A 57,406-nucleotide genomic window follows, 5' to 3' on the forward strand; every position below is an offset into this window, starting at 1 on the left:
CCCCCCCGCTTGGGCGCCGAGGCGCCCCGCTTCGTTGATGTGAAGGAGATGACGGTCCCTACCCGCCCGGTTCTAATAATGCGACGCTCACGCGCCTCACGTTCTTCCGGAATGCTCCCCGGTGATAGCCGGCTCACTGCATATAGCTCCAAAGTATAACCGAGGGGTCAAGTTTTCACAGGCGCAGGTTCCCGTGAACCCCAAAATAGAAACGACAGTGCACAAAAGAGGTGCCTGAGAAACAGTTTTCCACAGGAACATTTTTTCTAATGCGCGCAGCTCAGAAGGTGTTTTATTCTCCACAGATATGAACGCGCTACAGACTTTCCTCAACGCACTCGGGGCCGGCATCGATGTCATCGCCGAGTGCGAAGGCATGTCTGAAGCAGACCTCATCGCCGCCGGTTCCCCAGACAAAACTGCCGCGCAGTTGGTGCGGATGCACACGAGCTTCTTTGGCAAGACCGCCATGACCAAGATGCAACGTGATGCGGTGAAGGCTGCGCGCCAGCGCGGCCACTCATTGCCCACTCTGGAAGTCATTGACCGCTATGCCCGCAAAGCCAAGACGCAGGCATTGGGCTGGAAGCTGCGCCTAGAGTTGTGTCGGACCAGCGCCGATACCCTCGCGATGGAAACACTGGCGAAGAAGAGGCTCAAGGAGCACTCGGCTCCGCCCGCACCGAAGGAGGGCGTGACCATTTACCGCCGCCGCAATGCACCGTGGACGATGGCAATCACAGGCCCCGCGCAAATGATTGCAGAGCTTAGCGACGCCGTCGACCGCGAACGTCCCCTCGAATCCATCCGCGAAGCCTTCTTCAAAGGCGCCGCCCCGCGCCGCGGTTTGCAAACCAATATCTTGGTCCCGCTGGATGCAATGACGAAGATTCTCAACGGCGACGGCGAGGAAATCACGCTGCAGATGACCAACGGCGCAACGATGACCGGCGCGGAATACCTCAACAAGGTCCTAGCCGAAGAGATCGACCTCGATGGCGCGCTCGCGACTCTCTTCCACCCCTATCACGGGCCGGTCAATCTCTACTATGAGGAGCGCTCCGCCAGCATCAAGCAACGCATCATGGCCATGGCCGAGTTCCCGGTCTGTGCTTGGGGCTCCTGCATGAAGCCCGCCGATGAATGCCAAGTTCACCATCTCATCGCGTGGAAGAACGGCGGGTATACCAACCAGGAAAACCTGGTGATGCTGTGCCCATATCACAATGGCGTGAACCAGGACGATCCGAACGCGCCACCGGGACGCGGCCGCATGGCCCGGGTCAACGGAACGGCCATGAGAACGTACGGTCCCCTCCCGCCGCCCACGCCTCTGCAAGCGCCTCCCGGGCTATTCGACGCCCTGGAGAGAGACGACTAGGAGCGACACAACTAGGTGTCTTCCCAGAAAAAGCCCTCCACCCAGAACTACTCCTGGGGCGAGGGCTACTCGTCGTGCTTGCGGCGCAGTTTAATCACGGTATCTGCGATGAACAGGACAATGCCCACCCCCGCAGAAGCAAAGAGCAGGTACAGAGACCACTCAGCGGCGGAGAGGATGTAATTCACGAACGCCAAGAAAGCCACAAAGGCCAAAAGCAATGCACCAATAAGCATGCGCGCTCTCCTTCCCCGTCACTGCCTGAAAATCAATACCTACTGAGAATACATACCCACAGAAAAGAATAACGGCGCCCCCGCAGGGACGCCGCTGATTCAGTGATTAATTGTTGGACTTGCCGGCTTCACCGTTAGGAGCAGCGGTGCCGCGGGACTCCAGCTCCTCAAGCTGAGACTGCAGCAGCGTCTTGAGGCGAGTACGGTACTCGCGCTCGAAGGTGCGCAGCTCGGAGATGCGAGCCTCCAGAGCGGTCTGCTGCTGCTTGACCGTGTTCATGACCTCGGTGTGCTTCTTCTCGGCATCGGCCTGCAGCGCAGCTGCCTTCTCCTCTGCCTGGCGAATCTGCGCCTCGGCGCGGGACGTAGCGTCGGACTCAGTCTGCTTTGCCTTGTTCTCAGCGTCCGCCACCAGCTTCTTGGATCGGGTATCGGCCTCCTGCAGCTGAGCTTCGTAGCGCTTCTGGGCGTCCGCGAGCTGGGCCTTGGAGTGGGAGTCAGCGTCGGCAAGCTGCTTCTCTGCCGCCGTGCGGGCCTCAGCCAGCATGGACTCGGAATCAGCCTTGGCCTCGCTGGTGAGACGGTCCGCCATCTCCTGAGCCAAGCCCAGCACGCGGGCTGCCTGCATATGAGTATCCGGGGTAGCCAGGCCCTGTGCGTTGGACTGGGCAGCGCCCACACCAGCCACGGCAGCGGCGGAAGAGGCGGTGGTGGAGGCTGCGGAGTTCTTCTTTGCGGACTCCAGCTCCTTCTTCGTGTTCGCCAGTTCCTTCTTGGAAGCCTCGAGCTCGCGCTTGGCGGCGGCAGCTTCCTCGCGAGCTGCCTTGAGCTCGGCGGAGTTGTCCTTTGCCTGAGCAGCCGGTGCCTGGGAAGACTGTGCCTGAGCAGCCTTTGCCTGCTCCTGCGCACGCTTCGTCTCTTCCTTGGCCTTGGCAATCTCATTCTTGGAGTCAGCCAGCTTTGCCTCGTACTCGGCGCGAAGCTTGGATTCAACTTCCTTGCGCACAGCGGCCTCGTCGACCTTAGCGGCAGTAGCGCCGCCAGCGGCGCCGGCCGAAGTCTGAGACTTCAGTTCCTCAACCTGGGCGTGGAGATCATCGTTCTCGTCCTGCAGCTGAGCAAGAGCATCCTCAACGAGGTCGAGGAACTGATCTACCTCATCCTCGTTGTAGCCACGCTTGCCAATTGGCGGCTTGCTGAAAGCGACGTTGTGTACATCAGCGGGTGACAGTGGCATTGACTTCTCTTCCCCTTACGAATCGGTCAAACCTCTAGAGGCTCCAGAGGCCGGGTACATATGCGGTTAATAATACGGATTTTGCTAACTCATTGTATCCGAATCAACACATTATCTAACGCTGGCACGAGTCTCAACGTTAACAGGAGGGTTTAATACACCCGTTAGTTACACAGCAAGTCCGCTGGGGCCGAAAAATAGCCACGAAATCAGTTGCGAAAGAATGGACAAAAGCAGGAACAAAACAATGATGGAAACGTCCAGCGCAACGCCTCCCAACTGCAGCGGAGGAATCACCTTTCGCAGCGCCTTAACCGGCGGGTCAGTGACTACGAAAAGCACCTCTGCAACCATCATGAACCAGCGGGGTGGATTGAATTGGCGCGAAAAAGATTGAATCATTTCGATGACGATTCGCGCTAACAAAATCCACGAGTAAAGACTCACGGCAACGAGGAGAATTGAACCTAAAGCATTCACAGTGCCCGAGCCTATCCGAACCACCCCCGCTAACGGTATTCCCCTGCCCTCCGGTTCGCGCTCGGCGAACATGAACGGCTAATCGTCGGCTGAACTATCCCCGAACTCAGTTCGCCGCCGGCCCCATAAATGCGAAACCGCCCCATCGCTTCCCCTCCCCTAAGCCAACACGGGAGAAAAGAAATCGATGAGGCGGTAGAACGCGACGTACTTAGCGCAGATGCGCTGCGCGCTCCAGCTCAACAGTGGAGATATCGGCGCCCTTCGGCACGATGGCAAACACCTTACGGCTGGTGTCCACGCCCTTGGTCAGGTTCTTCATGCGGCCCTCCAATGCAAAGCAGAGGCCAGCGGCAAAGTCGACGAAGCGCTTTGCGGAGCCACGGTCAGCGTCAGTGAGCTCGAAGACCACTGCGTCACCGTCGCGGAAAGGGCCACCGACCTTCGCTGCATCGTCGAAAGAGACGAGCGACAGCGCCACGATGGTCGGGACAAATTCCTCTTCCGGCTTCTCGTAGGAAGGTGCATACGCCGGAGCGCTGTAGCTGCGCTCGTCAGCGTAGTAAGCATCGTCGGTGTCCATGTCCATCGGGCCCAGCCCGAAGAACTCTTTAGTCCTATCAATCAGTGACATTCTGGGTCTCCCTCTGACCTAGTGTGTGCTGTTCATTTGCTGTCTTGTAATGCACTTTTGCAATGTCAATTAACCTAGCGGGCGAGCTCCCATGATTCCGGTTCCGACACGCACGATATCCGTTCCAGATGCAATCGCCGCCTCCAAATCTGCGCTCATTCCGGCTGACATTTTTAAAGCCCGTCCGAGCTTCGCCGCGACCTCGTCGGTCAGCGCCCTTACCCGAGCGAATACCTCCGCAGGCTCGCTCTCCAGTGGAGGAACCACCATGAATCCCTGCAGCTGCACATTCTCCAGCTCTTCAACGACATCCACCAGAGCGGGGACATCCTCCAGCGGACATCCGCCGCGTGCGGTATCGCCATCGGCGGAAACCTGAATAAATGCCGGAAGGGTGTCCTCGCGTTGCCCGCGTTCTTGTGCAAGCGCCACTCCTCGGTCCAGCGCCCGGGCAAGCTTTTCTGAGTCAAGGGAGTGCACGCTGTGCGCCCAGCGGGCGACGTGGTTCGCCTTTTTGGTTTGAATCTGGCCGATCATGTGGAAGCGAATCTCGGGCAGCGCCTCTGCTTTGGCGCGCGCCTCCTGCTCACGGTTTTCTGCTACATCCGCAATTCCCAGCTCCCCCAGCAGCGCTATGTCCTCTGTCGGGTGAAATTTCGTCACCGGCAGCAGCTGTGGCACGGGACGGTCATACGTGGCGGCGAAGCCTCGAATCTCAGCGCGGGTGCGCTCCAAACCGGCCCGTAGTTCTTCGCGACGCTCAGCGGGGTCCTTGCTAGTCATTTAATCCTCCAACCAAATCACACCGGATTGACGCCCGGTGACGCCCTCGCGGCGATAAGAAAAGAATTCAGTGTCTTCGATCGTGCAGCGCGGATCCGACTCAATGGCCGTAACTCCCATCCCCATCAGCTGGCGAATCAGGCCGGCGCGCACGTCAACTCCCCACGTACCAGACGAGGTGCGAGTCTTGGAGCCGGGCAGGTGCTTCTCGACGTCTTCCGCCATCTCCTCCGGCACCTCATAGTTGCGTCCAGAAGCAGCAGGCCCCATAAGTACCTGGATCGACGCGGGAGTCGCCCCCAGCTCAACCATTGCGTTCACGGTGTTCCGGACGATTCCGTTGCGCGCGCCTAGGCGTCCGGCGTGGGCGGCGGCGATGACGCCCGCGGAGACGTCGACAAGCAGCACCGGTGTGCAATCAGCAACGAGCACGCCTAGCCCCAAGCGCTTTTCGGTGGTTACTACGGCATCGGTGGCGGGGACGGGTTCGCGGACACCGCGGCGTTCGGCCCCCACCACCGTGACCGTGTTGGTGTGGAGCTGTTCCATCCACACGATGTCCTCTAGACCCGTGGCGCGGAGAAGCCGCTCACGGTTGGCGGTCACGGCCTCGGGCTCATCACCAACGTGATCGCCCAAGTTGAAAGAGTTATAAGGGGACGACGACGCCCCGCCGGCACGGCTGGTGAAAACCATGCGGACGGGGCGTTGTGCTACGTGTGCTTCCTCGTTTACTGGCATGCACTCCAGAGTAGCGGGCTGGGACTAACGCATGAAGGACGGCACGTCGAGATCGTCGTCGCCATCATCATCGAAGTCGCGGCCACGGCGCTCAGCGGGGCGCGAGAGGCGGTACTCGTCATCGGCGCCGCGGCGGTACTCCTCACCGCGGAAGCGATCCGAGGTAGTAAACAGTCCGCTGGACGGGGCCGGCTCGGCCGGCTGCTCGCGCTCGTAGGAGTGGCGCGGGGTGTACTCTTCGCGCTCGATACGCTGGGCGTCGACACGCTGCGGCTCGGCGCGGGTGTAGTCCTCACGCGGGGCCTCGGCGCGGGATGCGGCGGGGCTTTCCGCCTGTGCCTCGGCGCGGTTCTCAAAGAGGGAACCCGGGCGGGCAGCCGGGGTGGCCTGCTGGCTCTGCGGTGCAGCCTGACCGGGCTGCGCCGGCTGCGTAGTCATGTTGGCCTGTGCGTCGAAGCCGGTGGCGATGATAGTGACGCGAACCTCATCACCGAGGTTATCATCGATGATGGTGCCGAAGATGATGTTGGCGTCTTCGTCGGCGCGCTCCTCCACCATGGAGGCGGCTGCGTTGACCTCGTGGAGGCCCAGGTCGGAGCCACCAGCGATGGACAGTAGAACGCCCTTGGCGCCTTCCATGGTCGACTCCAACAGCGGGGAGTTGATGGCCTGCTCGGCGGCGTTGAGCGCGCGGTTGTCCCCACGAGCGAAGCCGATACCCATGAGGGCGGAGCCGGCATCGGACATAACGGAGCGAACGTCCGCAAAGTCGACGTTGATCATGCCAGGAATGGTGATGAGGTTGGTAATACCCTGAACACCATTGTGCAGAACTTCATCGGCGGCGCGGAAGGCCTCGACGATGGACAGCTCCTCGCCGCCCAGCTGCATGAGGCGGTCATTCGGAATAACGATGAGGGTATCGCAGACCTCGCGCAGCTCTTCGATGCCAGCCATGGCCTGACGGGTACGGCGCGCGCCCTCAAACTTGAATGGGCGGGTAACGACGCCAACGGTCAGCGCACCCATCTTCTTCGCGATGGACGCCACGACGGGGGCCGCGCCGGTGCCGGTTCCGCCGCCCTCGCCGGCCGTCACGAAGACCATATCGGAGCCTTGGAGGGCGTCTTCGATTTCGGTCTTGTGATCCTCCGCGGAGGTCTTGCCCACCTCCGGGTTGGCGCCGGCGCCGAGGCCGCGGGTGGCCTCGCGGCCGATGTCGAGCTTGGTGTCCGCATCGGAGAAAATCAGCGCCTGGGAATCGGTGTTGATGGCGACGAACTGGACTCCCTTGAGCCCTTCTTCGATCATGCGGTTGACAGCGTTGACACCGCCGCCGCCGACGCCGACGACCTTGATGTCCGCGAGGTTGTTGCTAGATGAGATCATACGAGGGTCTCTTGCCTTTCGAATAAGCTTTTAATGTAAACGAGGAGGCGCCTCTTTTCGCGAGAGGCGTTTACATCCATCTTTAACGACAACGGGGTAATTTCGGCGCACATTTTGCCGCGTGTCGGTACCCTCAACCTCTACTTTAGGGTTGCTGACATGCGGTTTTCTTAACAAGCGCCACACCCGTCCCACTCGCGACGGACCTAGCGGCGAGTCACCAGCGTCGGGTTGGAAATGTTCCAGGAATCACCCTCGAGTTTGAGCACATCCTCGAAAGCGATCGCCTTGTTCTTGTTGTCCTCCGAGGCACCCCAAAAGATGGTCTTGTTGTCCTTGGTTCGGAACGTCAGCGAGTACCTATCCTTGACCTCGAGGGCCGATACCTTTTCCCGGATTGGAGCGGGAAGGGCCGCTACGGCATCGACGGCCGCTTGCATTTCCGGGGAACCGGAGTCGGTGTGCCCGGTGACTTCCACGGCTTCGGGCGGCGCCTCGGCTTCCACGAATTCCTTGCCGTGGTTATCCACTAGAACGGTGCTGTCACCGTCGCGCACGAAAGCCACTGCCTCATGCTCGACGATTTCAATGTGCACCGTCGAGGGAAAAGCCCGCGACACCGTTGCGCTTTCCACCCAGGGGATCTCCGCCACGCCCTGCGCGGCCTCGCGAGCGTCCAGGCGCGCAAGGTTCGCGCCCTTAGGCACGCCACTGGCCTGTTCCACATCCTCAGCCGTGACATGGTCATTTCCCGCTACCTCGAAGGACTTCACCGTGAGGATCGGGAAAAGCCACACCGCTGCGGCAGCGATCACCGCTACGAGAAGGACCGCGCCCACCACGAGCGCCCCAGCCTTTTTAGACATTCGGTTCCTTCGGCTCCTCCGCCTCGTCCTTATTCCCCAGCTCGGACAGAATCTCGCCAGCCACATAGGTAATCGTGCCCGCGCCGATGGTCAGGACGATATCGCCGGACTGCGCCAAGGAGATGACGTCGCTGGCGGCTTCGGAGAAATCGGGCTCGAAGATAACCGGCATGTCTTCCGGCATCTTGTCGGTGATGATGCGGGAGGTAATGCCCTCAACCGGTTGCTCGCGAGCGCCGTAGATGTCGAGGACGACGGCGGCGTCGGCAAGCGCCAGCGCCTGGGCAAATTCGGCGTCGAACTTCATCGTCCGGGAGTACAGGTGTGGCTGGAAGCAGGCGATGACGCGCGCGCCCTCGCCCTCCGCTTCCGCCTTTGCGCGTGCCGCACCGAGAACTGCGGAAACCTCCGTGGGGTGGTGCGCATAATCGTCGAAGACGCGGATGCCGCGCTCGCTTCCGCGGTACTCAAAGCGACGGCGCACGCCCGTAAAGTCGGTCAAGCCCGCGGCGAGCTCCGCCGGATCCCCGCCAGCGAGCGCACCGGCCAACAGGGCAGCAGCCGAATTAAGCACCATGTGATGGCCGGGGACGTGCAGGTCATAGCTCAGCTCCTGCGGTGCCTGGCCCGGCAGGGTCAGGCGAACGCGGACGTGCGCGCCGACGGCAGAGACTGTCTCCTCCACAACCTCAGCCGCGAGGGGCACCGAAGAAGCAGCGTCTGCCTCGCCGCGCGCGCCATAGCCCAGCACCTGAATACCGCGCTCAGCGGCACGCTCACCGGTGGCGGCCGCCTGCGCATCCTCGAGGCAGACGACAAGGTAGCCGCCGTCGACAATGCGGTCGGCGAAGTCATCGAAGACCTGGTAGTAGCTCTCCGCGGTGCCGAAATAATCGAGGTGATCGGGCTCGATGTTCGTAATCACGGCCACGGATGGGCTGTAGCGCAAGAGCGAAGCATCGGACTCATCGGCCTCCGCCACGAAGGCATCGCCCGTACCGCCGTGTGCGTTCGTACCAGCACGGTTCAGCTGTCCACCGATAGCGAAGGAAGGATCCAGCCCCGCCTGTTGGAGCGCGGATACCGCCATGGACGTGGTCGAGGTCTTTCCATGGGTTCCGGCAAGCAGCACCTGGCGGTGGCCTTCCATCAACTCGGCCAATAGATCGGAACGGCGAATAACCGGAATACCGGCGGCGCGCGCGGCAGCGAGCTCAGGATTATCCTGCGGGATGGCGGCGAAGGAAGTCACGACAACCGTCGGCTTATCGCCGGCCATTTCAAGGTTCTCGGCCGCATGCCCAATGGCAATGTGCGCGCCCATTGTGCGGAGGACGTCAACAGCCGTCGATTTCTTAACGTCCGAGCCGGTGACGACCGCACCCCGGCTGACCAGGATGCGCGCGAGACCGGACATGCCGGAGCCTCCGATACCGACAAAGTGAACGCGGGACAGGTCCGTGGTGGAGGGGGTGTCAGTCATAGTGAAAAAATCCTTCTTTAATAAACCTGTACTGTGCGCCTAATCGCGGACGCCGGCGGCGACGCGTTGCGCGATGCGGTCAGCGATGACAGCCGCAACGTCGCCGGCCTCGCTGGCATCGGCAGCGGCACGCATGGCTGCCAGGGCCTCGGGGTGGTCAAGAATAGCGCGAACTTCTCTGATAAGGCGCTCCGAGGTCAACTCGGCGTCCGGAATCTGGACCGCGGCCCCCGCCTCCACCAATGCCCGCGAGTTCAGCGCTTGCTCGCCATTGCCGTGCGGCAGCGGCACGTAGAGCGCGGGTAGACCGGCGGCGGAAACCTCGGCCACGGTCATTGCACCGGAGCGGCACACCATGAGGTCAGCAACCGCGAGCGCGCCAGCCATGTCATCGATATAAGGCACCGCCGTGTAGTGTTCGCGCCCAGCCTGCGCCTCGTTCTTCTTGCCATAAGCATGCAGCACTTGAAAATCCCGGCACAGGTCTTCGAGTGCGCCGGCCACGGCAGTGTTGATGCTCACCGCGCCCTGCGAACCGCCGGTCACCACGATGGTCGGGCGATGTGCGTCCAGGTTCCAGTTCTGGCGAGCAGCTGCCGCCTTTGCGCCGTCGGGGTCCTCCCCCATGCCCGGCCGCACGGGGATGCCCAAGACATCCCCGGGCATCCCAGAACCTTCTTGCGCGTTAATGCCCGTGCCGCCCAAACGCACGCCTAACTTGTTCGCCATGCCGGCCAGGGCATTGGTTTCGAGAACGAAGAACGGAATGCCTAAGGACTTGGCCGCCAAATAGGCCGGGGCGGCGACATAGCCGCCGGTTCCAAACACGACGTTGGCCCCAACGTCTTTGAGCACCACGCGGGCTTCGTGCACGGACGTGAGGATGCGCCAGGGCAGCTTCACAGCGTCAGCGTTGATCTTGCGCGGGACCGGGACGGGGGTAATCATGCGCAAATCGACTCCACGCGCCGGCACAATATCGCGCTCCAATCCGCGTGGGGTTCCCAATGCGGTCACCCGCGCGCCGTGGCGTAAGCGCAGCTCCTCCCCCACCGCGAGCGCGGGTTCAATGTGACCGGCAGTGCCGCCACCTGCGATAACGACGGAAATCGGCGTGTCATTCATGCTCTACACGCTACCAGCGCGGCCCCGCCCTACCGACGCTCGCCGCGCCGACGCTCTCGGCGGTACTCCCGCCGCTGCTCCTCACGCGGTGCCTGCGCACGCGGCGGGCGCCCCGTCACAGCGCGTCCAAACCTTTCCTCGCGGCTGCGCTCCACCTGTCGTTGGGAATGCTCGCGGCGCACGCGCTGAGGGTGCTTACCCTGCGCGCGTTCGCGCGGGGCTCGATGCGCTCCGCCGCGGCGCTCGTTGGGCGGCGTCGGCTCGGGGATGAAGAAAATGCGGTCGAAGAGCGGGCGGCCAAAGTTCTGCATCGCGGACACTTGGAGCGGCTCATGGCGCGCCACGTTGCACAGCAGACCCATCGAACCGATCGTAATCACCGCAGCCGTACCGCCCGCGGAAATCATCGGCAGCTGAATACCCGTCACCGGCAGCACGCCGATGACATAGCCAATGTTGATGAATGCCTGCACGACAACACCGACCGCCAACGTGGCGGCCAGCAGGGACTGGAACTGATCCTGCGCGCGGGTTGCGGTACGCAACCCAAAATAGCCCAGCACGGCAAAAAGCCCGATGACCATGGCACCGCCCCATAGACCCAGTTCCTCGCCAATGATGGCGAAGACGAAGTCATTCTTCGCTTCTGGGAGGTAGAACCACTTAGCGCGCGATTGGCCGAGGCCCACGCCCCAGAAGCCGCCGTCGGCAAGCGAAAGGAAGCCCTGGTAAGCCTGGAAACCTGTACCTTGCGTGTCCTCAATGTTTCCGCGCAAGGCATCGAAGTAGGTGTGGAAGCGGTGCGAGCGGAAGCCACCGGCTAGGAAAACGGTGATCATGCCGATAGCGCCGAAGATGCCGACGACGGTGGGAACGCGCCAATCCACGCCTGCGAAAACCAGGGTAAAGACAACGATGAGGGCAAAGGATACGCCCATGCCCAAGTCACCCTGAGCAACGATAAGTACGAACATGATGCCGGCGATGATGGAGTACATCATGAATGGATCCGTCAGGCGCATCGAGCGATGCGTCTTATCCGCCAGCGCCGAGGCACCGTACATGCCCACAGCCACACGCGCGAACTCTGAAGGCTGGAAGGCCACGCCTCCCGGCAGCATGATCCATGACTGCGAACCGACCTCCGCGCGGCCAGTACCGATCCCGGGAACGAGGACGAGGATGAGAAGCAAGATGGACAGCCCCAAGAACCAGGGCACGAGCACCCGCAGCGTGCGTGGTGACATGCGCAGGCCAATCCAGAACACAATGAGGCCGGCGACGACGAGCACGCACTGACGCAGGGCGGCTGACCACGGGCTATCGCTTTCTGAAAGGGACGTCGCCATCGACGAGGAAAAGGCCATGAGCACGCCAATGCCAATGAGTGAAAAGATGGCAATACGCAGCACCAAGTAATCGAGCCCGGGATAAGCGCGCAGGCGCTCACGGAGATCACGCAGGTGGTGTCCCAGCGTGCGTGGTGGCTTCTGGGTGCTGGTGGCAGTCACGGCTTCTGGGTGCTCCTAGCTAGCGGGCGAGACGGCGGGCAGCGGCGGCAAAGATGTCGCCGCGCTGGCTCATTCCGGTGTACATGTCCAACGATGCCGCAGCGGGCGCCAAAAGTACGGTATCGCCGGCCTCGGCGTGTTGCACGGCGGCGGCAACTGCCTGCTCCATTGCTGCTTCTGGGTCGTGGCTATCCACGATCACGACGGGGACGTGCGGCGCTTCCTTTGCTAGGGCTTGCGCAAGCACATGCTTGTCGACGCCCACCAGAACCGCCGCCTTCAACCGCGCCGCGTGGGTGCGCAGTAGGTCCGAAACGTCGGCGCCTTTGAGCTGACCGCCGGCGACCCACACCACGGAGTCGAGACCACGCATGGCTACCTCCGCGGCGTGCGGGTTCGTGGCCTTTGAATTATCGATGTAGGTCACGCCAGAGTGGCGGTGAACGACCTCTCCGCGGTGCCCCGCCACCACATAGGAGGCGAGGCCTTCGGCGATGGACTCGGGGCGCGCGCCGGCGAGAGCGGCAACCGCAGAGGCAGCGGCAGCGTCCAGCACCCCGGCCAGGCCGGCGGGCTGGATGGTGGTGACGTCCTCGACGACGGCGGCCTTCATCCCAGCGACCTCGTTCACCACGAGGCTTCCAGCGCTAACTCCCACCTCACCCGCAGCGGGCTCGGCGTGGCTAAAGGCAGTCGCTTCCGGAATCGAGGAGGCGAGAGCTACAACGTGCTCGTCATCTTTTCCGTAGACAGCGTGCTGCCCGCGCAGGTTCTTGGCTTTGTCGGCGGCGTAGGCATCGAAGGAACCATGCCAATCCAGGTGATCATCGGCGAGGTTGAGCAGCGCTCCCACCTCCGGGCGCAGCTGGGAGGACCAGTGCAGTTGGAAAGAGGACAGCTCCGCCACGAGGATGTCCACGCGGGGCTCAGCGGCCAGGGCATCAAACGGCGAGACGCCGATATTGCCTACCGCTTGTGCGCGCTGGCCGGAGCGCTGTTCGTCGGCAGCCATGATGGCGGCGAGCATGCCGGTCGTCGTGGTCTTGCCGTTCGTACCGGTTATCGCAAGCCAGCGGCGAGGGGCGCCGAAGACCTCTGCGCGGTCGAGGCGGTAGGCCAACTCAACATCGCCGATGACCTCAAGGCCCTGGGAATCGGCCGCGACGAGCAACGGCGAGTCGGGGCGCCATCCTGGTGAGGTCACGACGAGCGAGTACTCCGAAAGGTCAACCGCAGCCGTGTCTACGGCAGCGACGCCCAGCTCGGAGGCGATGCGGCTGCGGGATTCCGCATTGCCGTCAGCCACCGTGAGGTCCACGCCCAGGCTGGCCAAGACCGCCGCGCAACCGCGACCAGATACGCCTGCGCCGGCGATAAGGACACGGCCGGAAAGAAATCCTGGACGCGTCATGCTCCGACTCCAATGCCCGCAGCGGTCAGCCAATCACCGTAGAAGATGGCGACGCCGGCCATAGCCGCCATGGCGGCCAGCAACCAGAAACGGACGACGACGGCTGTTTCTGCCCAGCCACCATTCTCGAAGTGGTGGTGGATCGGAGCCATACGGAAGAAACGCTTGCCGGTGGAGTGGAAGACCACGATTTGGATGACAACGGACACCGTCTCGATGACGAAGAGCGCGCCGATGATGATCATGAGCAGCTCGGTGCGGCTGGTGACGGAGATGCCGGCGACCAGACCACCCAGCGCCAGGGAGCCAGTGTCTCCCATGAAGATCTTTGCCGGGGCGGCGTTCCACCACAGGAACCCGAGGCAGCCGCCCAAGCCCGCAGCCGCAAGCACGGCCAGATCGAGGGGATCGCGCACTTGGTAGCAGCCGGCGGCGAAGTTGGTGGCGCAGGAGTACCGGAATTGCCAGAAAGTCATCAGCGAGTAGGAGCCCATGACGATGGCCGTGACACCGGCCGCAAGCCCGTCGAGGCCATCGGTGAGGTTGACGGCATTCGACCACGCCGCGATGAGGATGTACATGAAGATCAAGAACACGATGGTTCCGATCACGGTGCCGCCGACGGCGAGGTCAAAAGTCTTCAGGTCACGGATAAAGGACAGCTTCGTGGAGCCGGGGGTCAGGCCATCATCATTGGGGAAGCGCAGAACAAAGAAGCCGAAGAGCAGCGCCAGCACGAGCTGGCTGACGAGCTTTGCGGTCTTGTTGAGGCCGAGATTGCGGTGCCGGAAGAGCTTGATGAAGTCATCCGCAAACCCCACTGCGCCAAGTCCCAGCGTCAAACCAAGAACGAGGAGACCCGACGCGGTGAAGCCCTCATGCCCCGTCAGGAGCCCGTAGATGCTGGCAACGAGATAGGCCACAAGGATGCCGGCCAGGATGGCGAGTCCACCCATCGTCGGCGTACCGCGCTTGCGCAGGTGGGACTTGGGACCGTCTTCACGGATCTCCTGTCCGCGGCCAGTGTCGGAAAAGTACCGGATAAGAACCGGGGTGGTAAAGATCGCCACGAGGAAGCTAACCGCACCAGCGATGATGATCTGAGTCACGAGCTTGAAGTCCTTTCTAGCGGCTAGCTGTTGTTCAGCTGTTCCGCGACCAACCAAAGACGTTGGGCATTGGAGGCCTTAATCAAGACCACGTCCTTAACGCTACGGCTAGCCCAATCATCGACCCCTGCCGGGGCCACGCGCAGAATGCCGTCGACAGCCTTTGCAGCCGCCGCGGCATCGGCGCACACCACTGTATTTATACCCTGCTGCATGGCAGCCTTGGCCATTGCCCGGCAGTTGGGATTCTCCTCTACTGCTACTAAGTGCTCCACGTGGTATTTGGCCAAAATCTCACCGAGCTGGCGGTGCGATTTTTCCGCATCGCCGCCGAGTTCTCCCATCTCCCCTAGCACCGCGATGGCACGAGCATCGGGGCGCGCGGCGGCGGTATAGGCCAAGGCGGCGATCGCCGCGCGCATCGAATCCGGGTTAGCGTTATAGGAGTCATCGATGACAGTGACGCCATCGCGGCGTGTGCGCACGTCCATGCGGTGCTCGGAGGCGAGGAGATGCCCAGACAACGCAGCAGCCACGGTGGCGGCCGATACCCCGAGCTCGATCGCTGCGGCCGCAGCGGCAAGCGCGTTGGATACCTGGTGGGAGCCAAAAACCTGCAGCTTCACGGCAACGGGCTCGGCATCCGGGCTATGCAAGGTAAAGGAGGGGCGGGCGACGTCATCGAGTTCAATATCGGTGGCGTAATACTGCGCTGCCGGTGCGCCTCCGCGGCGGTTTTCCGTGGAGTAGTACACCACCTTGGCCGCCGTGCGGGGAGCCATTGCGGCGACGAAAGGATCATCGGCGTTGAGGACGGCCACGCCGCCGTCTTCAGACTTCGGCAGTGCTTCTACGAGTTCTCCCTTGGCCTTCGCGATGTTTTCACGCGACCCAAACTCACCAAGGTGTGCTGTGCCGACGTTGAGAACAACGCCGACGCGCGGCGCAGTGATGTTGGTCAGGTGCCGGATGTGTCCAATGCCGCGGGCCGACATCTCCGCCACGAGGTAGCGCGTGTGCTCATCGCAGCGCAGGGCTGTATAGGGCAGCCCAATTTCATTGTTGAAGGAGCCTGGCGGGGCAACGGTCTCCCCCACCTCACGGAAGATAGTGGCTATGAGGTCTTTGGTGGACGTCTTTCCCGCCGAACCAGTAACGCCCACAATGGTGAGCTCCTGTTCGGCTGCAAGCCGCTGGGTTACTGCTCGGGCGAGCGCGGAGAGTGCTTCAACGACGGCCGCGGCGGAGCCATCGGCATCATTGACATAAATGTCCGCATTGGCACCGTCTCCTTCGACGCGCCCGTGCGGCTCGACGACGATGGCCGGAACACCCACCGGCCGCGCCGCCAAAACAGCCGCGGCCCCTTTGTCAATCGCGGTATTGGCAAAGCCGTGCCCATCTACCCGAGCGCCGGGCAGCGCCACAAAGAGACCGCCCGGGGTGACCTTACGAGAATCGAATTCGACGAACCCAGTCACTCGGGTATCTGGATCGTTGACATTATCCAGGCGGCCGCCCGTGATCTGAGCGATCTCAGCGAGGCTTAACGCAATCATGCTTGCTCCTTGGATTCTTCGTTACTCAGGGTAGTCGCAGTGGCCATGGCATCAAGGGCGCGAGCCATCTCCTCGCGGTCATCGAAGTGATGAACGGTATCGCCAATCAACTGTCCTACCTCATGGCCCTTGCCGACGACGATGACAGCATCACCCGGCTGCGCCCACGTCACGACCTCATCGATGGCCTCGGCGCGGGAGCCAACTTCTCGAATATCGGCCGACGGGTTCGCCTCGCGGGCTCCCGCCAGCACGGCAGCGCGGATGGCGGCCGGGTCTTCGGTTCGGGGATTGTCGTCGGTGACGACAACAAGGTCGGCGCCATTCGCGGCCGCCGCGCCCATAAGCGGGCGCTTGGAAGAGTCACGGTCGCCACCTGCGCCAACGACGATGCCGATGCGGCCCGCGCTGCCGTCCAACTGCGTACGCAGGGTGTCCAGCACAGCCGCGATTGCAGCCGGCTTGTGTGCGTAGTCAACCACGGCGACAAAGTCTTGGCCGCGGTCGATGCGCTCCATGCGGCCTGGGACCGCCACCTTTTCGACTCCTTCGAGGAAAACTCGTGGCTCGACTCCCACAGCGGCGGCCATTCCCGTCGCGAGTGCCGCATTGGCAATGTTGAAGGTGCCCGGCATGGGCAGGCGGAATTCATAAGTACCGGCCTGCTCACCAGAGGCGACCTTGAGTTCCACCTGCTGTGCACCGGTGACCTCGGTGCTGAGCTGGCGGCCAGTGATATCAGCCTCGCGAGCCTCCGAACCCGTCGACACCTGAATCACCGGGCGTGCAGCTGCTCGCTGCGCCATGCGACGCCCCCATTCGTCATCGATGCAAATCACTGAACGGTCGGCGGCTTGGGGGCCGTCGAAAAGCATGGCCTTGGCCTCGAAATAGTCCTCCATTGTCGGGTGGAAGTCCAGGTGGTCCTGGCTCAGGTTGGTAAAGCCGCCCACGTTGAAGTGCGTGCCTTGAACTCGCCCCAAGGAAAACGCGTGGGAGGACACCTCCATCACGACGTGCGTGACGCCCTCGGAAACCATTCGCGCAAAAAGCTCCTGCAAAGTCGGCGCCTCCGGAGTGGTCAGGGAGGTCGGGACCGGCTCGCGGTTGATGCGAGTGCCCGTCGTGCCGATGAGGCCGACCGAATAGCCCGCGTGCAACAGCCCCGCCTCAAGGAGGTAACTCGTCGTAGTTTTACCGGATGTGCCCGTCACGCCGAGGATGGTGAGCTTTTGCGTGGGATGGCCATAAATCTCGGCAGAGACGGTACCGAGGATGGCGCGGATATCCTCCACCACGAGAATCGGCCGCGACTCCCCTGCTTCGACGAGAATGCGCTGGCCTTCGGCATCCGTAAGAATGGCAGCCGCCGCGGTATCTGCGGCGAACTTCGCGCCATGTACGCGTGTTCCAGGAAGCGCCGCGAACAGGCCGCCGGGCGGCAGCGTCGCAGAATTCAATCCACAGGCCCCCACGGTGATCGAGGCATCCCCGATCACCGTGCCCCCAGAAATCTCTGCTAGGCGCTCAAGGCTGGTGCTGCTTGTCACGATGCTTCCTCTTCTCTGTTCTTCTGTGCTCTAGGTGTATTTATCGGCGCTGTTGCTTTTACTCAGCACGCAAGGTCAGTTTCGGTGCTGGCGGGGAGGGCGGGATATTGTCGCGGTCTAGCAACCAGGATGCAATATCGCTGAATATAGGGGCCGCGGATTGACCGCCGGATCCGTCGTCGTTGACACCGGATCCAGGTTCATCAAGCATGACGGCGACGACGAAGCGGGGGTCGTCGGCAGGCGCAATGCCGGCGAAGGTGATCCAGTACTTGGAGTTGGAATAAGCCCCAGTTTCCTCATCGACTTTCTGCGCGGTACCGGTCTTGCCGGAGAGCTGATAACCCTCGATATTGGCATTTCCGGCGGTACCGTTGTTAATGCCCTGCGGGTCATCCTGGAAAACGGCTCGGAACATGTCCACTACTGTGCGCGCGGTTTCGGCGCTGACCACCCGGGTGGTCTCGGGCTCGTCCAGCTCTTCCTTCGTCCCGTCCGGCGCGGTAATCGAGTCAATGATGCGCGGCTCGATGCGCTCACCATCATTGGCTAGGGCCTGGTAAATAGATGCCAATTGCAAGGCGGTCCATGATTGGCCTTGGCCGATGGGCAGGTTAGCGAACGTTCCGCCGGACCACTGCGAGCGATCGGGAACAAGTCCCGGGGACTCGTTGGGCAGCTCAATGCCGGTAGTCTGGCCGAGGCCGAACTTCTTCAGGTAGTCGGCATACTTATCTTGGCCGAGTCGATCCGCCAACATCAGCGTTCCCACGTTCGATGACTTACCGAAGACGCCGGTCGTGGTGTAGGGCTCGACGCCGTGCGGCCAGGCATCATTCACAGTCACGCCGGCCATGTCGATGGAACCGGGCACCTGCAGAACCTCATTGGGGTCAGTAAGCCCCTCTTCAATGGCTGCTGCGGCGGTGATGATCTTTGCCACCGAGCCCGGCTCGAAGGGGTGCGAGACAGCAAGGTTATCGAAGGTCTTATTCTTGTCCAGCTGCTTTTCGATGTCCTTGTTCGGATCAACCGTTCCAGTATTTGCCATCGCCAAAACCTGGCCGGTAGCTGCGTCCAAGACGACTGCCTCGGCGCTCTTCGCCTTCGAGTTGGCCTTCGCCTTCTCCAGCTTCTGCTGCACGTAAGTCTGCAAGTCGAGGTCCAGCGTCAGCGTCACGTTCTTGCCGTCGGTGGTGGGCACCTGATCGCGGAGAGTACCTGGGATGACCTGGCCGCTGGCGGAAACGTCCTCCGTCGAGCTGCCATCGATTCCCGTGAGGGTGGTGTCTCCGGAAGCTTCGAAACCGAATTGGCCTTGGCCATCCATGGATACCTTGCCAATGACGTTCTCAGCGATCGATCCGTTGGGGTACTGGCGGATTTGCTGTTCATCGGCAGCCAGGCCGTGGTATTCCTCAGCGATGGCTACCGCGACATCCGGGTCGACGTTTCGCACGAGAACCTCGTACTGGGTATCGGCGCGGAGCTTATCCATGATCTGCTCCGAATCCACGTCGCCAGCGTCGATGCCCGCTTCCTTCAGCTTGTCCGGGATTCCCTTCGACATGTCGGTGAGCCTCTCTGTCACCTTGTCGTCGAGGTAGGTCTTCTTTGCGTCGGGCGCTAGGGACGCAAACTCGGCCTCGTCGGAGGCCTTCTGCTCTTCCTGTTCACGAAGCTCATCGCGCAGGCGGGTCGGTGACACAGTCAAGGACCGAGCGCGCATGGTGTAGGCCAAACGCTGGCCATCGCGAGCAAGAATCTCGCCACGCCCAGCGGTATCCACATAAACACGAGTTCGCTGTTCTGCGGCCTTCGCTGCCAAGTCTGGGCCCCACACGATCTGCACCCATGCGAGGCGCCCCATCCACGCCAGCATGACGACGAGTAGTACCGCCGCAATGACATGAACGCGACGGTGCATCGTCTTTTGCTGGCTCATAAACGGCTTGCCGGTACGCGGGTTTCGGGAACGGGTCGCGGGAACGACGCGGTCGGCGTCGTAACGCTGCCGTGGTTGGTGAGAGGTACCGCGCGGTTGGGCGGCACGGGCGGCGGAAACGCGCCTCGGGCGCCGGCCACCTGAGTGTGGTGGGGTCACACGTCACCTTTCTATCTGCAGCGAGGATGGTATTTGAACAGCTAAACATCGTGCCCCCACTGGTGCGGGGGTGGAGATGAACTCATCCCGAATTGTGCCCTATGATCGCCGCCCGTCCACGCAGGCACGCGCGGAGCGGGAAGGGATTCTACCCCCGAGCGGCGTAAGGAGCCTGAGCTGGGATGTCCGGCAGCTCTACGTTTCCTTCACCCGACTGACCTCCCTCGGAGTTGTCTCCCGAACGTGAATCATTCGGGGAAGAGCTCTCACGCTCGCCCTGCCTTCCGTTGAGATTCGGGCGGGCGTTCAGGTTGTCGGACATGTTGGCGGTCGCGTTCGGGTCACTGGAAGCCTGTCCCGGGCGGACCGGCTCGCCGTTGACATCGATGACCGATTCCATATCCGGAGTTGCCTCACGCTTTTGTTCCACGTTGCCGTCCGGACCGACTTCCACAACGCCCGGCTGGACCGGGATACCCATCTTGGCTTCGTGGGCACGGCGGGCAACATCGGAGGCGGAGCGAACATTTTCCAAGTCTCGGTTGAGAGTTTCTATCTGGTTATCCAGCGTGGATTCCTGGGCGGTAAGCTCCTGAATCTTGAAAGTCTGGGACGTCGACAAGCCCGAAAGCCACATGGCCGCAGCCACACCAGCGATAAGTAGGCCGATGGCAATGAAGGACAGGCGGGCGAAAAGACCAGTGACCCGAGTGGGCTGCACAACACGGCGCCCACGATTACTCACTACCTGCTTCGACCCAAGGCGGTTTCCCCGCAGGCTGGTTGCACCCCGTCGTGAGGGCACTGTGCCGCGATGCGGAGTGCGGCTGGGCAGCGGCGTGGTACGGCGACCCCGCTCAAGCAGTGCGGTCCCCTGCCCCGAGACGTCGGCTCCAGTAGTGAAATCGCGGCTAGCGCCCATGGTGTGGGTCCTCTCGTGGTCGCGGCGGTCGGTTGCCTGTGCAGTGCGGTCTCTCAACGTCATGGCCTACCTCCCGGTTCATGAAAAGACGGGGTCCCTTCAAGACGCTCGAGAGCGCGCACCCGGACGGATGCCGCCCGCGGGTTCTCCGCAATCTCTTCCTTGCTCGCCTTCTCGGCCCCACGCGTCACAATGGAGTAGTGCGCCGCGGTGCCCGGGAGATCCATGGGCAGGCCCGCCGGTGTGGTCGAGGTGCTGAGTTTGGTGAAGGCATGCTTGACGATGCGATCTTCGAGCGACTGGTAGCTCATAAACACCGCGCGCCCACCAACGGACAGGGCATCCGTGATTACGGGGATAACCTGCTCAATCGCTTCAAGCTCGCGGTTGACCTCGACGCGCAAAGCCTGGAAGGTTCGCTTCGCAGGGTGGCCGCCGGTGCGGCGAGTTGCCGCCGGGATAGCGGCGTACAACAGCTCAACTAATCGCGCGGAATTGCTGAAAGGTTCCTTTTCCCTTTCCCTGAGCACAGCGGACGCAATCTTGCCGGCGAAGCGCTCATCACCATAAGTCTTGAGGATGCGGGCAAGCTCGCCGTGACTATACGTATTCAGAATGTCGGCGGCCGTCATTTCCTGGCGTGGGTCCATGCGCATATCCAGCGGCGCGTCGGTCTTGTACGCAAATCCGCGGTCGATCTGATCGAGCTGCATGGATGACACACCAAGATCAAACAGCGCCCCGGCAATGCCGTGCTCCCGCGCGATAGAAAAAATTTCGTGCTCGCCCTGCGCAATGGCGCTGCCCACCTCGTCGAAGCGCGCGTTGACGGCGACGAAGCGGTCAGCGAAGGGACTGAGACGGCGAGAAGCATTGCTCAAGGAGGCGGAGTCACGATCCACACCAATGATGCGTGCGGCGGGAAAGCAGTTGAGGAAGTACTCACTGTGGCCGCCGGCGCCGAGGGTGCCGTCGACAATCACTGCGTTCTCCCCTGCCGCTTCAACCGCTGGGGCAAGCAGCTGAGCCATGCGCGCACGCATGACGGGGACATGGCCATGGTTGTCATTCACGTCGTAGGTAATAGTGCCATTGCGGTCCACAGCTGCTGTCCCCCTTTCCGTTCAGGCGCCTGAGGCTGCTGTCTGATGTGGTCGATAAAAAATCGAGTGCGTATAGGGCCCTGTCCGAGGAAGGGTTCTGATGTCGGGGAAGTACACCAGCTCATCCTCCTCGGGCAGAGTCCGTACACGCACTCTCGGTGCACCGGGCTAGCCCTAAAGCAGTCCGGCAAGTACGTCATCGGCGTCTGCCGCCGAGTAAGCGTCTTCAGTTTGCGCCTGGTATTCAGCCCATGCGGCTGCGTCCCAGATTTCGAGGAAGTCGACCGAGCCCACAACCACGCATTCCTTCGTCAGGTTTGCGTACTCACGGTGGCCTGCAGACAGCGTGATACGCCCGTGCCCATCGGGACGCTGCTCGTCCGCACTCGCTGCCAAGTTACGGATGAACGCACGTGCGTCCGGGTTGGTACGAGACACAGCCGCAGCCTTCCTGGCTCGTGCCGCGAACTCCTCGCGCGGGTACACCGCAAGCGAGTGATCCTGCCCCTTGGTGACCATGAGGCCACCGGCCAGTTCTTCGCGAAACTTCGCTGGAAGCGTAAGCCGCCCTTTGTCATCGAGCTTGGGAGTGTAGGTGCCGAGAAACATCCCCGGGTCCACCTTCCTGTCACTCGAAAACTCCGGATTCCTCTCGCGACAAGAGAACAACTCTCCTCCGCTGCGCCCCACTCTACCCCACTTTCCCCCACCACCAACACCTTTAGCACCCCACCCTCCCGCGTGTCACAATAAATCCCCAGATAAAAGGATGTTTTTCCGGTGGGAAGTTTTCCCGGCGCCCCCTTGACATACCGCTAAAGTAGGGACCCTCCCCGGGCAATCACCCACGCAACTTCCACCCCTTAGAAACTAAATCTCCTCACCAGCCCCAGAATCCTGCAACTTTGCCCGCCCCACCCCCAACAAAACCGCCAGCGGCACCCAGGCTCCAGCCCCCAGCCCACACGAGTGGGTGAAAGTGGGGAATTGAGGGAAAGCGACCAAAAGCGCCGCCACCACCGCCTCCCTTTTTTAGAAACGCCGCGTTCCTATGATAGAAACAGTGTGTTGCCATCTTGAGAACCACGGGATGGCGCTCCATTAGTTTTCTTCACCCACTAGGAAGATCCCCTATGTATCTAGCTTGGCGCGAGATGCTCTTCGCGCGTACCCGATTCATCCTCATGGGCGTTGTCCTTGCCCTCATGTCCATGCTCGTCGTCATCATCTCCGGCCTCACAGCAGGTTTGGTCAACGACGGCGTCTCCGGACTAAAAGCAATGGATGCCGACGTCGTCGCTTTCGCCGACGGCACCCAGAAAGACTCAGCTTTCACCCGCTCGGTTGTCGATGCCTCTGATAGCGAGTCCTTCGCTCAGCACGACGGCGTGGAAGAAGCCGCTCCTCTTGGCCTGACCATCGCCAATGCCCATAACCAAAACGGCACGGCAGTGGACCTGACCCTGCTGGGAGTAGAACCGGACTCCTTCGTGGCACCGGCAGGTTTGCCCGCACTTGACACCAACCGGGTCGACGGCCAGCCCAGCAACACCAAGCACGACATCATCGTCTCCTCCACCCTGCACGATGAAGGCATCGAGGTCGGCGACACCATCACGCTCGATCGCTTGGATATCCCGCTGAATGTCGTTGGGTTTACCGATAACCAACGCACCTTCGGACACGTGGACGTGGCCTACCTTCCGCTCGACATCTGGCAAGAGATCCACGCTGGCGGTCGCCACGGCGAAGCCGTGAACCCAGACGCTTATGACGAAGCCTCCGTCATCGTCGCCCGCACGTCAGACAAGCCGGACACCGAGGCCCTCTCGGAACAGTCCGGCCTGGATGTTCGAACCCTCAAGGAAAGCTTCGACTCCTCCCCCGGCTACACCGCCGAGATGATGACCTTATCCATGATCACGTGGTTCCTGTACGTCATCGCCGCACTCGTGACCGGCGCCTTCTTCCTCGTGTGGACCATTCAGCGGGCCGGCAATATCGCCACCCTCCGCGCGATGGGCGCGACCAAGGGTTTCTTGTTGCGCGATAGCCTCGGCCAGGCAGTCGTCATCCTTGTCTTGTCCATCCTGGCGGGTGCGCTTGTCGCCGTCGGCCTGGGCAGCCTCCTGGAGCAGACTGCCATGCCTTATGCCACCGAATTCAGTTCCGTCATCAGTGGCGGACTCATCCTCTTCGTCGCTGGTCTGCTCGGCGCTTTCATCGCCGTTGTCCGTGTCACCCGAACCAACCCCCTCGCAGCCCTAGGAGAAAACCGATGAGCCCAGCTTTGGAACTAAAAGACGTCACCGTCAGCTACACCGATGGCGATTCGCAGGTTAAGGCACTCGATTCCGTCAACCTCAGCATCAATCCCGGCGAATTCGTTGCCGTGGTCGGACCATCAGGTTCCGGCAAGTCCACGCTGCTCGCTGTTGCGGGCGCATTGACGACGCCCGATTCCGGCCAGGTCCTCGTTGCGGGCGAGGACATCGTGCAGCTTGGCGACGCCCAACTGGCACAGATCCGCCGCAACCACATCGGCTTCGTCTTCCAGTCCACCGGAAACCTTCCTTCCGCGTTGACTGCGGAGGAACAGCTCGAGCTGGCCAGCAAAGTCATTGGTAAGACTGGGCGCTATTCCAGCACTCAACTCCTCGACAAGGTTGGCATGAAACATCGCGCCAAGCACCGCCCGGGCGGCTTGTCCGGCGGTGAACGGCAGCGCGTTGGCATCGCGCGTGCACTCGTTGGCAACCCCCAGGTGCTGCTTGTCGACGAACCCACCGCAGCCCTAGATCGTGCACGCTCCCAGGAGATCGTTGCGCTCTTGGCAAAGGAATGCCACGACTTTAACGTCGCGGGCGTCATGGTCACTCACGACTACGAGGTTCTCGATCACTGCGACAAGGTCTATGAGATGGTCGACGGCCGCTTAACACCGGCCACCGCATCCGCCCAGCGATAAGCAAAGAATGCGCAGCTTAACGTAGACTCACACGCATGCCAAAGATCACTGAAACGACAGTAGCCGAGCACCGCGCCGTCCAGCACCGTGCGGTGCTCGAGGCTGCCGAAAAGCTGATCATCACTAGCCATGGTGCAGTCCCCACCTTGGCCGAAGTTGCCGCAGAAGTCGGGCTTGCCCGCCCCAGCATCTATCGATACGTATCATCCCAGCACGATCTACTGGTACAGCTGCTTATTCAGGCGACCCAATCGTGGAATGAGCAACTCGAGGCCGCCATGAAGGTAGCCTCCCCGGAGCCTAAGAAGCGCATCCACGCCTATGTCGACGCCACGCTCGATCTCTTCATTCATAGTGCACACGGCCATTTAATGACCGCCGCACAGCACTTCCCCCAGGCCTTTGCTGACGAGGCAGTACAGAAGTCTCATGGCGGCTTCGCCTCCATCGTTGACGAGTTCTGCCCCGGCGTTTCCCCAGTAGATATCTCGTTGCTCAATGCGGCCATCGTCCGCGCCTCTGAGCTGGCGGACGGCTCACCGGAAAAGCTCAACAGCGCAACGCAAACCCTCTACGCAATGGCCGAAGCCATCCTACCCTAGGCCACCACATCAAAAGAGCCCTCCGCGGATTAAAGCGGAGGGCTATTCGGGACCAGCTTTGGGACCGGTTCTAGACGCTTAGCGACCTTCGAAACGACGACGGAAATTGTCTTCGAGGCGGTTTCCAACGTCGCTACCGCCCTTCTTGGATTGCTTGCCGCGACCCCGAGTGGACGACTGCGCACCGACTGCAACCAGAGAATCCTCCGAGTTCCCGCGCAGCATCCAGACGCCGGATCCAAACATGACTAGGAAGCCGAGGACCGAGAGGCTCACAAACCACAGGGATTGCTGGGCCAACGCAATACCGCCCACCATCATGCAGAGACCGACAACAATCAAGGCAACTCCACGGAGGGTGATAGCGCCCGAGTTTGCGTCGAAAGAAGTTTCACCGGACACCGACGCACCAAAATCAGGATCATTGGCCAGCAACGACTGCTCAATTTCACGCAGCGCTTGCTGTTCGTGCTCAGAAAGGGCCACAGCGTCCTCCGTAGTGGGTTGGGTTTAGGTAGTGGAACTGGGAAATAGGATTACTACCTCTATAACGTCAAGGATAGCGAGATAGTTCCCGCAAAGACAGTCCACACGTTTTAAACGCGCTACGCCCCACTACTGTGGCCCCGCGCTCCGTATTAAGCCGCGAGACCACCGAAGCCCAGCTCAGACTCAGTCGCATCCACATAGCGGGCGGCAAGCGCCACATAGCGATAGACCGTATCAGGATCAGGGACCGGATCCAGTCCGGATGCCACTCGCGAACGCACACGCGAGTAGTCCTTAAACTCCGCTGCCCACTGCGCATCAGCCGGGCCGATGAGCGCCACTTGCTCCCAAGCGGAGGTAGGCAAGCGCCGGCGACGTGACACCGTGGACGCCGCTACCCGAGCCCCGGCAGCGCGCAGCGAGGCGCGATAGGCCATTTCCAAAGCGTCCGCGAAACGCCCCTCCGCCGCGCTCTGGCGCGCCTCCACCAACAAATCCAACGCTTGACCCACGAAACGATCGCGCCGTACGCACTGCAACGCCTCCAGGTTACGGCTCCGCGCCGCTGCTGTTGCTGAGATTACCTGTGCCATGACCTCTCCCCCTCGGGCTTCTTCCTGAGCTTGTCAATAGAGACTGTGTTGCTGATTTCCTGTCGTTGTTTGTTGACGCGATTCACCTTAAAGCCGCCTTCCTACATCCACCGCTAATTCTAGTCCACATGTTCGAAATTGACAATAGTTTTACTGAACTTCTCCACGTTTTTCGAACATGCACATCAACTTTGCTCGGAATGGGTTCGCCGCCTGCTTTCACATACCGCAAGAATCTGTTGTTATTAGACATGTGAGTTACACGCTGCGCCGCCTAAGCCCCCAAGAGTTCGCCATTGCCCTCCCGCACTTGGTGGATATCTACATTGCAGCGATGAACTACGACCCCTCAGTACGCAACAGCTCCATCATGCGGTGGCGCGGGGATCTCATACGCCCGGGGTTTTCCTGCGTGGCGGCCACCTCCGAAAACGGCATCACCGGATTTGCCTACGGCTTTCTAGGCTCTCCTGATACCTGGTGGGACAAGCAACTCCGCCGAGCGCTCTCCAACAACGGCGGCGCAACTCCAGAGCAAGAAGAGGTTCTCCACAACTATTTTGAGTTGGCGGAAATCCACGTAGTGCCCGAGGCACAGGGCCACGGTCTGGGCCGTGCGCTGCTTGAAGCACTGGCCTGGAACCTCCCCGCCCGCTACATCCTGCTCTCCACACCTGAGGTTCCCAATGAAGCCAACTCCGCCTTCGGCCTCTACCGCAAAATGGGCTTTAGTGACTTCCTTCGCCAGCTCCATTACCCCGCCGATTCACGCCCCTTCGCCATCCTGCAATCAGCTGTGCCGCTAGCACCAGCCGGTACCGCTTAACCTGGCGTCTAATCCGTGAGCCTGCCCAGGTAGAGTGGCAGGCGTGACTACTCCGCAAATACCTTCCCTGGACGATATTCCCGTAGCCGTACGTGAGGAGCTCGCGCTTTTCCTAGATAGTCAGCGCGACGCCATCGCGTCCATCGGTTCCCCGGTGACTAACGCGATCTCCTATTTGGAATCCTTCGTGCTGGACGGCGGAAAACGCATCCGCCCTCTCTACGCGTGGGCAGGTTTTATCGGCGCACATGGGCTCGAGGGCACGGAGTCCCCACAGGCGATGCTCCGCGCAGCTTCTTCCCTAGAATTCATCCAGGCTTGTGCCCTCATCCACGATGACATCGTGGATGCTTCCGATACCCGGCGCGGCAATCCCACCGTCCACCGTGGCGTAGCCGCTCGCCATAGGGAGCTCGGGCTCAGCGGTGACGCTGACTTCTTCGGGCAGTCACTCGCCATCCTCGTGGGCGATATGGCCTTGGTCTGGGCCGAGGACATGCTCCAGGATTCCGGGCTGAGCCCCGAGGCGCTCGCGCGCGCTCGGGCGCCGTGGCGGGCGATGCGCCGCGAAGTTATCGGCGGGCAAATGCTGGATATTTGCCTCGAAGCGGAAGGCTCCGAGGATGCAACGTTGGCGGACTCAGTAAACCGTTTCAAGACCGCCGCGTACACCATCGAGCGCCCGTTGCATTTGGGCGCAGCCGTAGCAGGAGCACCCGAAAAGCTTGTTGCCGCTTTCCGCGGCTATGGACAAGACATCGGGGTCGCATTCCAGCTCCGCGATGATTTGTTGGGGGTCTTTGGTGACCCAGCAATTACTGGCAAGCCCGCCGGTGATGATCTGCGCGAGGGCAAGCGCACGGTCCTCTTGTCATTGGCTCTGCAACGTGCGGATACCACTGATCCCGCTGCTGCCGCGGAGCTTCGCCGACTCATCGGCCAGACGGAGGATCCCGCAGATATTGCCCGCATGGCCCAGATCATTGCCGATTCCGGGGCACCGGATGTCGTCGAGCAGCGCATCAGCGATCTCACGCGCTCGGGCCTTGACCACCTTCATAATGCCCAGGTCGCCCCCGAAGTCACGGCAACGCTGGAAGAGCTTGCCCACAAATCCACCGCACGCCGGATGTAGCATGGCCCGCTCCGCATCCGCGCGCGTATCCCTGCGCATTCCCAACCCCCTTCCTTTGGGCATCGTCTCCGCGGCGATCCTTGCTCTCGCCTCCTTCTCTGGTGGCGCAACCCGGAACCGCGGCGGCTTTCTTGAGGCACTCAATATCGGTTTTCTCGCGTATGGCCACGGCCGCAACATCGGCATAGTCCTCTATTGGGTTGGCCTCTTTGGATTGGTCGCCGCGTGGGTCCTGGCTGGGCGTTATCTCATCGCCCCACAGCTCAAGAACCCGCAACCCGACGGCGCGCTGTCTGACATCCGCCGAATGCTGATGTGCTGGGTTGCCCCGCTGTTGTGCGCGGCCCCACTGGCTTCGCGGGACGTGTACTCCTATCTCATGCAGGGAGCCATGGTGCGCGATGGTTTCGATCCTTATGTCGAAGGCGCGGCTGTTAACCCCGGCCCCTTCCTGCTGGAAGTCTCACACGACTGGCGAAACACCACTACGCCTTATGGTCCGCTGCACTTGTGGATGGGCAACGGGGTAACCAACCTCGTGGGGGACAATGTCGCCGCGGGCATCATCGTCTATAAGGCGATATCGGTCCTCGGCTTTGCCGCCATCGCTTGGTCGATTCCACGCCTTGCACGCAGCATCGGGGGCGATCCGGCGCTAGCACTGTGGTTGGGTGTAGCGAATCCAGTGATTCTATTGCACCTCATCGGCGGCATGCACAATGAATCGGTCATGGTGGGCTTGGTATCGCTGGGATTGCTCGCCGCGGTTCACAACAAGTTTCATCTCAGCCTCCTTCTTGTCGGCGTAGCGGTGTCGCTCAAAGCCACAGCTGTATTCGCCGCACCGTTTATCGTGTGGCTCATGCTGCACCACTGGGCGCCGAAAGGCACCACGCCACTCAAGCGCTTCGGGGTCTTTCTCCTGTCCGGCATCGTTGCCGTGGCGGAGGTCGCGCTGGCGGTGGCGGTGATTACGTGGGCGTCGGGAAGCTCGTGGGGCTGGTTGTCACAAATCAGCGGCAATTCCAAGGTGATCAATCCCCTGGCCGGCCCTACCTTGCTCGCCGACATTCTGGTACCGCTCATCCAGGTCTTCTCCCCCGATACCACCTATAACGGGGTGCTCAGCGTGTTGCGTTCAATTGCGATGATCCTCATGCTCCTCGGCCTCGTCATCGTGTGGTGGTGGGGGCGAACGGGCGTGCGCCGCGCGATTGCCGCTACGGCTGCTGCCTACCAGGTGGCGTTCGTCTTCAACTCTGTGACGCTTCCCTGGTATTACGCCTCCGTGCTCACGCTCATGGGAACCTTCCGCCCACCGCTGCCCTTGATCAAACTAACCACCGGCGTGGCCCTCTTTATCGGAGTGGCCTTCGCTGGCGACGGAAACCACCAGCTCTATAACTGGTTCTGGGACATCGCCATGGTGGTCGTGGCATGGTCAGCAACGCAGTGGATTTTCGATGGTGTTCCACGCACCACCGCGGCCATGGATGAGGCTGCTACTGCTAAAACGCCGAAGCCTGCGCGCGCCGAATAACCTCGCGCGCAAGGTGCCCGTGGAGCGCGTCAATGGGGCGGCCTGGCAAAGACTCATCTTCGGTAAACAGGTGCGCCAGAATCTCATTGTCGCCCCACCCGTTGTCCGAAAGAACTGTAATGACACCGGACACGTGCTTGGAAATGACGCCCTTGGAATTGAAGAATGCCTCCGGGACGAGGCGCTCCCCCTCGGCGTTTCGCCACACGATGAATTTACGCGCGTTGAGCAGGTCGAAGACGCGAGTGATGGGAAGATCGAGCTTTTCAGCAACCTCAGCGAGCGTCAGCAGCTTTTCGCCGGCGAGGAGCTGCGGTAGTTCCGGGTGCGGATTCTCGAAGTTGTTCTCAGAATTAGTCACGGACACAACTGTAGCCGGATCACACTTTGGGGCGCTGATCGGCCATACTGGAATCCATGACAAGGCTGAACGTGGGCGACATTCTCGAAGGACGCTACCGCATCGATCAGCCGATCGCTCGCGGCGGCATGTCCACTGTGTATCGCTGTGTCGACATGCGCTTGGGCCGCGCAGTAGCCGCCAAGGTCATGGATGAGCGCTATCACGATGACCCTGTCTTCGTCACCCGCTTCGAGCGCGAGGCCCGCGCCATGGCGCAACTCAGCCATCCCAACCTCGTCGCCGTGCATGATTTCTCCGCGGATGGGTTGCCCATCTATCTCATCATGGAGCTCATCACCGGCGGCACCTTGCGCGAGCTCCTTGCTGAACGCGGCCCCATGCCGCCACATGCCGCAGCCGACGTCATGCACTCCGTGCTGGCCGGGCTCACCGAGGTCCACCACGCCGGCCTCGTGCACCGCGATATCAAGCCAGACAACGTTCTCATCACGGACAACCACCGCGTTAAGGTCGGCGATTTCGGCTTGGTGCGCTCCGCCAAGGCGGAGCACGATAGCTCGGGTCAAATCGTCGGCACCGTCAGCTACCTCTCCCCCGAGCAGGTTACGGGTGCGGATATCACCCCGGCTTCCGATGTCTATTCGGCCGGAATTGTCCTGTTTGAGCTCCTTACCGGCACGGTCCCCTTCCACGGCGAGACCCCACTGGCCCACGCCACAGCGCGCGTGCACGCGGATGTGGTGGCGCCGTCCTCACGCATCGAGGGGGTGCCTATGCTTTTCGACGCCCTCGTGGCCACCGCCACCGCGCGCCAGCCGGCCGAAAGGTTTGCGGATGCCGGCGAATTCCTCGATGCGCTGGATGATGTATCCCGTGAACTGCAGCTCCCGCAATTCACCGTCCCCGTCCCGCGGAACTCAGCTGCTGCACGAACAGCCGCTGTGCCCACGGATTTTTCAGGGGCAGGCAATACCCGGGTCTTCGAAGCCACCTCCACGATCCCGGCGCCTCAACCGCCCACGCGGGAAACCCGTGTAGAGCCTCGAAACGATGCTTTTCTCCCGCCGGCCGCACCGGTAAATCCCCCGGCACCGTCCCCTGCGGTAGCAGAACCTTCTGCGCCGCTTCCCCCGGCCGGTGCCGAGGAGGAGCCAGAAGAGCGCCCTTTGAGCAACCGCAGCGCCATCGCGCTTATAGGTTTCCTCATACTAGTCGGGCTTGCCACCTTGGCCGTCGCCGTGGCGGCCTGGTGGTTTGGCTCCGGAGAATACGGCACGTGGCCGATTCTCTGGAGGCCATATTAGCCTGCGCAACTTCTAGTTGCGCAGCATCTCGGCGATAAGGAAGGACAGCTCCAGCGATTGCTGCGTGTTCAGACGCGGATCCACGGCGGACTCGTAGCGGCCCGGCAGATCCACGTCCGTGATGTCCTCAGCGCCGCCGAGGCACTCGGTGACGTCCTCGCCGGTGAACTCTAGGTGGACACCACCCGGGTGGGTACCCAGTTCACGGTGCACCTCGAAGAAGCCCTGGACCTCGTCGACGATCTTGTCGAAGTGGCGGGTCTTGTAACCGTTCGATGCCGTGAAGGTATTCCCGTGCATCGGATCGGACTGCCACACAACCTTGTGGCCGGAGTCCTCCACTGCCTTGATGATCGGCGGCAGGACGGAGCGCACCTTATCGTGGCCCATGCGGGCGATCATGGTGAGTCGGCCAGGCTCACGGTTCGGATCCAGACGCTCTGCGTACTGCACAGCCTGCTCCGGGGTTACTCCTGGGCCAAGCTTGATGCCTACCGGGTTGCCGATGATGGAGGCGAAAGCTACGTGGAAATCGTCGAGGCCGCGGGTGCGCTCGCCGATCCACAGCTGGTGAGCGGACAGGTCATAAAGCTTGGTCTCGCCGTTAGCGTCCAAGCCCAAGCGCAGCATGGAACGCTCATAGTCACGCAGCAGGGCTTCATGGGAGCAGTAGATCTGTGCCGAACGCAGGGTCTCGTCTGAGACTCCGCAGGCGTTCATGAAGGCCAGGCCGTTCTCAATTTCATTCGCCAGGGCCTGGTAGCGAGCGCCTGCCGGAGAGTTGGCCACAAACTCGCGATTCCACTCGTGGAGTCGGTAAAGGTCAGCAGTACCGGATTGGGTCAGTGCGCGGACCAGGTTCATGGCCGCCGAGGAGTTCGCGTAGGCACGGATCATGCGGGCGGGATCGTGGCGGCGGGATTCCTCGTTGGCTTCTACGCCGTTGACGATGTCACCGCGGTAGTTGTACAAGCCGTTTGCGTCCAGATCAGAGGAGCGCGGCTTCGCGTACTGGCCAGCGATACGGCCCAGCTTCACCACCGGGGTGGACGCGCCATACGTCAAAACTACGGCCATCTGAAGCAGCGTCTTGATGTTGCCGCGGATGTGCGGCTCCGTATTGGACTCGAAGGTTTCCGCGCAGTCGCCTCCCTGGAGGAGGAAGGCGTTGCCCAGGGCGACGTCGGCAAGCTTGCGCTTGAGGTCCTCGATCTCTGGGGCCACGACGATAGGTGGGACGGATTCCAGGATCTTGCGCACGTTATCGGCTTGCAGCTGATCCCAGCTGGGTTGCTGCTTTGCCTCGCGGGCAATCGCATCTTGAAACTTCTCGTTGATCCCCTCCGGCAGCGGTGGCAAATCAGGGAGCACTTCTTTGGGAATATCTACTGTCCAACTCACACCCAGTATTTAACCATCTTGGGTCTATCGCGCGTTAGTTAATGGCATTTCGGCCACGGTATTAATTCACGCTTTATTAACGCGGTTGCCCCTAGTCAACGGCAAGTGCTGTTCACAAACCCGAAATTTGGCCAGATTATGGCGGGCGTCGACCAACGCGTCATGGTTGCCGTTCGGGACTGGAGGCAGCTTGGGGCGGCCGGCGAATTCCCAATACTGCTTAAGCTCCCGGGTATAGCGCGGCAGGCCCTTGGGCAGACTCGCCATATCGCCCCAGAGTTGCGCAACAACCACGTGGTCATAGGCGCCCACCCAGGCCCACAGCTCGATGGGAGTGGAGTGCCGGCCAAGGAATTTCAGGAGATCTTCGCGGATGGTTTCGCGCGATTTCCAGACCGGATCTGCTGGACTCGGCAGCTTATCCAAAACATTCTCACGCACCCATGCGTTTGCCTTGGCCGGATCGAAGTCTGTGGATACCGCGTAGTATTCGCTACCGTCTTCCCCGACAATTCCGATGGAGACCAATTCAATGGTCGATCCGTCCTCGATAAATTCGGTGTCGTAGAAGTAGCGCACGCCCCGTATCCTAGTCTCCCGCCCACATAGGCCTGCCCACTGGGGGTCTATACTCAACTGCGTGAAGAAAGCTCTCTCCTCCCCTCTCCTCCCCTTGTTCATAGCAGGGCTGGCCTCCCTAGCGTGGATTATCCAGCTTCCGGCATTATTCAGCAGCGGCAGCATTGCGCCTTATTACCACATTGACCTCGATGTCTATCGCGAGGGAGGACGCGCGCTTCTACGCGGAGAAAATCTTTACGCACAGAGCTATGTGCTCGACAACGGCTTTTCGCTGCCTTTTACCTACCCGCCTTTTGCTGCAGCGCTTTTCGCCATGGTGTCATGGCTCCCGTTGTGGCCGCTGTCCATTCTTCTCACCGCAGCATCGCTCGGGGCGCTGTGGGTTTGCCTGTATGCCGTGATTTCTCGGAGCTGTGCTACTGAGCGACCTGGTTGGTGGTCCTCGTGGGCATTGTGCGCCTGCATGCTGATGGAACCGGTTACTGAGACGCTCAGCTTCGGCCAAGTGAACCTTTTGTTGACCGCGGTAGTCATTGTAGATTGCCTACTGCTGAGCCCACGAAGCTCGTGGCGTGGTGTGCTTACGGGCATTGCAATAGCCATCAAGCTCACCCCAGCGGTCTTCCTCGCCGTGTTTTTCGTTCGCCGCGACTGGCGCGCTCTTGCCACGGCGGTGGTCTCCTTTGTCGCATGTGGTGTAGTGGGGCACCTCGCCTCCCCGGCGAGCTCAGCGGTGTATTGGACCGATACCCTCCGTGATTCCTCGCGCATCGGTGGGCTGGCCTACTCCGGCAACCAATCACTCCGTGGCTTGCTAAGCCGTATTGTCCCCGAGCAAGCAACGACCCTTTGGGTTCTCGGATGCATCGCCATCGTCGCGCTTCTGTGGTGGCTCATGGAACATACGTCATCGCAGGTTGAGCTCGTGCTACTCGCTTCCTCGGCGGCGCTGCTGTGCTCCCCGGTCTCGTGGTCTCACCATTTCACGTGGCTCTGCTTGGCAGCGGTCTATCTGACCGCCCGCCGACACTGGTTCCTAGCTGCCCTCACAGGGCTGACGTTGCTGGCCCGCGGCCACTGGCTCATCCCGCACAATGAGCAGCTGGAACTGACGTGGTCGTGGTGGCAGCAGATTCCGGGCAACGACTATTTCTTGCTCGTCGTGTTTCTTGTCGCGGTGAGCTGCTGGCTCAGGCTTGAGCCTACAGACGACGGTTCCGTTTTTCGCCGACTCGCACCGATCGGCGGCGGTTTAAGCGTCCAGCCCACGACGGGCACCTTGCCCAAAGCCCAAAGTGCTAGCGACGCAACAGCGCAATAAAGAACGCACATGCTAAGCCAGAACCACGTGTTTTCCAGCGGCCACTGGCCCGCCAGGCTAACCTCCCGAGGATGGAGCGCCATGGGGTAGCCATAAAGAATGGTGAGGCCGATGGGATGCCCAAGATAGATAGGCAGCGTGTGAGCACCGATGAAACGCAGACCGGTGGTCAGGGCCGGAATATAGGACACCACCACCGCCACCGCGATTCCCACTGGAACCTCGAAAAACTGCTCTACCATGCGAACAAGGATATGAACGTCATCCCTCACCAGCGCCTCCGTACCAGGCAACAACCACGTAACGTCAACTTCTCCGGAGAAGTTATCCCACGCGCGGCGAGTAAAAAAGCCGATGGCGTAGGCCACTGTCATCCCGGAATACGCCCAAAAACTGCGGTGATCCCATATGCCCTTAAACGGTGCCTCGATGGCTGCAGCAAAGGCAGAAATGGCATCACGGAAGTAGGCGGCGCCGACAAAGACTGGGAGAAACATGATGGCCTTCGCAATCGAGGTGTATTGCGCCTGCCAAGCGATGAACAGAATCGGCGAAAAGCTTAAGGCCACCGCTGCCCACCCGGGGAGCTTGCGTACGCACCACAAGAAAATGTTAAACAGTATCAGCGAATGCAAAAACCATGCCATGGAATGGCCCACGAGCAGGCTGGCCGTCATTTGGCCAACATCGAAGACGGGATCTCCAAAGACCCAGTGGTACTCCACGCGTTTGGTTTGTTGCTCAACGAGCATCCAGACCACATAAGGAACGAGGAAGTACCACAGGCGGCGTGTGAAAAGCTCCGCGAAGCTAAAGCGAAAAACCTTCTGAGCAAAAAAGCCGCTCACCAAGAAGAACAGAGGTAAGCGAAGCGGATCCAGCCAGACGTTAAAGGCCGCCAGCCACGTCTCCCCTGATTCAGGAACGGTGAGCGTGATGTGCAGTAGCACGACGCCCAGGATGGAGATTCCTTTCGCTACATCGGGCCACGCCAGGCGTTTGGTTGGAGAAGAAGACACTGACTACCGTGCCTCCGAACCGGGCTCGGCCCCTTCCGGGTAGCCGTGTCCAGCTTGCAGGGATGCCTTCACATCGGAGGCGTACACGTCGACATAGGGTTTGCCCGCCAACTCAGCCAGCTGCTTCATCACGTAGTCCGTAAAGGCGCGCGCAGTAGCGTGGTCCTGTGGATCAAGGTTGCGCTCGGCAGCCCACGCCTGGGGGTCGATGGGCTCACCCACGCGCATGCCGACGCGAACCGGACGCGGGATCCATGAACCGATCGGGTTTGCCTTCCGGGTATTAATCATGGCGATGGGAATTACCTGCTCACCAGTGGTCAACGCGATGCGCGCCATGCCGGTGCGCCCTTTGTAAATGCGTCCATCGGGCGAACGAGTTCCCTCCGGGTAGATTCCAAAGAGATCCCCACGGCCGATAATGCGTTGCGCGCTCGCTAGCATGGCGTCGCTCGCGTCTTTATTGACGCGGTCAATCGGCACCTGCCCCACGGAGCTAAAGAACCACTTTTGCAGGCCGCCAACGAAACCGGGGGTGGTGAAATACTCGCTCTTAGCCAGAAAAGTAATCTGCCGCGGGCACAACAGAGGGAAGTAGAAAGAATCCATGACGGCTTGGTGAGAGGATGCCAAAATAGCCGAACCGGATTCCGGGATGCGATCCATTCCTTCGGACCATGGGCGGTTCCACACTCGAAGGGCCGGGCCAAAAAAGATGTGCTTAAAGGCCCAGTACCACTTGTTTCGCATCGCTTATAGTCCTATCTGTTTATGCCGAACAGGCCGCGCTGTCCGGTGAAAGAAAAATGTGCGGTGTTAACCTCGGTGCTCCTGGCGGGCGAGATCAGCGACACCAATCATACCCGCCGCGGAACCCAGTTTCGCGGTTGCGACTCGGGCCAGAGGCCTGTGACCGGCCCCGACAATCTGGCTAGCCATGGCTTCCCGTGCCCGATCTAGGTACAGATCCGCGTCCTTGGATACCCCACCGCCGATGACGATCAGCTCGGGGTCAAGGACATCCGCCACCATGGATAGTCCCTGCCCCAACCACTGTCCGAAGTTATCCATGACAGCCAGACCTAGCGGATCTCCCCGGCGAGCGGCCGCGGTGATCTCCTCGCCGGAGGGATTCTCCGGGAGGGTGGTTTCAAAGTCACCGCGCAGATCCGCGCAGGTGTCCGGCAGAGCGGTTCCGGACGCGTAGCGTTCGAGGCAGCCGCGCTTTCCGCACGAACATTGGCGTCCGCCCGGTGAAACAACGAGGTGCCCAAACTCAGGGGCAGTGCCGAAAGCACCGCGGTAAATCGTGCCGTCATTAAATAGCGTGGCTCCAATGCCGGTACCGACAGCGAAGAAAACCCACTCCTTCGCCCCGCGCCCTGCGCCAAAGCGCCACTCCCCCCACGCGGCCGAGTTGGCGTCGTGCTCAAGCCGGACAGGAACGTCCAAGCGCTTGCTCAAGATTTCACGCACTGGGGCGTCCCGCCACGGCAAATGCGGAGCAAAACGCACAATTTCGCATTCGGGATCCAAGAACCCTGCGAGGGCAAGCCCAACGGCATCAATGTCATGGGAAGCTGCGAGGCTGTCGACGCAACGCACGATGTCATCTTCGAGCTCTCGCGCTTCCATGGCCGTAGGCACGCTCATCGAATCCACAATCTCTCCGGCGGGATCAATCACCGCGGCGCGCAGGTTTGTTCCACCAATATCGAACCCGATGGTGAGGCCACTGCGGCCGCCTTCAGCGGAGGGAGTGTGTTCAAGCATGACTAGTAGGATATACCCCGGCTTGCCCTCGATCACATTCAAGAATCTCGCGCAATCGTGCGCCCATGATTTCCCACGTCCAGCGCTCCTCTACGTGGCGGCGCCCGGCTGCCCCCATACGGTGGGCCCGGGGGGCATCGCCAAGCAACGTGCACAGTGCTTCCTCGAGCTCCGGTACCGAAGACCCGCGCACAACGAGCCCTGTTTCCGGAGTCACCGTTTCCGGTGCTCCGCCGGAATCTCCAGCAACCACTGGCAGTCCTGCCGCCTGCGCCTCAAGGTAAACAATGCCGAGTCCCTCGACGTCGAGTCCGCCGCCTCGTGTGCGCGCAGGCATGGCGAATACATCGGCCGCATGGAGGGCCAAACGCAATTCCGCCGTATCCCGCGCCTCCTGAATCACGGCGTCTGGGCAGTACAGATGCGCAAGTTCACGCAAGGTCGGCTCGTAGCGGCCGCGACCGATAATGAGTAATTGCGCATCCGGGATCCGCACACGCACAGCTGGCATAGCGCGCAAGAGTTGGTCCTGACCTTTACGCGGGACCAGGCGGGAGATGCAGACAATTACTGGGCCGGAACCCAACCCGAAATGCGCACGGGCCGCCTGCTTCTCTGCTGCGGTTGCTGGCGTGAAATCCTCCAGGTTGACCGCCGAGGGCAAATGACCCCCCCGCGCACCCGAGCCGAACGCGGGCTCCAACCTGTTGCGCGTGTAGTCCGAGATATACGTGAGGACATCCGAAGACTTACCGATCCTGCACAAGGCTTGCCGTGCCCCAGGAAGCATGGACCACCCCACCTCATGCCCGTGCGTTGTGGCTACGATGCGGCGCGCTCCCGCAGCACGCGCTGCCGGCGCCATGAGCGCGAGTGGGGCCGCGGCACCAAACCACACGGTCTCGATATCGTGTTCTCGGATGAGGCGCTGCATCTGGCGGGCCGTGGCAGGCGTTGGCAGCATGATGGAGCGCGGCCAGCGGACCACGGTATAGGGCAGCGTCGAGTCATACTCCGCAGCGGCGTCCCCGTCTTGGGTCGAGGCAAAGACGATGACATCCTGCGGGTTGAGGGTCGCCAGAAAGTCTCGGAGATAAGACTGAATCCCGCCGATGGTGGGCGGGAAATCATTGGTGACGAGGAGTGTGCGCGGCATGTCCTAATAGCGTACGGCACCTTCCACCGGCATGGAATTCAGCGGCACCACGGCCACGGGGACGCCATAGGTGGAGGCATGAACAATCTGGCCATCACCGATATACATTCCCACGTGGGTAACGCCGGGGTAATAGCCCACAATATCGCCGGGCTGGAGTTGGTCCAGCGGCACCGGCGTACCACCGGCGAGCTGCGCCTGCGAGGTGCGCGGAATGCTCTTGCCCATCTGCTGATAGCTCCACACCATCAGGCCAGAACAGTCAAAAACATCAGGACCCGTTGCGCCCCAGCCATACGGGGCGCCAATACGGCTGAGAGCGGCTTCCACAGCGGCAGACCCGGACCCATCGGCCAGCGCAGCCAAGTCAAGGTCGGAGGATCCACCGAAGTGCTGGACCCATGCCTCACGCGCTTCTGGGCTTAAGCCATCAACGGTGGCCTCAAGTTCCTTCTGTTGTTCTTCCAGCTCGGCCTTTTCTTTCAGCACCGAGTCACGCTTTACCTGCAGCTCGTCACGCTTATGGCGTGCCTCCTCGGCGGCATCAACCGCCTCTTGATGCGCGTTGTCGGCCGCTGCGGAAGCCGCGACCATTGCGTCTTCCTCACGCTTCGCGGCCTTGGATAGGGCACCTAGATAGCCCATCCGTTCTACCGCACTGGCCACGTCATTTGCATTGAGGGCGGCGGAGACCGACGTTGCAGCGGCATTCCTACGATAGCGCTTCTGCGCTAGAGCATCGATGCGTTCCTGTTGTTCAGCCACGGCGGCTGAGGCGTCTTCGGAAGTGCGCTGCGCCTCCTCGGCCTTCAATTCCAGCTCGCCGATCTCTTTCTCCGACTCAGCGAGCTCATCCTCGAGCCCCTTGACTTCCTCACCCTTGGCAGACACGCGCTGGGCGACGTCCGCCATGCGCTCAATGAGGCCGGGCAGGTCTTCAGGATCCTCCGCTTGCGGAGCGCCTTCCTGCTGCTGCTCCGGAGAAACCTCCTGGGACAAAGCCGACGGTGAAAGGACGGCAACTGGAACCGTGCTCAAGGCAAGTGCAGCGACCGCACACGCAAGGCCACGACGCGACATGGATACCCCCGAAACTTAGAGAAGGTTAATAGATAACTGAATTATACCCTCAGTCGAGCAAAAACATAACGGCTACAAGAATAGCCGAACCCCTTCCCCACCCTCACCATCAACATGGCAAGAGCGGCGGAAGGGGTTAGGACGATTACCGAGTGCGCTTAGAAGCGAACTGCGGAGTGAATCGGCATGTAGTTCAGAGAACGCTCACCCACCGGGGTACCGGAGTTCAGAGCGTCAATGATGGTGCCATGGCCGGTGTAGATGCCAACGTGAGATGCACCGGAGTAGTACACAATGATGTCACCCGGCTGCAGCGCATCGAGGGACACCGGGGTGCCGGCAGATGCCTGCGCCTGAGACGTACGCGGGATGGACACGCCAGCCTGCTGGTAAGCCCAGGAGGTCAGGCCAGAGCAATCGAAGGCGCTCGGGCCGTTAGCGCCGTAGACGTACGGGGAACCGATGGCGGAACGAGCGGCTTCAAGAACCTTCTCGCCCACGGACTGGGTCGGCGCCGGGGCCGGTGCCGCCGGGGACTCAACAGCAGCGGCGTAGCCGCCACCCTGGTTTGCCTTGAAGGCAGGGATGTAGCGATCAACGTTGGGCAGCTGCTGAATGTTAGGAACATTCTCCAGGCCGGCGACCTCAAAGCGGATGTCGGTGTCCGGAACAACGACCTCGGCAGCGTTGGCGGCAGCCGGTACGGTAACAGCCGCGGTTGCTGCGATAGCAGCGGTAGATGCGATGCGACGGGTGTTCACGTTGCCCTGACGACGGTGCTTAGCCACGAATTTAAACTCCAAATCTTCCTATGCGCCTACTTCGCCCGCCAAGACGGCGAATCATTCATTCACCTTCTTGATGACGCGGGCAAAAGCTCTGACCCAAGGGGCGGGCCTAGCGTTCGACGATGACCCATTCCTGTAGAGCCATCTCCGCTCGGCCCCCGGTTTTAGGAGGGGCCAGACGCGGCGCTTAAATCTTCAGTTCGTATTGAGCACCGGTGATGTGTACACCGTGTCGGTAACTCAATGTCTCGAATAGGTTACGAAATCATCACAAGCGATGTCGAGTCAGAAACGCAAAACCGGCTTCGTTACCGTCCTGTTATCAAACGGAAACCTAAAAGACATCCCCCGCGCAGCCCCGACTCCAATACACACTACCCGCCAGAAGATACGGGCAACAACCTGCCACAACAGGGTCGCCAGCCAACGCGAGACCGCTAGACCAATAGCGCATGACCGGAATCAGAATCCACCATAAAATTAGTGATGTAACCTTCATCACACACCGGTAATGCCGGGCATCAAATGCCCCAACCTACCCACAGTGCACTCCTAAAACACCACCAAAGAATCAAGAAATGCTGTGGATTTTTAGCAGATTCCTCCACCGACCCCCAGTACTATTCCTCACCCCACCAGAGATCAGCCACCTTGCGTGACATTAAGGAGCAAAGTTGACTCACCGTTAACGGAAAGTTAACTGCAGCCGCTCTACCCAACCATGGCAGAGCCATGAAGCGCTTATCCGAGTCAGGGCCCACCAGTGCGCCCTGAAGCCCGCCACAGCGCTACGAAGCGGATACAGAAACGCTGAGAGCCCGTGCTCCTTTCCTCGTATTGGGAAGGAACACGGGCTCTTGTGAGCGTGTTTCAGCGAGTGAAGGCGCTAGATGCGGCCGTTCTCCTCGTCTTCGCGGCGATTAGCCTCGTTGAGCTGACGGAACATCTCCGCTTCCTCAGCGTGGTTCTCGTGGCGAATCTCATTGACGCGGGAGACGATGGACGGGTCATCGGAAGAGAAGATGCCCTGCGTCTCGGAGTCAGCCAGACCAAGCTGGTTGAGCTGCTTCGGAACCGCGGCACCGGAGTACTCGAGCGGAATCGGGTGGCCATGGTCATCCACCGGGCCAAGCGGCTGGTGGACCTCAATGAAGGCACCATTCGGCAGCTGCTTAATAACGCCAGTCTCAATACCGTGCTCCAGGACCTCACGGTCGGAGCGCTGCAGACCAACGCAGATGCGGTAGGTCATGAAGTAAGCGATCGGCGGCAGGACGATGAGGCCGATACGGCCAACCCAGGTCATCGCGTTCAGGGAGATCTGGAAGAAGTGAGCCACGTGGTCGTTACCACCGGACAGCGTCACCAGAAGGAAGAACGTGATGGCAGCCGCGCCGATAGCGGAGCGAACCGGGACATCGCGCGGGCGCTGCAAGAGATTGTGGTGGGCGTCGTCACCAGTCAGCTTCTTTTCGATGAACGGGTAAGCAAACAGCAACACAACCATCAAGCCACAGAGCAGTGCAACCCAGAAGGCGGACGGAATCGTGTAGTTGCCGATGTAAAGCTCCCATGCCGGCATGACACGAGCAACACCGTCAGTCCACAGCATGTAAATATCCGGCTGGGAACCAGCGGAAACCTGAGACGGATTGTACGGGCCAAGGTTCCAGATGGAGTTAATAGTCATCAGACCGGAGATGAGTGCCAGCACGCCGGCAACCATCATGCCCATGCCAATGGCCTTGGTGGCGAAGACCGGCATAATACGGACGCCAACAACATTGTTCTCAGCGCGACCCGGTCCAGGGAACTGGGTGTGCTTCTGGAACCAGACCATGATGAGGTGAGCTGCAATCAGGCCCAGGATGATGCCCGGGATAACCAGCACGTGCAGGATGTAGAAACGATCCAGCATCAGGTCGGACGGGAAGTCGCCACCGAAGATGGCCCAGTGCAGCCAGGTGCCGATGATCGGCAGGCCCAGAATAATGGCGGACATGATTCGCAGACCGACACCGGAGAGGAGGTCGTCCGGGAGGGAGTAACCGAGGAAGCCCTCGATCATGCCCAAGAGAATCAATGCGCAACCAATAATCCAGTTAGCCTCACGCGGGCGACGGAACGCACCGGTGAAGAAGATGCGAAGCATGTGGGCAATCATGGACATCATGAACATGAGTGCTGCCCAGTGGTGCATCTGGCGCACGAACAGACCACCGCGAACCTCGAAGGAGAGGTCAAGCGCAGTTGCATAGGCGCGCGACATCTCCACACCGTTGAGCGGGGTGTAAGCGCCGTCGTAAATGACCTTCGTGATGGAAGGGTCGAAGAACAGCGCCAAGTAGATGCCGGTCAGCACCAAGATGATGAAGCTGTACAGTGCCATCTCACCGAGCATGAAGGACCAGTGAGTGGGAAAGACTTTGTTGAGCTGGGTACGCAGGACGCCGGCAGCGGAGTACCGCTCATCCATGTTGTTACCCATCTGTGCAAGTTTGTTACTCATTATGACTTACGCTCCCAGAATGCAGGTCCGACGGGCTCGATGAAGTTGCCCTTAGCAACGAGGTAGCCCTCTTCGTCCACGTCAATCGGCAGCTGCGGCAGTGCACGGGCGGCCGGACCGAAGACCGGCTTGCCGTAGTGCAGAGCGTCGAACTGCGACTGGTGGCACGGGCAGAGAATGCGGTTGGTCTGAGCCTCGTACAACGAGGTCGGGCAACCAATGTGGGTACAAATCTTGGAGTAGGCGTAGTAATCGCCGTAGTGGAAGTCCTCCTGGCCCTTGCGCTCGATGGCCTTCTTGGCGTCGTCGTTGCGCAGGCGGATGAGCATCACGGCGTTACGGTTGCCATGGATGGAGTGCATGTGGTTCTCGTAGACGTCCTTGTCCTCGGAGTACTCAGCACCATCGTTGACATCCTCAGCAGCCAGCGGGAAGACAGTCTCCATTCCGCCGGCCGCAAGGTCCTCCGGACGTACACGAACCAGGCGGGTAACACCGCGGGTGGTGTAGTGAGTGCCGGATTCGCCTTCGTGCTTCTCGGCGATAGTACCGGTATCGCGAGCAAGGTAGAGCTTGACGCCCTTTTCATGCATGGTCCAACCGGAAGTCCACAGCGTGCCGTCGCCGGCGTAGTTCAGATCGTGGCGCTTCTTCCACGGGTTATTGATGGCGCCACCCAGCGGCGCAATAACCGTCAGGCCGAACAGAACGCCGGCGCCGCCGAGCAGACCCTTGATGGTGGAACGGCGACCCAGCGTCGACGTGTTCCAAGAATCATTAAGCAGCGCGGTCAGCGTGCGGCGGTCAACCTCTTCGGAAGGACCGTCGTGGCGACGCTGGACTGAGATCTCCTCCGGGAGAATCTTCTTGACGTACTGAACAATGGCGAAGCCCAGGCCCAGAATGCACAGGCCGGAAGTCAGGCCCAGCAGCGGGGTGTAGAGCGTGTGCCACCACAGGCCGTCCTCCCCCAGCATCTTGTACTGCCACGGCCAGAAAAGGTAAACGCCAAGGAAGGCGATGCCCATCAGTACAGAAACGATGAGCCAGAAGGTGACATTGCCGGCGGCGCGCTTCTCAGCGGGGTCGCCCTCGACCGGGAAGCGTTCCTTGCGGAATGCGACGGTAACGTCGTCAAGCTCGGTGCCGAGTGCTGCGAGCTCGTCGTTGCTCATAGCATCGAGCTCTTTGCGAGAGTAATTCTTCTTTACGTTGCTCATGAGCGAGATCCAATCCACATAGCGGCAACGCACAGAAGGCTGATGCCGATGATCCACATTGCCAGGCCCTCAGCCACTGGGCCGAGACCGCCGAGCGACCAGCCGGCCGGGGACGGGGTTTCCTTTGCAGACTTGAGGTAGGCGATGATGTCCTTCTTCTCGTCTGCGGTCAGCTGACGGTCAGAGAACTTCGGCATGTTCTGCGGACCGGTCAGCATTGCCTGGTAGATCTCCTGCTCGTTGGCCGGAGCCAGCGGCGGGGCAAACTTACCGGAGGACAGCGCGCCGCCCTTGCCGGTGAAGTTGTGGCAGGACGCGCAGTTCATGCGGAAGAGCTCAGAACCCTTAGCTACGTCCTCTGCCTGAATCTGCCCGTTGTAGTTAGCGCCGCGCAGGGATTCCTGCGCAACGGAGCCGTCCTCGTTGTAGACGATATCGGCACCGCCACCGTTGGCAGCAACATAAGCGGCAAGCGCCAGGGTTTGCTGCTCGGTGTAGCGCGGAGTCTTGCGCTCAGCCTGAGCGTCGTTAGACATCATCGGCATGCGGCCGGAGTGAACCTGGAAGTACACGGAGCCGGCACCAATGCCAACGAGGGACGGGCCGCGGTCCTGGATGCCCTGCAGGTTAGCGCCGTGGCAGGTAATACAAGCGACTTCGTAGATGTCCTTGCCCTCTTGAACGAGTGCCTGGTCATCCTTTGCGGCTGTAGCCACCTGCGCGTCAGGGGTCAAGGCAGAAGCCAAGACGCCAGCGCCGGTAAGGCCGATGCTCAGCGCAAAGACGCCAGCCAGCGTGCGCTTCGCCTTGCGGCGACGGCGGGTCTTCTTAGCCGCGGCAGTGGTGTCTTCCACTGCGGCGGGCTGCTGGATGTTATCCATCATTTTCCTTTAGATAACTCGTACATGGAAATGAATGGCTGTAGGCCGGTTGCTCCCCGGCGACTACGGCCTACTGAACTAGGTAGATGACTACGAACACGCCGATCCACACAACGTCAACGAAGTGCCAGTAGTAGGACACTGCCATTGCCGCGGTGGCCTGTGCAGGCGTGAACTTGGAGCGGGCGATGCGCGCCAAGATGATTCCGAAGGAAATCAGACCCGCAGTCACGTGAGCCGCGTGGAAGCCGGTCAGAATGTAGAAGACCGAACCGAACACGCTGGACTGAACAGTGACACCAGCCATGATCAACTCTGTCCACTCGAACGCCATGATGCCTAGGAAGACAACACCCAACGCGATGGTCACCGAGTACCAGAGTCGGAGCTTGTATACGTCACCCCTTTCTGCTGCAAACACGCCGAACTGAGAGGTCACGGAGGAAAGAACCAGGACTGTCGTAATGATGAAGCCCATCGGCACGTTGATGTGCGCGGTGTGCTCAGCCCAGTCACCCTCCTGGCCGTTCGCACGCGAGGTGAACCACATCGCGAACAGTCCAGCAAAGAACATCAATTCCTGAGACAGGAACACGATGGTGCCAACGCTGACCATGTTGGGTCGGTTCAGCGCGGCAACACGTGGTGCTGCCATACCTTGGTTAGAAACTACGCTCGTCACGCATAACAGTATGGCTGGTCTAGCCGCATAAGTCATCTCATTTCCCCCCGATTTTTTTGAGGCCAGAGCATAGACCTTCACTATCTTCAGCTCGTCCGGAGTGCCCAAATCATTCAGGAAATAGTTGGGAACTTTTCACCGCGCTTTACGACGCCCCATCCCTGCAGGTAGTGCAACGTACTAACGAAGACGGCAAGCATTCAAAGCACGTCAACTACCCGGAGCCCGTCCGCCAGAGCTACTTCCCCATGACGTGCCCTAATGAGATAAATCACACCCCCGCTCGGCCGCGTAAGTGCAGGACTGCAACTTTCGGATGACCCCCGTAAAAACGCACGTTAACGTGCTGGAATTCCTACGGCCGACCTGCTCCCAGCCATCCTGGTACCCCAAGCCCTTCCCCAGTCTGCCGGGCTACACAAATTTTTTTGGGGCCTCCGGGAACTTTTTGCAACGCTTCGCGACGCCTTGAAGATCGACAAGGCCCCCGCCACGTTGTGTGGCAGGGGCGTGAGAAGTCGTGGCGCTAAGTCGCGCGGCAGGAGTGGCTAAGCCTTAGTGCTTTTCCTTCGGAAGACCGTACTGCAGGGACAGGCCGGTAACGGACGTCACGAGCAAGACAGCACCCAGGATGATCATCCAGAAGTAGAGGAAGATGATGCCAAGACCCAGCACCGCGATGGAGCCGGTCATGCACAGCGGCCAAATGGAGCTCGGAGAGAAGAAGCCGAGAATACCGGCTCCGTCTTCAGTCTCCGCTTCCTCCCAATCTTCCGGAGTGACGTCAACGCGGTTATCGGTGAAGTGGAGGTAGCCGCCCAGCATGATACACAGAAGCATGGCAAGGAGCATGCCAACGATACCGACCCACTCGGCGCCGTACAGGTAGCCATCATCCTTGACGTAGTTAACACCAATGATGTAGACGATGAGCGACACGAAGAGGTAGGTCGCAATTGAGTAAAAGACCTTAGATGTTGCACGCATTGTGTATCAGTTCCTTTTCTTATGCCGCAGACGAGGTGTCAACGAAGTTGTCGGCATCGCGAGTATCGCGCAGCGAGTTGAACGGAGTGGTGGTAACTGCGTAAGGCTCTTCACCAATGTGCTCAAGGGCCTCGGCGTTGGTTGCCTGCGGATTCTCCTCGCGGAACTTGAGGTACTCGTTGAAGTCCGCGCGGTCAACGGTGCGGATCTCGAAGTTCATCATGGAGTGGTAGGTACCGCACATCTCAGCACAGCGGCCGACGAAGGCACCCTTTTCCTCAATCTTCTCAACCTGGAAGCGACGCTCCTGGGAGTTCTTCTCCGGGTGTGCGTAGGCATCGCGCTTAAACAGGAACTCCGGAACCCAGAATGCGTGGGAAACGTCGCCGGAGGCAAGACGGAACTCAATCGGAGTGTCTACCGGGAGAACCAGAACCGGAACCTCTTCGGTGGTACCGACGGTCTCAATCTTGTTGAAGTTGAGGTAGGAAATGTCGCCCATGGACTTACCGTGAATCGGGTTGGGGTTCGCAGTACCCTCTGGATCCACAGCAGATTCCTCAGCGAGCTTCTGGCGCTCAGTATCGGCGCCATTGTAATTCTCGCCATCAACCTTATTCTCGGCGTAACCAAACTTCCAGTTCCACTGGAAGGCAGTCACGTCAACGGTGACCTCAGGGTTCTTATCCAAGGCCGTAACCTTCTGCTGTGCCTGAACGGTGAAGAAGAACAGGCCCATAATGATAAGGATCGGAATGATGGTCAATGCCATCTCCAGCGGCACGTTGTACTGCAGCTGCTTCGGGAACTCGCCCTTGCCAGCCTTCTCGGCCTTCTTCGCGCTCCAACGGAAGATGGCAGTGAGGAAGAGACCCCACATAATAAAGCCGATGATCCATGCAGCAACCCAGACCCAGATCCAGAAGTTGTACATCGAGTGAGCCTCAGGGGTAACACCCTTCGGCCAACCCATACCTAGGAGATTTTCAACGGCCGTCGGCGCTGCGACGTCACAACCTGCCAGAGCTAGACCGCCCAGAGCGATAACGCCCGCCAAGCCTGCCTTACGGCCGAGGTTGCGTTGCTTACGCTGTCCCACGTGTGTTCTGCCTTTCTGTGCACACAAACTTCTCGAATACTCACAGAGCATTCCTACCCAATCAGGATAGAGGATCACGCCTGAATTTCAGACCTTTTCGCTGGACTGATCAGGTGTTAGTTCCGCTCTATAAATAGTGAACGTACGGGATGTTACCGGCCCACCTGCGCAAGGTCACACCAGCTACCCCACCCTCCCCCTTCCGCCTATGACTCAATTCACAAGGCATACTGCTGTGCATCATCCGAAAGTTCGCACCCTAACGGGGAGCGCGGCGCGGGGTTCGCAGATCGCCCAACTCCAGCCGTAAAGTGTGTCGAGGATAGACCTTGATATATAAGGAGAAGCAAGTTTATGTGCGGACTCTGCGCGCTACTCAGCGCCGATCGCAACGCCGCCCAACACGTGGAGGCACTCGAGCAGTCCCTCCAGTGCATGCGCCATCGCGGCCCCGACGCTGCTGGTACTTGGCATGACGATGATGCGGCTTTTGGCTTTAACCGCCTGTCCATCATCGACCTCGAGCACTCCCACCAGCCGCTGCGTTGGGGCCCCGAAGACAACCCACAGCGCTACGCTCTCACCTTCAACGGCGAGATTTATAACTACGTCGAGCTGCGCGAAGAGCTCATCGCCGCCGGCTACACCTTTAACACCGAGGGCGATGGTGAGCCCATCGTCGTCGGCTACCACCACTGGGGCAAGGACGTAGTAGAGCACCTACGTGGCATGTTTGGTTTCGTCATCTGGGACACCGAAACGCGCACGATGTTCGCCGCCCGAGACCAGTTCGGCATCAAGCCCCTCTATTACGCCACCACGGCTGCCGGCACGGTGTTCGCCTCCGAGATGAAGTGCATCCTCTCGATGGCCAATTCGCTAGGTCTAGATCTCAGCCTTGATAAGCGCGCCATCGAGCACTACACCGACCTGCAGTACGTGCCGGAACCGGAATCCCTCCACGCCAATATTCGCCGCGTCGAGTCGGGTTGCACCGTTACTCTTCGTCCCGGCGAAAAGGTCGTGTCTGAGCGCTACTTCAAGCCTCGCTTCCCTATTCAGCCCGTTAAGCAGGGCGAAGAGCAAAAGCTCTTCGACAAGATTGCACGGGCGTTGGAGGATAGCGTCGAGAAGCACATGCGTGCCGATGTAACCGTAGGTTCCTTCCTGTCCGGCGGCATTGACTCCACTGCCATTGCGGCCTTGGCCAAGCGCCACAATCCGAACCTGCTCACCTTCACTACTGGCTTCGAGCGGGAAGGCTATTCCGAGGTGGATGTCGCCGCCGAGTCTGCCGAGGCAATCGGTGTGGAGCACATCGTCAAAATTGTCTCCCCCGAGGAGTACGCCGACGCCGTCCCGAAGATCATGTGGTACCTGGACAATCCCGTTGCCGATCCTTCCCTCGTGCCGCTGTACTTCGTTGCCCAGGAGGCCCGCAAACACGTCAAGGTGGTACTTTCCGGCGAAGGCGCAGACGAGCTCTTTGGTGGCTACACCATTTACAAGGAACCGCTCTCACTGGCTCCGTTTGAGAAGATTCCTTCCCCACTGCGCCGCGGCTTGGGCAAGCTCTCGCAGGTGCTCCCCGAAGGAATGAAGGGCAAGTCCCTACTCAACCGCGGTTCCATGACCATGGAGGAGCGCTACTACGGAAATGCTCGTTCCTTCAACTTCGAGCAGCTCCAGCGCGTCCTGCCCTGGGCTAAACAGGAATGGGACCACCGCGAGGTGACCGCGCCGATTTATGCGCAGTCTCAAGATTTCGACCCCGTAGCCCGCATGCAGCACCTCGACCTCTTTACGTGGATGCGCGGCGATATCCTGGTCAAGGCCGACAAGATGAACATGGCCAACTCGCTCGAGCTGCGCGTGCCCTTCCTTGACAAGGAAGTGTTTAAGGTCGCGGAGACCATCCCCTATGACCTCAAGATTTCGCACGGCACCACCAAGTACGCGCTGCGCAAGGCCATGGAGCAGATCGTCCCGCCGCACGTGCTGCACCGCAAGAAGCTTGGCTTCCCAGTTCCCTTGCGCCACTGGCTGGCCGGCGATGAACTCTACGGTTGGGCCCAAGATCAGATCACGGAGTCCCAGACCGAGGACATCTTCAACAAGAAGGAAGTACTGGAGATGCTCAAGGAACACCGCGACGGAGTATCCGATCACTCGCGCCGCCTGTGGACGGTTCTGTCCTTCATGATCTGGCACGGCATCTTCGTGGAAGAGCGCATCGACCCCAATCTTGAGCAGCGCGATTATCCCGTGAAGCTCTAGAGTCACCCACCCTCTTCTGTCCAACTTCCAGAAGCAGGAAACGGTACCGGGAACCCGGTACCGAGAAGATTGAAGAATAAAAAGCGAAGCCCTCGCCACGTGGCGAGGGCTTCGGCATATCGTCTAGGTGACTTTAATTGAAGGAGTCACCGCAAGCGCAGGAACCGCCAGCGTTGGGGTTATCGATGGTAAAGCCCTGTGCCTCAATGGTGTCGGAGAAATCAATCTTGGCACCGGTGAGGTACGGGATGGACATCTTGTCTACGACGAGGTTGACGCCGCCGATGGTGTCCACCTTGTCACCATCCAGAGTGCGGTCATCAAAGTAGAGCTGGTAGCGCAGGCCAGCGCAGCCACCCGGCTGGACAGCGATGCGCAGCGAGAGATCATCGCGGCCTTCCTGCTCAAGCAAGGACTTTGCCTTGGCAGCAGCGGCCTCGGTCAGGATAACTCCGGTTGCAGACGCGGGAGCGGTCATGGTTTCTCCTCTTATATATACGGAATTTTCTGGAGCCCACCCTACCCCCTCACAGGAGAGGAAGAAAGGATGCCTCGCAGTAGAACAGTGTCGTGCTCTCTTTCCTCAACGCCGGCTCCCGCGGGCCTATTCCCAGTATGTCCATGCGACCTTGTACGCTAAACAGCGTGAAACTTCCGTGGCAAAAAGATGACAAGACCTCTTCACCCGCCGAACAAACCCCGGCGCCGGAAGAGCAACCCGCCGCCGAGAAACCGCACCGCAAGGGCTACACGCCGCCGAAGGGCCGCCCTACGCCCAAGCGCGATGCGCAGGAAATCGCCCGCGGCGTCAAGCGCGATCCCCGAGGAATGTCGGAGGCGCAGCGCTACCAGCACCGCAAGGAGCTCAAGGCTTCCATGTCCAAGCAGGAGTGGAAGGAATACAAGCGCAAAGAGCGCCAAGAGTCCCGCGAGCGCAACAAGGTGGCACAGGAGCGCATGGCCGCTGGCGACGAGCGCTACCTTCTCGCCCGCGATAAGGGCGAGGTCCGCCGCTACGTGCGTGATTGGGTAGATTCCCGCCGCTTCATCAACGAGTGGGTCATGCCTTTTGCCATCGTGCTGCTGGTGCTCATGTTCGTCAGCACCCGGGACCCGCGCCTGTCCCAGATCATTTCTATCGGCGCCATGGCGGTCATCGTGGTCTTCGCGGTCGAGGGCTTCTGGCTCGCGCGCAAGTGCAACAACGCAGTGCGCCTCAAGTTCCCCGGCACCACCGAGGCCGGTTTTGGCCTAGGCTTCTACGCGTACTCCCGCGCCTCCCAGCCGCGTAAGTGGCGCACCCCGCGCCCGCAGGTGGAGCGCGGAGCCACCGTCTAGACCGGAGGACACATGCCTGAATTCACCGCCGTTCCCCAGCTGCGCCCTGCAACCGCAGCACAACCAAACCGCGTGGCAGAGATTGCCGCGTGGTTGGCGGCAGCCCAGGATTCTCAGCAGGCTAAGCCCCTTCAGCGCCCTCGTGCGATTGTCTTTCTCAGCAATCCCGCTATCGCGACGCACACCACCGACGACGAGCTCACGCAGCACTCCCCTGCTGATGAGGAACGGTGGCGCGAGAACATCTTCAGCGCTGCGCAGCGCGCAGGGGCAGGCATAGACTTCGTCGAGTGCACCAGCGCAGAGTCCACCAGCCCTGAGCCTGGCGCCACCTCCGCCGCCATGACTCCCGCGGAGTTCGAGTCCTTCATCGATGTGGGCATGGCCACCGCAGATCGCGAGATCGATTCCGGTTCGGATCTACTCATAGCGTCGGCTCGTGGCATCGATGACGCGACCGTCGCCGCAAGCCTTATGGGCCGGATTACCCACACCGAACCGGTGGCCATCGTGGGGACGAATACGCTCGCCAGCGGTATTACGGATGCACAGTGGAAGACACGAGTGAGCATTGTCCGTGATTGCATGTTCCGCGCCCGCAACCTGGAGGGCTGGGAAGTTGTGCAGACCATCGGCATCCCGAGTGTGGCAGCACTAGTGGGTTTCATCGCCCAAGCCACGGCGCGGCGGACGCCGGTGCTTATCGACGGCCCCCTGGCCGCCACCGCCGCCGTCCTCGCCGAGCGCAGTGCCCCCGGTGTGAAAGGCTGGCTGCGCGCGGGAAGCACGACCCCCGAACCGGCGTATGCCCTCGCTCTCAAGGAGCTCGGGATTGAACCGCTGCTCGATTTGAATCTAAGTGAAGGTTTCCCCCTCGGCGCGCTCGCGGCCCTGCCGCTGGTGCAGCTGGCCGCCGAGCTTGCCTAAGCGAATTGCGCTCTAAGCCTCCACCAGCTTGTGCAGCCAGCCGTGGGTATCCTCAACGGACCCGCGCTGGATACCGGTGAGGCGCTCACGCAAAGCCATCGTCGTGGCCCCTGCCTCATCGTTGTTGATGTGGAAGTCAGTATCGGTGCCCATGACGTGGCCCACCGGGGTAATGACGGCAGCGGTACCGCAGGCAAAGGCCTCCACCATCGCGCCGGAAGCAACGTCTTGCTCCCACTCCTTGTAGGTGATGCGACGCTCTTCGACCTTCAAGCCCATATCTTCGGCCACCTGCAGCAGGGACTTGCGGGTAATGCCCGGAAGCAGCGAGCCCGACAACGCCGGAGTTACCAGAGTCTGGTTGCCCTCTTCGCCGTAGACGAAGGCCAGGTTCATGCCGCCCATCTCCTCGATGTAGGTGCGGTCGATAGCATCCAACCACACCACCTGGTCGCAGCCCTTCTCCGCTGCCTGCGCCTGAGCGAGCAGGGAGGCCGCGTAGTTGCCGGCAAACTTGGCCGCACCCGTGCCGCCGGGGGCAGCGCGAACAAAGTCGGTGGACAGCCAGACGGACACCGGCTTGATACCACCGGAGAAGTACGCGCCGGCCGGGGAGGCGATGACAACATAGCGGTAGGAGTGCGCCGGGTGCACGCCCAGGGACACATCGGTAGCGATCATGAAGGGGCGGAAGTACAGAGCTGCTTCGCCACCGGCTTCGGGGACCCAGGCCTGGTCGACGTCGACAAGCTGGCGCAGGGACTCAATGAACTCTTCTTCCGGAAGCTGCGGCATGGCCATGCGCTCCGCGGAAGCCTGCAGACGCTGCGCGTTCTGCTCCGGGCGGAAGGTGGCGATGCTGCCATCGGGCTGGCGGTAGGCCTTGATGCCCTCGAAGATAGCCTGGCCATAGTGGAAGACAGTGGACGCCGGATCCATACTGAACGGCGCGTAGGGGCGCACCTGCGCGTCATGCCATCCCTTGTCCTCGGTCCAGTCAATCGTCACCATATGATCGGTGAAGTATTTGCCAAAGCCCGGGTTAGCCAAAATCTCCTGCAGGCGCTCCGGGGAGGTGGGGTTTTCAGTTCGCGTCACGGTGTAATTCAACATGTTTCATAGCGTACTCCCCCAACACCTATAGATATGCAGAAATGCCCTAGCGGCGTAGTCACCCCTTGAGCGCATCGCCCCTGACGCGTTCCACATCATGGACACGGGTAGGGTGTGAGGAGTATCCCATTGTCACTTTTCTCAAGGAGGACATCGTGGCTTCTACCACGTTCGAATTGCCCGCACGCGGCTCTTTCCCCACCGTTGAGCTGGCCAAGAAGGCCCCCAAGCAGGCGGACGCCCTGTTAATCGCAACCTTTGCTGGCGAGGATGGGCTCGAGGTGCCGGGCACCTCCCTACTCGGCTCCTCGGCGCTGCGCTCGACGTATGAGGCCCTCACCGCAGTGGGGGCGACGGGCAAGGCTGGGGAAATCGTGAAGGTCCCCGCCCCGCAGAAGGCGGGTGCCGCACAGGTCATCGCGTTGGGTTTGGGCGGCGTCGAGGAACTCGACGATGAAGCACTGCGCCGCGCTGCGGGCAGCGCCGCCCGTGCCACCACTGGCGTGGGCACCATCGTGACCACCCTCGCGGACTTCGGTGTGAGCGCCGCCGTCGAAGGCCTCATCCTTGGCGGCTACGCCTACCGCGGCATCCGCTCCACCGAGCTCACGGAAAAGGAACAGCCCGCAACCTTCGTCGTCGTGGCTGATAAGTCCGCCTCCGAAGAGTTCGAGGCCGCTCGCACCGTGGCAGAGTCTGTCTTGTTCACCCGTGACTTGGTGAATACCCCGGCGAACGAGCTCTACCCGGAGTCCTACGCCGCCATCATCTCCAGCCAGGCCGAGGAAGCCGGGCTTGACGTCGAGGTGCTCGATGAAAAGCAGCTGGCAAAGCAGGGCTTCGGTGGCATCTTGGCTGTGGGTAAGGGCTCGGCCCGCCCGCCGCGCCTGGTGCGCCTGAGCTGGAAGCCCAAGAAGGCCAAGAAGCACGTGGCTCTTGTGGGCAAGGGCATCACCTTCGATACCGGCGGTATTTCCTTGAAGCCGGGCAACGGTATGTGGGACATGATCTCGGACATGGGTGGCTCGGCTGCCATGGCTGCCACCATTATCGCGGCTGCCAAGTTAAAGCTGCCGGTCCAGATCACCGCTACCCTGCCGCTGGCTGAGAACATGCCGGGCTCTGGCGCCACCCGCCCGGGCGATGTCATTACCCACTACGGTGGCCTGACCTCAGAGGTGCTCAACACCGACGCCGAGGGCCGCCTCGTGCTTTCCGACGCCATTGCGCGCGCCAGCGAGGACAAGCCCGACTACCTCATCGAGACCGCTACTCTTACGGGCGCACAGATCGTGGCGCTGGGCTCTCGCACCGCGGGCGTTATGGGCTCCGAGGTCTTCCGCGATCGCATCGCCGAAATCGGCCGCGAGGTGGGCGAAAACGCGTGGGCGATGCCGCTGCTGGAGGAGCACGACGAGGAGATTAAGTCCCAGGCCGCGGACATCCGCAACATCAACGCCAAGCGTGAAGGCGGCATGGAGTTCGCAGGCACCTACCTCAAGCAGTTCGTAGGCGAAGGCATCGAGTGGGCACACATCGATATCGCCGGCCCCTCTTGGAACGGTTCCGCTCCGCGCGGCTACACCCCGAAGCGCGCCACCGGCGTACCGGTGCGCACCGTGGTGGCAACGCTGCGCGAGATCTCCGAGTCCTAATCTCGTGTGGGCGGCTTCAGGCCGCTCACACTTCTTCCCCGGCGATGACGTAGTCCTCCTTGTCCGCCAGCGGGAGGACGGTGCCGTCGGACATCGCGCGGTCGGTGACGACCCCGTTATCGTCGACAAGCGCCACCTCGTTGCCCCCCTCACGCAGCCGGCGCAGGCCTTCCTTGAGCATGCGCCGGCCCACCGTGTGCAGGCCGGAAACCTGCGAGAAGTCCAGTGCTAGGCGCTTGCCAGAGAATTGGCGCTCCTCCAGCTCGTGGAGGATGGCTTCCGTAGCGGTGAAATTGATGTGGCCCTGCAGTCGGATAATCGCGGTCTCTTCATCCTCGTCGACGCTGCGCACCGGGTGCACGCCGAAGCGGTTCTCCGTGGACATCAGGTGCAGGCCCATGTCCGAGGAGAGCTCGCGGAAAATCGCGGTGCCACGCACGCTATTTCCCTGCTCGTCGAGGCGCGGCGAGAACGTCGCCACACCGATCTGCCCCGGCAGCGTACCAATGAGCCCGCCGGCCACACCCGACTTAGCGGGGATTCCCACTTCCGCCATCCAACGCCCCGCGCCGTCATACATGCCACACGAACTCATCACTGCCAAGGTCATGCGGCACACGTCGGCGTCCAGAATCTTCTCCCCCGTCACCGGCTGGCGCCCACCATTGGCCAAAGTCGCGGTCATGACGGCGAGGTCGCGCACGTCGACCGACAGCGCGCACTGCGAGGTATAGGACAGTACCGCGTCGTGGGCATCGTCCTGAATGATCTCATAAGAACGCAGCATGTGCGCGAGCGAAAGGTTTCGTTCGGCGTGCTCGAGCTCGGAGTCGCACAGGCGCTTATCGACGTCCACCTCGCGCCCCGCCAGCTTTGAAATGAAAGAACGAATCTTCTCCACGCGGTCCTCCACGCTGGAGTCCACACCGTTGATGAGCTGGTTGACCACAATGGCACCGGCGTTGATCATCGGGTTCACTGGGCGGTGATCCTTTGCCAGGGAGAGCTCGTTAAAGGCCTGGCCGGAGGGCTCTAGGCCGACGACCTCACGGACCTCATCGAGCCCCAGCTCCTGCAGCGCCAGCGCGTAGACGAAGGGCTTGGAGATGGACTGGATGGTAAAGCGGTTCTCCGCATCGCCAGCACTGTACAGGTGCCCCGTCACAGAGCACAGGGCTACGCCGAGTTGCTCAGGGTTTGCGCTGGCCAACTCTGGGATATAGTCCGCGACCTCGCCAGAATCGTGGTCGTGAACACGGTCGAGGATTTTTTGTAGATAAAAAGGAATCGGTGATTTCATCGGCATCCAGCCTATAGAATTACCGCGTATGAAGCCTGCACTCATCATCGTTGACGTCCAACATGACTTCTGCCCTGGCGGCGCACTTGCCACCGAAAAAGGCAACGAGGTGGCTGACCGTATCGGTGCCCTTCAGCCCAGCTATGACACCGTCGTGGCTACCCAGGACTGGCACATCGATCCGGGCAGCCACTTTTCCGGATCGCCCGACTTCGTCGATTCCTGGCCAGTGCACTGCGTTGCTGATTCCTTTGGTGCCGCCATGCACGAATCCATCGGCGCCGCCCAAGCCTACTTCCGCAAAGGCGAATACACCGCTGCGTATTCCGGGTTCGAAGGCGCGGCCGATGGTGTGTCATTGGCAGACTGGTTGCGCGAGCACAACATCACCGCCGTGGACATCGTTGGCATCGCCACCGATCACTGCGTGCGGGCCACGGCGCTCGACGCAGTTAAGGAAGGCTTCGCCGTCCGCGTTCTGGCACACTACTGCGCGCCTGTCGATGAGTCCCGTGGCGCCGCCGCGCTTGCCGAGCTCACGGATGCGGGCGCAACCATCGTGAAGGACTAGTCCTTATTCTGCTGCTGGCGCTGCTCAAAGCGCTCGCGGCGTTCGCGCTGCTCTTCCCTCTTGCGCAGGATGCGTTCGCGTTCAATGCGCTCGCGCATGCGCTGCGGATAGCCGGTCTCCTCGACGTCATAGACATCGCACCGAAGCAGCTTGGCCACCGCATCGATCCCTTTAGGCCCGCCGATACGGCGGCGGATGAAGGCGCCGTTCTCATCAACCACGACCACAGACATCTCGTTGACCACGGTCTCCGGCTCAACAAAGGCCTCGATATACGCGCGC

Annotated in this window: 53 protein-coding genes and 1 pseudogene (1 of these 54 cut by a window edge); 14 read left to right on the forward strand and 40 right to left on the reverse strand. The window is 61.0% G+C overall.

All coding sequences use genetic code 11. From position 1 onward, the window contains the following. Window positions 1–307 precede the first annotated feature (307 nt). Entirely contained in the window at window positions 308–1,381 is a 1,074-nt protein-coding gene (locus HMPREF2808_RS01285; RefSeq protein WP_070623212.1) for an HNH endonuclease signature motif containing protein, read from the forward strand. Window positions 1,382–1,446: 65 nt separating this feature from the next. Here the strand turns inward: HMPREF2808_RS01285 and HMPREF2808_RS13430 are convergent, their stop codons facing one another. From HMPREF2808_RS13430 to mraZ, 19 genes are all read right to left on the reverse strand, one after another. Further along, on the reverse strand, window positions 1,447–1,617 hold the full coding sequence (locus HMPREF2808_RS13430; protein ID WP_168162406.1) for a hypothetical protein: 171 nt from the start codon (window positions 1,615–1,617) through the stop codon (window positions 1,447–1,449). A 106-nt stretch (window positions 1,618–1,723) separates the two neighbouring features. Further along, complete coding sequence (locus tag HMPREF2808_RS01290) at window positions 1,724–2,854, reverse strand: DivIVA domain-containing protein (protein WP_070623215.1); 1,131 nt, start codon at window positions 2,852–2,854, stop codon at window positions 1,724–1,726. Window positions 2,855–3,022: 168 nt separating this feature from the next. Next, a complete protein-coding gene (locus tag HMPREF2808_RS01295) occupies window positions 3,023–3,334 on the reverse strand; it encodes a YggT family protein (RefSeq protein WP_070520150.1) in 312 nt (103 codons plus the stop codon). Window positions 3,335–3,545: 211 nt separating this feature from the next. Beyond that, a complete protein-coding gene (locus HMPREF2808_RS01300) occupies window positions 3,546–3,968 on the reverse strand; it encodes a cell division protein SepF (RefSeq protein WP_070519876.1) in 423 nt (140 codons plus the stop codon). Between the two features lie 69 nt (window positions 3,969–4,037). Beyond that, window positions 4,038–4,751, reverse strand: a complete 714-nt coding sequence (locus tag HMPREF2808_RS01305; RefSeq protein ID WP_070623218.1) for a YggS family pyridoxal phosphate-dependent enzyme — start codon at window positions 4,749–4,751, stop codon at window positions 4,038–4,040. Further along, on the reverse strand, window positions 4,752–5,492 hold the full coding sequence (gene pgeF, locus HMPREF2808_RS01310; protein WP_070519871.1) for a peptidoglycan editing factor PgeF: 741 nt from the start codon (window positions 5,490–5,492) through the stop codon (window positions 4,752–4,754). Window positions 5,493–5,516: 24 nt separating this feature from the next. Next, window positions 5,517–6,881, reverse strand: a complete 1,365-nt coding sequence (ftsZ, locus tag HMPREF2808_RS01315) for a cell division protein FtsZ (RefSeq protein WP_070596842.1) — start codon at window positions 6,879–6,881, stop codon at window positions 5,517–5,519. A gap of 206 nt (window positions 6,882–7,087) precedes the next feature. Then, the gene (locus tag HMPREF2808_RS01320; RefSeq protein ID WP_070533311.1) at window positions 7,088–7,747 is read right to left on the reverse strand and encodes a cell division protein FtsQ/DivIB; all 660 of its coding nucleotides are present in this window, start codon (window positions 7,745–7,747) and stop codon (window positions 7,088–7,090) included. After that, entirely contained in the window at window positions 7,740–9,230 is a 1,491-nt protein-coding gene (murC, locus tag HMPREF2808_RS01325) for a UDP-N-acetylmuramate--L-alanine ligase (protein ID WP_070623221.1), read from the reverse strand. Before murC ends, HMPREF2808_RS01320 begins: the two co-directional genes overlap by 8 nt. 39 nt (window positions 9,231–9,269) lie before the next feature. Next, window positions 9,270–10,355, reverse strand: a complete 1,086-nt coding sequence (murG, locus tag HMPREF2808_RS01330) for an undecaprenyldiphospho-muramoylpentapeptide beta-N-acetylglucosaminyltransferase (RefSeq protein WP_070623224.1) — start codon at window positions 10,353–10,355, stop codon at window positions 9,270–9,272. A 29-nt stretch (window positions 10,356–10,384) separates the two neighbouring features. Next, entirely contained in the window at window positions 10,385–11,866 is a 1,482-nt protein-coding gene (locus tag HMPREF2808_RS01335) for an FtsW/RodA/SpoVE family cell cycle protein (protein WP_070533317.1), read from the reverse strand. 19 nt (window positions 11,867–11,885) lie between these two features. Next, complete coding sequence (gene murD, locus HMPREF2808_RS01340) at window positions 11,886–13,277, reverse strand: UDP-N-acetylmuramoyl-L-alanine--D-glutamate ligase (RefSeq protein WP_070623227.1); 1,392 nt, start codon at window positions 13,275–13,277, stop codon at window positions 11,886–11,888. Beyond that, window positions 13,274–14,386, reverse strand: a complete 1,113-nt coding sequence (gene mraY, locus HMPREF2808_RS01345; protein WP_070519857.1) for a phospho-N-acetylmuramoyl-pentapeptide-transferase — start codon at window positions 14,384–14,386, stop codon at window positions 13,274–13,276. The genes murD and mraY overlap by 4 nt, the downstream gene beginning before the upstream one ends. Before the next feature lie 23 nt (window positions 14,387–14,409). Further along, complete coding sequence (murF, locus tag HMPREF2808_RS01350; RefSeq protein WP_070623230.1) at window positions 14,410–15,945, reverse strand: UDP-N-acetylmuramoyl-tripeptide--D-alanyl-D-alanine ligase; 1,536 nt, start codon at window positions 15,943–15,945, stop codon at window positions 14,410–14,412. Further along, complete coding sequence (locus tag HMPREF2808_RS01355; protein WP_070623233.1) at window positions 15,942–17,495, reverse strand: UDP-N-acetylmuramoyl-L-alanyl-D-glutamate--2,6-diaminopimelate ligase; 1,554 nt, start codon at window positions 17,493–17,495, stop codon at window positions 15,942–15,944. Before HMPREF2808_RS01355 ends, murF begins: the two co-directional genes overlap by 4 nt. Before the next feature lie 58 nt (window positions 17,496–17,553). After that, window positions 17,554–19,422 (reverse strand): peptidoglycan D,D-transpeptidase FtsI family protein, encoded by a 1,869-nt coding sequence (locus HMPREF2808_RS01360; RefSeq protein ID WP_070623236.1) that lies wholly within the window; start codon window positions 19,420–19,422, stop codon window positions 17,554–17,556. 325 nt (window positions 19,423–19,747) lie between these two features. Then, window positions 19,748–20,584 (reverse strand): cell division protein FtsL, encoded by an 837-nt coding sequence (locus HMPREF2808_RS01365; protein WP_070623239.1) that lies wholly within the window; start codon window positions 20,582–20,584, stop codon window positions 19,748–19,750. After that, complete coding sequence (rsmH, locus tag HMPREF2808_RS01370) at window positions 20,581–21,624, reverse strand: 16S rRNA (cytosine(1402)-N(4))-methyltransferase RsmH (RefSeq protein WP_070519847.1); 1,044 nt, start codon at window positions 21,622–21,624, stop codon at window positions 20,581–20,583. Before rsmH ends, HMPREF2808_RS01365 begins: the two co-directional genes overlap by 4 nt. A 174-nt stretch (window positions 21,625–21,798) precedes the next feature. Beyond that, the gene (gene mraZ / locus HMPREF2808_RS01375; RefSeq protein WP_010190539.1) at window positions 21,799–22,233 is read right to left on the reverse strand and encodes a division/cell wall cluster transcriptional repressor MraZ; all 435 of its coding nucleotides are present in this window, start codon (window positions 22,231–22,233) and stop codon (window positions 21,799–21,801) included. A 524-nt stretch (window positions 22,234–22,757) separates the two neighbouring features. On the opposite strand from mraZ, the gene HMPREF2808_RS01380 reads away from it, so the two are divergent. Genes HMPREF2808_RS01380 through HMPREF2808_RS01390 form a run of 3 tightly spaced genes read left to right on the forward strand, consistent with a single transcriptional unit; the run spans window position 22,758 to window position 25,194 of the window. Continuing rightward, window positions 22,758–23,906, forward strand: a complete 1,149-nt coding sequence (locus HMPREF2808_RS01380; protein ID WP_070519845.1) for an ABC transporter permease — start codon at window positions 22,758–22,760, stop codon at window positions 23,904–23,906. Then, on the forward strand, window positions 23,903–24,592 hold the full coding sequence (locus HMPREF2808_RS01385; protein WP_070519843.1) for an ABC transporter ATP-binding protein: 690 nt from the start codon (window positions 23,903–23,905) through the stop codon (window positions 24,590–24,592). The genes HMPREF2808_RS01380 and HMPREF2808_RS01385 overlap by 4 nt, the downstream gene beginning before the upstream one ends. A gap of 35 nt (window positions 24,593–24,627) precedes the next feature. Beyond that, complete coding sequence (locus HMPREF2808_RS01390; protein ID WP_070519840.1) at window positions 24,628–25,194, forward strand: TetR/AcrR family transcriptional regulator; 567 nt, start codon at window positions 24,628–24,630, stop codon at window positions 25,192–25,194. A 78-nt stretch (window positions 25,195–25,272) separates the two neighbouring features. Here HMPREF2808_RS01390 and HMPREF2808_RS01395 read toward each other — a convergent pair whose 3' ends face one another. Together HMPREF2808_RS01395 and HMPREF2808_RS01400 are read right to left on the reverse strand one after the other, a co-directional pair. Next, complete coding sequence (locus HMPREF2808_RS01395; RefSeq protein ID WP_070623242.1) at window positions 25,273–25,680, reverse strand: DUF3040 domain-containing protein; 408 nt, start codon at window positions 25,678–25,680, stop codon at window positions 25,273–25,275. Between the two features lie 152 nt (window positions 25,681–25,832). Then, the gene (locus tag HMPREF2808_RS01400) at window positions 25,833–26,276 is read right to left on the reverse strand and encodes an SAV_6107 family HEPN domain-containing protein (RefSeq protein ID WP_070623246.1); all 444 of its coding nucleotides are present in this window, start codon (window positions 26,274–26,276) and stop codon (window positions 25,833–25,835) included. A gap of 253 nt (window positions 26,277–26,529) precedes the next feature. Between HMPREF2808_RS01400 and HMPREF2808_RS01405 the strand changes: the two genes are divergently transcribed. Genes HMPREF2808_RS01405 through HMPREF2808_RS01415 form a run of 3 tightly spaced genes read left to right on the forward strand, consistent with a single transcriptional unit; the run spans window position 26,530 to window position 29,777 of the window. Next, entirely contained in the window at window positions 26,530–27,102 is a 573-nt protein-coding gene (locus HMPREF2808_RS01405) for a GNAT family N-acetyltransferase (RefSeq protein ID WP_070623249.1), read from the forward strand. 43 nt (window positions 27,103–27,145) lie between these two features. Then, on the forward strand, window positions 27,146–28,237 hold the full coding sequence (locus tag HMPREF2808_RS01410) for a polyprenyl synthetase family protein (RefSeq protein WP_070623252.1): 1,092 nt from the start codon (window positions 27,146–27,148) through the stop codon (window positions 28,235–28,237). Between the two features lies 1 nt (window position 28,238). Further along, window positions 28,239–29,777: an alpha-(1->6)-mannopyranosyltransferase A gene (locus HMPREF2808_RS01415; protein WP_070596830.1), complete on the forward strand. Its 1,539-nt coding sequence runs from the start codon at window positions 28,239–28,241 to the stop codon at window positions 29,775–29,777. Here the strand turns inward: HMPREF2808_RS01415 and HMPREF2808_RS01420 are convergent. Next, window positions 29,746–30,144 (reverse strand): Rv2175c family DNA-binding protein, encoded by a 399-nt coding sequence (locus HMPREF2808_RS01420; RefSeq protein ID WP_070519830.1) that lies wholly within the window; start codon window positions 30,142–30,144, stop codon window positions 29,746–29,748. The two genes, HMPREF2808_RS01415 and HMPREF2808_RS01420, sit on opposite strands and share 32 nt — an antisense overlap. A 50-nt stretch (window positions 30,145–30,194) precedes the next feature. On the opposite strand from HMPREF2808_RS01420, the gene HMPREF2808_RS01425 reads away from it, so the two are divergent. Continuing rightward, on the forward strand, window positions 30,195–31,445 hold the full coding sequence (locus tag HMPREF2808_RS01425; protein WP_070623255.1) for a protein kinase domain-containing protein: 1,251 nt from the start codon (window positions 30,195–30,197) through the stop codon (window positions 31,443–31,445). A 12-nt stretch (window positions 31,446–31,457) separates the two neighbouring features. Here the strand turns inward: HMPREF2808_RS01425 and HMPREF2808_RS01430 are convergent, their stop codons facing one another. Together HMPREF2808_RS01430 and HMPREF2808_RS01435 are read right to left on the reverse strand one after the other, a co-directional pair. Next, window positions 31,458–32,846 (reverse strand): class II 3-deoxy-7-phosphoheptulonate synthase, encoded by a 1,389-nt coding sequence (locus tag HMPREF2808_RS01430; RefSeq protein WP_070561933.1) that lies wholly within the window; start codon window positions 32,844–32,846, stop codon window positions 31,458–31,460. A gap of 66 nt (window positions 32,847–32,912) precedes the next feature. Then, on the reverse strand, window positions 32,913–33,425 hold the full coding sequence (locus HMPREF2808_RS01435; protein ID WP_070519824.1) for a polyadenylate-specific 3'-exoribonuclease AS: 513 nt from the start codon (window positions 33,423–33,425) through the stop codon (window positions 32,913–32,915). 61 nt (window positions 33,426–33,486) lie between these two features. Between HMPREF2808_RS01435 and HMPREF2808_RS13930 the strand changes: the two genes are divergently transcribed. Continuing rightward, window positions 33,487–34,749, forward strand: a complete 1,263-nt coding sequence (locus HMPREF2808_RS13930) for a glycosyltransferase 87 family protein (RefSeq protein WP_371325870.1) — start codon at window positions 33,487–33,489, stop codon at window positions 34,747–34,749. A 35-nt stretch (window positions 34,750–34,784) separates the two neighbouring features. Here HMPREF2808_RS13930 and HMPREF2808_RS01445 read toward each other — a convergent pair. From HMPREF2808_RS01445 to HMPREF2808_RS01500, 12 genes and pseudogenes are all read right to left on the reverse strand, one after another. After that, a pseudogene (locus HMPREF2808_RS01445) lies at window positions 34,785–35,768 on the reverse strand (acyltransferase family protein); the annotation flags it as partial. Window positions 35,769–35,771: 3 nt separating this feature from the next. Further along, on the reverse strand, window positions 35,772–36,518 hold the full coding sequence (locus HMPREF2808_RS01450) for a lysophospholipid acyltransferase family protein (protein ID WP_070561939.1): 747 nt from the start codon (window positions 36,516–36,518) through the stop codon (window positions 35,772–35,774). A 66-nt stretch (window positions 36,519–36,584) separates the two neighbouring features. Next, window positions 36,585–37,541 (reverse strand): ROK family protein, encoded by a 957-nt coding sequence (locus HMPREF2808_RS01455; RefSeq protein ID WP_070623262.1) that lies wholly within the window; start codon window positions 37,539–37,541, stop codon window positions 36,585–36,587. Continuing rightward, window positions 37,534–38,697 (reverse strand): glycosyltransferase family 4 protein, encoded by a 1,164-nt coding sequence (locus HMPREF2808_RS01460; RefSeq protein WP_070623265.1) that lies wholly within the window; start codon window positions 38,695–38,697, stop codon window positions 37,534–37,536. Before HMPREF2808_RS01460 ends, HMPREF2808_RS01455 begins: the two co-directional genes overlap by 8 nt. Before the next feature lie 3 nt (window positions 38,698–38,700). Further along, window positions 38,701–39,777, reverse strand: coding sequence for a C40 family peptidase (locus HMPREF2808_RS01465; protein ID WP_070623268.1), 1,077 nt, complete (start codon window positions 39,775–39,777; stop codon window positions 38,701–38,703). 158 nt (window positions 39,778–39,935) lie between these two features. Further along, window positions 39,936–40,565: a C40 family peptidase gene (locus tag HMPREF2808_RS01470; protein ID WP_070533388.1), complete on the reverse strand. Its 630-nt coding sequence runs from the start codon at window positions 40,563–40,565 to the stop codon at window positions 39,936–39,938. 886 nt (window positions 40,566–41,451) lie between these two features. Further along, window positions 41,452–43,074 carry a cytochrome bc1 complex cytochrome b subunit gene (locus HMPREF2808_RS01475; protein ID WP_070561948.1) on the reverse strand — a complete coding sequence of 541 codons (1,623 nt, stop codon included), beginning with the start codon at window positions 43,072–43,074 and terminating at the stop codon, window positions 41,452–41,454. Further along, window positions 43,074–44,294 (reverse strand): cytochrome bc1 complex Rieske iron-sulfur subunit, encoded by a 1,221-nt coding sequence (locus HMPREF2808_RS01480; protein WP_070623272.1) that lies wholly within the window; start codon window positions 44,292–44,294, stop codon window positions 43,074–43,076. The genes HMPREF2808_RS01475 and HMPREF2808_RS01480 overlap by 1 nt, the downstream gene beginning before the upstream one ends. After that, window positions 44,291–45,178, reverse strand: coding sequence for a cytochrome bc1 complex diheme cytochrome c subunit (locus HMPREF2808_RS01485; RefSeq protein WP_070519807.1), 888 nt, complete (start codon window positions 45,176–45,178; stop codon window positions 44,291–44,293). Before HMPREF2808_RS01485 ends, HMPREF2808_RS01480 begins: the two co-directional genes overlap by 4 nt. 67 nt (window positions 45,179–45,245) lie before the next feature. Continuing rightward, entirely contained in the window at window positions 45,246–45,857 is a 612-nt protein-coding gene (locus tag HMPREF2808_RS01490) for an aa3-type cytochrome oxidase subunit III (RefSeq protein ID WP_369815732.1), read from the reverse strand. Between the two features lie 555 nt (window positions 45,858–46,412). Beyond that, window positions 46,413–46,844 carry an aa3-type cytochrome oxidase subunit IV gene (locus HMPREF2808_RS01495; RefSeq protein ID WP_070519802.1) on the reverse strand — a complete coding sequence of 144 codons (432 nt, stop codon included), beginning with the start codon at window positions 46,842–46,844 and terminating at the stop codon, window positions 46,413–46,415. Between the two features lie 19 nt (window positions 46,845–46,863). Then, window positions 46,864–47,943 carry an aa3-type cytochrome oxidase subunit II gene (locus HMPREF2808_RS01500; RefSeq protein ID WP_070519800.1) on the reverse strand — a complete coding sequence of 360 codons (1,080 nt, stop codon included), beginning with the start codon at window positions 47,941–47,943 and terminating at the stop codon, window positions 46,864–46,866. 354 nt (window positions 47,944–48,297) lie between these two features. Between HMPREF2808_RS01500 and asnB the strand changes: the two genes are divergently transcribed. Continuing rightward, on the forward strand, window positions 48,298–50,220 hold the full coding sequence (asnB, locus tag HMPREF2808_RS01505; RefSeq protein WP_070623274.1) for an asparagine synthase (glutamine-hydrolyzing): 1,923 nt from the start codon (window positions 48,298–48,300) through the stop codon (window positions 50,218–50,220). A 133-nt stretch (window positions 50,221–50,353) separates the two neighbouring features. Here asnB and HMPREF2808_RS01510 read toward each other — a convergent pair whose 3' ends face one another. Next, complete coding sequence (locus HMPREF2808_RS01510) at window positions 50,354–50,698, reverse strand: HesB/IscA family protein (protein ID WP_070512402.1); 345 nt, start codon at window positions 50,696–50,698, stop codon at window positions 50,354–50,356. Window positions 50,699–50,865: 167 nt separating this feature from the next. On the opposite strand from HMPREF2808_RS01510, the gene HMPREF2808_RS01515 reads away from it, so the two are divergent. Beyond that, window positions 50,866–51,558 carry a DUF3043 domain-containing protein gene (locus tag HMPREF2808_RS01515; protein ID WP_070533389.1) on the forward strand — a complete coding sequence of 231 codons (693 nt, stop codon included), beginning with the start codon at window positions 50,866–50,868 and terminating at the stop codon, window positions 51,556–51,558. A gap of 12 nt (window positions 51,559–51,570) precedes the next feature. Next, complete coding sequence (locus HMPREF2808_RS01520) at window positions 51,571–52,485, forward strand: nicotinate-nucleotide--dimethylbenzimidazole phosphoribosyltransferase (protein WP_070623277.1); 915 nt, start codon at window positions 51,571–51,573, stop codon at window positions 52,483–52,485. A 12-nt stretch (window positions 52,486–52,497) separates the two neighbouring features. Here HMPREF2808_RS01520 and HMPREF2808_RS01525 read toward each other — a convergent pair whose 3' ends face one another. After that, entirely contained in the window at window positions 52,498–53,598 is a 1,101-nt protein-coding gene (locus HMPREF2808_RS01525) for a branched-chain amino acid aminotransferase (RefSeq protein ID WP_070623280.1), read from the reverse strand. Between the two features lie 155 nt (window positions 53,599–53,753). On the opposite strand from HMPREF2808_RS01525, the gene HMPREF2808_RS01530 reads away from it, so the two are divergent. Then, entirely contained in the window at window positions 53,754–55,253 is a 1,500-nt protein-coding gene (locus tag HMPREF2808_RS01530; RefSeq protein WP_070623283.1) for a leucyl aminopeptidase, read from the forward strand. A 25-nt stretch (window positions 55,254–55,278) separates the two neighbouring features. On the opposite strand, the gene HMPREF2808_RS01535 is transcribed toward HMPREF2808_RS01530, so the two are convergent. After that, window positions 55,279–56,553: a glutaminase gene (locus tag HMPREF2808_RS01535; RefSeq protein WP_070623286.1), complete on the reverse strand. Its 1,275-nt coding sequence runs from the start codon at window positions 56,551–56,553 to the stop codon at window positions 55,279–55,281. Window positions 56,554–56,581: 28 nt separating this feature from the next. Between HMPREF2808_RS01535 and HMPREF2808_RS01540 the strand changes: the two genes are divergently transcribed. Further along, a complete protein-coding gene (locus HMPREF2808_RS01540) occupies window positions 56,582–57,124 on the forward strand; it encodes an isochorismatase family protein (RefSeq protein ID WP_070623289.1) in 543 nt (180 codons plus the stop codon). Here HMPREF2808_RS01540 and HMPREF2808_RS01545 read toward each other — a convergent pair. Beyond that, window positions 57,121–57,406, reverse strand: partial view of an oxidoreductase gene (locus HMPREF2808_RS01545; RefSeq protein ID WP_070519782.1) — the 3' portion only. It continues 113 nt past the right edge of the window; only the last 286 of its 399 coding nucleotides appear in the window; its start codon lies beyond the right edge, outside the window — the gene reads right to left on this strand; its stop codon occupies window positions 57,121–57,123. The two genes, HMPREF2808_RS01540 and HMPREF2808_RS01545, sit on opposite strands and share 4 nt — an antisense overlap.

This window comes from Corynebacterium sp. HMSC078A10 (assembly GCF_001811565.1).
Classification (GTDB): Bacteria; Actinomycetota; Actinomycetes; order Mycobacteriales; family Mycobacteriaceae; genus Corynebacterium; species Corynebacterium hesseae.

Excerpts from the sequence above, each read along its gene's own strand:
- HMPREF2808_RS01285 (WP_070623212.1), top strand. The coding sequence starts at position 308 with ATGAACGCGCTACAGACTTTCCTCAACGCACTCGGGGCCGGCATCGAT.
- HMPREF2808_RS13430 (WP_168162406.1), bottom strand. The coding sequence starts at position 1,617 with ATGCTTATTGGTGCATTGCTTTTGGCCTTTGTGGCTTTCTTGGCGTTC.
- HMPREF2808_RS01290 (WP_070623215.1), bottom strand. The coding sequence starts at position 2,854 with ATGCCACTGTCACCCGCTGATGTACACAACGTCGCTTTCAGCAAGCCG.
- HMPREF2808_RS01300 (WP_070519876.1), bottom strand. The coding sequence starts at position 3,968 with ATGTCACTGATTGATAGGACTAAAGAGTTCTTCGGGCTGGGCCCGATG.
- HMPREF2808_RS01305 (WP_070623218.1), bottom strand. The coding sequence starts at position 4,751 with ATGACTAGCAAGGACCCCGCTGAGCGTCGCGAAGAACTACGGGCCGGT.
- pgeF (WP_070519871.1), bottom strand. The coding sequence starts at position 5,492 with ATGCCAGTAAACGAGGAAGCACACGTAGCACAACGCCCCGTCCGCATG.
- ftsZ (WP_070596842.1), bottom strand. The coding sequence starts at position 6,881 with ATGATCTCATCTAGCAACAACCTCGCGGACATCAAGGTCGTCGGCGTC.
- HMPREF2808_RS01320 (WP_070533311.1), bottom strand. The coding sequence starts at position 7,747 with ATGTCTAAAAAGGCTGGGGCGCTCGTGGTGGGCGCGGTCCTTCTCGTA.
- murC (WP_070623221.1), bottom strand. The coding sequence starts at position 9,230 with ATGACTGACACCCCCTCCACCACGGACCTGTCCCGCGTTCACTTTGTC.
- murG (WP_070623224.1), bottom strand. The coding sequence starts at position 10,355 with ATGAATGACACGCCGATTTCCGTCGTTATCGCAGGTGGCGGCACTGCC.
- murD (WP_070623227.1), bottom strand. The coding sequence starts at position 13,277 with ATGACGCGTCCAGGATTTCTTTCCGGCCGTGTCCTTATCGCCGGCGCA.
- murF (WP_070623230.1), bottom strand. The coding sequence starts at position 15,945 with ATGATTGCGTTAAGCCTCGCTGAGATCGCTCAGATCACGGGCGGCCGC.
- HMPREF2808_RS01360 (WP_070623236.1), bottom strand. The coding sequence starts at position 19,422 with ATGCACCGTCGCGTTCATGTCATTGCGGCGGTACTACTCGTCGTCATG.
- HMPREF2808_RS01365 (WP_070623239.1), bottom strand. The coding sequence starts at position 20,584 with ATGACGTTGAGAGACCGCACTGCACAGGCAACCGACCGCCGCGACCAC.
- mraZ (WP_010190539.1), bottom strand. The coding sequence starts at position 22,233 with ATGTTTCTCGGCACCTACACTCCCAAGCTCGATGACAAAGGGCGGCTT.
- HMPREF2808_RS01380 (WP_070519845.1), top strand. The coding sequence starts at position 22,758 with ATGTATCTAGCTTGGCGCGAGATGCTCTTCGCGCGTACCCGATTCATC.
- HMPREF2808_RS01385 (WP_070519843.1), top strand. The coding sequence starts at position 23,903 with ATGAGCCCAGCTTTGGAACTAAAAGACGTCACCGTCAGCTACACCGAT.
- HMPREF2808_RS01390 (WP_070519840.1), top strand. The coding sequence starts at position 24,628 with ATGCCAAAGATCACTGAAACGACAGTAGCCGAGCACCGCGCCGTCCAG.
- HMPREF2808_RS01400 (WP_070623246.1), bottom strand. The coding sequence starts at position 26,276 with ATGGCACAGGTAATCTCAGCAACAGCAGCGGCGCGGAGCCGTAACCTG.
- HMPREF2808_RS01415 (WP_070596830.1), top strand. The coding sequence starts at position 28,239 with ATGGCCCGCTCCGCATCCGCGCGCGTATCCCTGCGCATTCCCAACCCC.
- HMPREF2808_RS01425 (WP_070623255.1), top strand. The coding sequence starts at position 30,195 with ATGACAAGGCTGAACGTGGGCGACATTCTCGAAGGACGCTACCGCATC.
- HMPREF2808_RS01450 (WP_070561939.1), bottom strand. The coding sequence starts at position 36,518 with ATGCGAAACAAGTGGTACTGGGCCTTTAAGCACATCTTTTTTGGCCCG.
- HMPREF2808_RS01455 (WP_070623262.1), bottom strand. The coding sequence starts at position 37,541 with ATGCTTGAACACACTCCCTCCGCTGAAGGCGGCCGCAGTGGCCTCACC.
- HMPREF2808_RS01460 (WP_070623265.1), bottom strand. The coding sequence starts at position 38,697 with ATGCCGCGCACACTCCTCGTCACCAATGATTTCCCGCCCACCATCGGC.
- HMPREF2808_RS01465 (WP_070623268.1), bottom strand. The coding sequence starts at position 39,777 with ATGTCGCGTCGTGGCCTTGCGTGTGCGGTCGCTGCACTTGCCTTGAGC.
- HMPREF2808_RS01475 (WP_070561948.1), bottom strand. The coding sequence starts at position 43,074 with ATGAGTAACAAACTTGCACAGATGGGTAACAACATGGATGAGCGGTAC.
- HMPREF2808_RS01480 (WP_070623272.1), bottom strand. The coding sequence starts at position 44,294 with ATGAGCAACGTAAAGAAGAATTACTCTCGCAAAGAGCTCGATGCTATG.
- HMPREF2808_RS01485 (WP_070519807.1), bottom strand. The coding sequence starts at position 45,178 with ATGATGGATAACATCCAGCAGCCCGCCGCAGTGGAAGACACCACTGCC.
- HMPREF2808_RS01495 (WP_070519802.1), bottom strand. The coding sequence starts at position 46,844 with ATGCGTGCAACATCTAAGGTCTTTTACTCAATTGCGACCTACCTCTTC.
- asnB (WP_070623274.1), top strand. The coding sequence starts at position 48,298 with ATGTGCGGACTCTGCGCGCTACTCAGCGCCGATCGCAACGCCGCCCAA.
- HMPREF2808_RS01510 (WP_070512402.1), bottom strand. The coding sequence starts at position 50,698 with ATGACCGCTCCCGCGTCTGCAACCGGAGTTATCCTGACCGAGGCCGCT.
- HMPREF2808_RS01520 (WP_070623277.1), top strand. The coding sequence starts at position 51,571 with ATGCCTGAATTCACCGCCGTTCCCCAGCTGCGCCCTGCAACCGCAGCA.
- HMPREF2808_RS01525 (WP_070623280.1), bottom strand. The coding sequence starts at position 53,598 with ATGTTGAATTACACCGTGACGCGAACTGAAAACCCCACCTCCCCGGAG.
- HMPREF2808_RS01535 (WP_070623286.1), bottom strand. The coding sequence starts at position 56,553 with ATGAAATCACCGATTCCTTTTTATCTACAAAAAATCCTCGACCGTGTT.
- HMPREF2808_RS01540 (WP_070623289.1), top strand. The coding sequence starts at position 56,582 with ATGAAGCCTGCACTCATCATCGTTGACGTCCAACATGACTTCTGCCCT.